The following is a 57,356-nucleotide window of genomic DNA, read 5'->3' on the forward strand; positions in this document are numbered from 1 at the left end:
CATTAAATTTATACTTAATAGTTCCTGATTTTCCCCCTGCATTCAAGTCCCCTACAAAGTAGCCCGAAAGGTCTATGGGGCTTGCCTCATTTTCATTCAGTATTCCCGTGATCTTGTGACCAATGCCGGTTCCAGTGGTGTTAAGGCCTGAGGCGTCCTTAAGACTTACATCCATCGTGAAGCCCGGACTTACCAGGTACGAGGAGTTATTCTGCTCGTCATCAAATGTTATACCGATCTCGGGACCCTTTCCGTCGTTTACTGCACTGGAGTCTGTGCCGCCTACTATGATGTTGTTCGTATAACCAACAACGTTATCCTTATTGCTGTTATACAAATAGGCTACCACCTTCCCGTTCTTGTTCTCATAAGAGATATCCTTCGGCACCTGGAAGTCTGTGGAGAACTTCCCGTTTTCAACCGATACCATCCCGCGGAACAGAAGTCCTCCCTGGAAGGTTGCCGGAGTGCCGCTGAATTCTTTCATTGTGACCTTTTTCCGGGAGTCGTAAACAGAAACCAGCCCCTCTCCGTTAAAACTCCTGTCTACAGAGCCGTTAGCCATGCTGATTGAACCTTCAATACTTGTCCTGGAAAGGGCTCTTACCTGAACGTCTGCCGAAAGTGTCTTATGATTAATTGAATCTATTCCGGCTGCCTCCATAGGAGCCAGAAGGCGTATTGTTGGATCACCGAAAAGATGATATTTAAGGTCGTTAATATCGTTACTTACCATCTTTGTTGCATAATAGCTTTTACCTACCGGCTGCAGATACCTCGTGGAGTCTGTCCTGAAAAGGTTAGAATAGAATTTTTGTATCAGGGTAAAATTCTGGCCGGCAATAACGGTTCTTGCCGCGGTAAAAGCTCCGATAGACCCCCCGTCGGGCTTTAAGAGCATGAGTTCTGTTGAGCTTTGAGCTTCAGTTCCGTCATATCGCCCGAAATCGCACGTTGCTGCCACCAGGAAGAAATATTTGTCGTTCACCAGCTGCGGTATGGTTACATTTCTCTCAAATATGTACTCGTGCGACCAGACCTCAGGGTTGCCGTGCCCTATCCAGTTTAAGATAAGTGTGCCGTCGTTAATTGCTCTGATTATTGCCTGGTTCACAGCGGGCTTTCTTTTGCCCGTTCCTGTTGCAACTGTGGGGTAGAACTCCTCATAAATCTTGTTCTGGTCGAATGTAGGCGGAATATAATAACTTGAAATGGTTTCAGACTGCGGGCCATGATCTATGTAATCGGGCCCGTCGCTGTCAAAGTGGTCATCGGAAACCAAAGTAACAAGATTCCGCCAGAGGCCTAATTCGGAATCGGTCTCATATTTTATAATCTTATCCACCGCTGCCTTTGCGTCTTCTGCCGTTCTGGCATTGATGCGCCCAATTGCAAGGTCCAGTATGTTGTCATTTCCCGAAACGGTTACGTAATAATCATCAGAGGCATATGAACTCATATAAACAAACGATTCATAAGATTCATAAGGAATTACAAAGTTCTCCCCTGCCTTCTCAACTTCCTTATAGTCGTAGTTACCGTCTCCTAAAAGGAGCACGTATTCAGGCTTTACACTCCAGTTGTCATAAGCATAACGGACGAAGTTACGGATTGCGCTTACATCCTTCATGCCGTTTGAGTACTCGTTGAAGATCTGGTCCACGTCAACTACGCTTGTTGAGATCTTAAACTTAGCCCCGGTTTCCTTAAAGGTCTTAAGGCGCAGTGCCTCGTCCATAAAGTTCTTGCTGGTTATTATGATGAACTTTGCCTCAGGCGTTGCGTGCACGTTCGAGTTACTCATTTCTGTAAATTTCCCAGGCGTCAGGTAAGCCGATAATCCGGCTGCAATGTACTTAGAAACATTTCCCTCTCTTTCCTGAACCCTGAAGGAGCAGTCCCCTCCGCTGATGTTTGATTCGATAAGTTTTACGTTCGCATAATCTGTAACGTCAAACACCCTTATGCCGCTTGAGCTGAAGCCGCTAAGCCTGAACTCCTCGATTCCAGTATTGTCCATGGAATAAAATGTGAGGGCATCCTTATAGGCTTTAAGCTGTTTATCGTAATAGATCTCAAAGTAGTTCAGGTATCCCGTCGACTCGCTTCCAACGTTCGGTTTATATGTAAACTTAAGTATACTCCTATCGTCCGGGAGTGTTGTGCTGCAGCTGGCAGTAAATACCTGGCTTACAGCATAATAAGCGGCCTGCGGATCGTCAAGCTTACCCTTACCCACGCCGCTTATGTATCTGTTTAGAATGGAGCCTGAATTTTCCTCCACACTGACCAAAGCACTATACTCTGAGCGGTTTACAAAGTTGAATTTATAAGCAATGGTGCTTCCGCTTACAATTCCGTTCAGGTTTGTAAGATAGGTCCTGCTGTTATTTGTCTCCGAGAAGTCATCCCCTACATAATACCTGCCGGAGTTCATGAGCTTGTACTTGTCTTCCTCCCATGAAGCAAAAGCCTTTGTCGTTGTCTGTACAAAATCAGGATTTTGGGTCAGGCTTTGAACCTGCTGCATCTTCTTCGACTGTCCCTGGGAGAATGTAAGCCAGTAGTAGTTGCTGTTTGAATACGGGTGGAAATACCTTACAACCTTGTGGCTTGAAGTGTCATAGTCAAAGAACTGGTTTCCCCTTCCGTAGAAAAGGATGTAATCTTCACTGTTAAATTTCCCGTCATCCTGTGCCTTATAGAGAAATACGCTGTTTTCTACAGGATCGTTCGGGACCTCAAGGTTAAGTGCCTCAGGAAGTACCTTCCCGCCATTGTTATAGATTTTTATCGTCCTGGGGTCTATTGAATTGGGATCAAGTCCCTGGTCTTTTAAGAAACTGGCAGTAATTTTATACATCCCTTCTGCCGGGGCCTCAAAGCGGAACCACCTGCCCTGCGAAAGAACACTGCTGACGGCAGCCTTGCCAAGCCTGCGCGGCTGAACTATGCTGAAATTCTTTGCCGCCTGGTAATTTATCAGGCTTTCCTTAAGAAGGTCGTCATCTTTTGCTGCTGTGCCCTGATTGGGTTTTACTGAAGCAAAGTTAATCCTGATTACTATCTTCTTATAGAGCCTTATTATATTCTTTTCGGCATCGAACTGAACGGGATAGATATTTACCGTCTGCACGGGGAAACTTCTGGCCATTCCGAATTCCCCGAAAGAAACTATGTCCTCTGTCTTATAGCTGCCGTAGTTACCGCTCAGGTAATCGGTGTAGGAAATCATACCTCCCTTGAACACGGCTTTCTTAACCGGAGCCACCCTTCCCTTAAGTTCCGTGTAATCGGATGCTATTACCTGTATGGTATTTCCCGATTCACCAGGAACGCCGATTGAGAACGACTCAACCGGAATTGCCGGCATGCCGTAATCATTAGCATTATGGATTTCACCGCCCGAAAATGAAATGCGCCTGAAAGTCTGGTTATTAATAATAACCGAAGAGGTGTCTGTGTACTGAGGAGTAAATTCCAGAGTAAGCGACCTTGCGTCTGAAGAAATGACTTTTATATCCTGGTTTGCCCGTACAGAAATAACGGATAGGAGAATAAAAGTAAACAGGAAAAAGTATTTGCTTTTCATGCTTCCCATGCTGCTTATTGAAAAATAGATATAACGTAGCAAATACCCGATAGACATCCTTTTTTATTGAAGCTAATTTAGCTACTGCTATAATTTATGTCAAGTTCTTTTGAATTTTAATAAATAAACCTGGAAGAAAATAATTGCCCAATAGAATAGCTGGCGCAAAAAAAATGCCGCCCTGTATGAAACAAAGCGGCATTTTTAATAAAACTAAAATCTTAAATTTATCTTGCGTAAGAAATCTTTCTTACTTCTCTTATCACCGTAACCTTTATCTGTCCGGGATATTCCATTTCTTCCTGAATTTTCTGTGCGATGTCATAAGCAAGCCTGTCTGCAAATACGTCATCAACCTTATCCTGTTCAACCACAACCCTGATTTCACGCCCGGCCTGTATGGCGTAGGTTTTTGCCACGCCTTCAAACGACTTGGCAAGGTTCTCCAGGTTCTCCAGCCTTTTAACGTAGCTTTCCAATGGTTCACGCCTTGCTCCCGGACGGGCACCGCTTATTGCATCTGCGGCCTGAACAAGGGCCGAGATCGGGTGCTCCATTTCAATATCGTCGTGGTGGCTTCCGATGGCATTTACAACTACCGGATGCTCCTTGAATTTCTTTGCCAGGTCGTAACCTAAGAGGGCGTGAGGCCCTTCAATTGAGCGGTCAATTGTCTTGCCTATATCGTGCAGTAAGCCTGCGCGTTTGGCAAGGTTTGTATCTATGCCAAGTTCAGCAGCCATGATGCCTGTAAGATATGCAACCTCAATTGAGTGCTGAAGCAGGTTCTGCCCGTAGCTTGAACGGTACTTCATGCGTCCTACGTGTTTGATTATCTCCTGGTGAGCTCCGTGGAGGCCTAACTGAATAAAGGTATTCTCCCCTTCATGCAGGACAGCTTCTTCGAGTTCAACGCGTACTTTCTCAACAATTTCTTCAATTCTTGCCGGGTGTATGCGGCCGTCGCCAATCAGCCTTTCGAGTGCAATCCTGGCAACTTCACGCCTGAACTGGTCGAAAGCAGAAAGTATAACGGCTTCCGGTGTATCGTCAACAATTACGTCAACGCCTGTTGCGGCTTCAAAGGCGCGGATGTTTCTGCCCTCGCGGCCTATGATCCTGCCTTTCATTTCCTCGTTCTGAATCTGAACAACAGAAACGGTAGTTTCAACTGAATGGTCAACTGCGGTGCGCTGTATGGCCTGAATTACAATTCTCTGGGCTTCTTTCTTGGCTTCAACCTTGGCCTGGTCGCGCACTTCCTTAATAAGGTGTGTGGCGTCGCTCTTGGCCTGGTTGACCATATTTTCCATGAGCATTTTCTTGGCTTCTTCCGCCGTGAGGGCTGCAGTCCTTTCCAGACGCACATTCTGCTCATAGATCAATTTATCGAGATCCTGGCTCTTTAAGTCCAGATTCTGTCTTTGAACAGCAATATCTTTTTCTAGGGCTTTAGTATCTTTTTCTTTTTTAATTATCAGCTCATACTTCTTATCGATGTTTTCTTCACGTATTGCGAGCTGCTTTTCATAATTTTGTAACTTCTGTCTTTTCTGATTTATCTCCGCATCAAATTCCTGTTTCTTGCGCAACCATTCATCTTTAACTTCTAATAATTTTTCTCTCTTAATATTATTGGATTCTTTTTCTGCATCGGCGATTATTTGCTTAGCTCTTTCCTCGGCAGAATTAATACTTTTCTTACCAAGTCTTGAATTAAACAGCCATCCCATGTAGAACATCACAACCACTACACCTGCAATCATTAGTATTAAGAACATCAGATCCATCTGCAGATCCATTTTACCTCCACAACAAGTAGGATTTTTTCAAAATTTTCCGCGACTGCCAGCCCAAATTAACAAGGAAGAACCCTGTTAATTTAGTGTGGGAAATTGCCCGAACGCTTTTTGCTTCCACTGCCACGCCGCAATGGGCATGGTCCCGCTCTTGACGGGATGAGGCCTGCAATAGACGTCGTAAGTCAATAACCCCGTGTTTAGAAGTTAGTTCTTCATATAATTTAAACTAGCAGTGCGGAATTAAACTTTCTTTAAGATGGGCTCGATATCTGGGACTCGTTTGTAAGAAGCTTTATTCTTTTTATCTTGTCAATTGCCAGATTACTAAATTCTCTAAACTTGTTTTTCTCAAGAAATAGGTCGTAAGCGATATTTAAAGATGCAATGATAGCAATTGTCTGTATAGGTTGATCGGGTAGTTCTTCTTTTGTCTCGTTCATTACCTTATTAACGTAATGAGCCAGCTCCGTGGCAAGTTCTTCGTTTTCCACCAAAAGAGAATACTCTTTGTCAAATATTTTTAGTTTCAGCTTCTTTTTGTTAGTCATTGTATATCTTTTCCATCAAACAGACAATATTTTAAGAACGTAAATGAAAATCAATTTTACTGATTAATTCATTGATTTGTGCTTTTAAGTCTTCCCTGTCTTTTCTATTAAGGGCCCCCCCGTTTCTTAGATTATTGTTTTCCCTTTTTAAGTCTTCCAGTTTCGATTCCAGTTCTATGACCTTGCTTTTCAGGCCTGAATTTTCAAATACAAATTCCCTGTTTGTTCTTTCCAGAGTTTCAATTCTGGCAAGAAGATCTCTGATCTTTTTGGACTGGGCTGAAAACTGCTTTTCCAAAGCATTCAGTTCTTCCAAAATCACGTCATATTTTGATAACTCAGTCAACTGGTCCCTCTAAATTCTGCATTTAATTGTTTAATTACAGCTTCCACAGCACGGTTGAAATCCTTATCAACTTCTTCATCCTTTAAGGTTCTGTTCTCATCGTAATACTCCAATGAAAACGCCATGCTTCTTTTTCCGGGCCCTAGATTCCGGCTTTCAAAAATATCAAACAGCTCTGCCTTTTTCAGCAGATTAGAACTGCTCTTATAAATCAGACCAACAACATCCTGGCTGGTCACATTTTTATCGAGAATAAAAGCACAATCCCGCAAAACCTTCGGGAACTTCAAGAGCCCCTTGAATCTCTTCTGCGGAACAGGAATTTCTGCCAGAGCACTTAAGTTGAACTCAAAGCAATAAACTTCCTGCGATATATCAAACTTCTTTAGAACGTCCTTACGTACTAAACCACCCCTGCCTACAACCTGATCTTTATACTTCTTTTCAAAAATATATTCAAAATTTTTATTTTCAACTAGATTATATGAATCTACTAAAACATTGTCAAGGCAAATCTTTTCTAGAAAGCTATTGACAATTCCCTTTAAATCATATATGTCATAGGCTCTTTCCTTCGAATACCAGCTTACTGTATCGGCTTTTCCTGTAACAGTAAACATCATGTCAGGAGTTTCCGAAAAGTCCTTGAAACTCTTTATTTCCCCTTCCGAAAGCTTATTGAACACGTGCCCTATCTCAAAGAGCTTCAGGTTCTTTTCACCCACGTTCAGGTTTTTTGCTACCGCGTAGAGCGCCCCCGGAAGAAGCGACGTCCTTAAAGCCGCCATGTCCACGCTCAGCGGGTTCAGCATTTCAACGGGGCTTCCTGTAAGGCTTGCTACTTCTTTTGACTGCAGCGAATTGCTTATGATCTCATAAAATCCCAGCCCGTTGGCAGCATCCCTCAGTGTGTCTTTAAATGCCGACTGGTCAGTTTTTCCGCTCAAGGTAATTGAGATCTTCTCAACTGTCGGTATCCTGTCGTAGCCGTAGATCCTTGCAATTTCTTCAATAAGGTCGATTTCCCTTTCAATGTCCGGCCTGAAGGTCGGGACTTCAAAGGTCAGTTCACTTTCGCCTTCCATGACAGACTTAAGTCCCAGGTTAAGAAGAATATCCTTAACTTCCCCTTTTTCCACGCCGAAGCCCAGAATTCTCTCGATCTGGTTAAACCTTAAGGTTACATGCATGGGCTCAATTTTTTCCGGGTAAACGTCAATTGTACCCGTCTGGACTTCTCCACCAGCCAGTTCAGCCATAAGCTGCATTGCACGGTTTGCGGCATAAGGCGTAATGTTAGGGTCTGTTCCCCTTTCATAACGGTATGAAGCATCCGTGGAAAGAATAAGCGACTTGGATGTTTTTCTTATTGAAGAAGGATTAAAATACGCCGATTCAAGAAGAATATTCTTTGTAGCGTTTGTAACTTCTGAATTCTCGCCGCCCATAACGCCTGCAATTGCAACCGGCTTTTCGGCGTCGCAGATCATAAGGTCGTTTGATGTAAGCTTTCTTTCCTTTGAGTCGAGTGTGGTGAATGTCTCGCCGTCGGAGGCGCGTCTTACAACAATCTTCTGCCCTTCAAGGCGGTCTAAATCAAATGCGTGCAAAGGCTGGCCGAGCTCATGCAGAATGAAGTTTGTAACGTCAACAATGTTATTTATAGGCCTCAGGCCCACGCTTGTAAGCTTTTTCTTGAGCCAGTTCGGCGATTCCTTAACATTTACGTTCCTGATTACGCGTGCGGTGTACCTCGGGCAGCCTGCATTGTCCTGAATTTCTACAGAAGCGAGTTTTTCAATTCTCTCGCCTGCTTCAGCTACATTAACTTCGGGAAGTTTGACTTTCCTGTTAAAGATTGCTGCCAGGTCGCGTGCAACGCCGATGTGGCTTAAAGCATCGGGCCTGTTCGGGGTAATTGCAACTTCAATTACTGTGTCATCAAGCCCCAGGGCTTCCTTTAACGGTGTTCCAGGCTCAAATCCGTTATCAAGCACCATGATCCCTGAGTGGTCGTCGCTTAATCCGAGCTCCTTTTCGCTGCAGATCATGCCCATTGAAACCTCGCCGCGGAGCTTGGCTTTTGTAATCTTAAAGCCGCCCTCAGGAATTACGGCGCCGATTTTGGCAAACGCCACCTTCTGGCCGGCCTGAACGTTCGGTGCTCCGCAAACAACATTAAACTCCTCGGCGCCCGTTGAAACGGCGCAGACTGAAAGCTTATCGGCATTCGGGTGCTTTTTCTTTTCCTTTACAAAACCTACCACTATGTTATCGAACTCAGCGCCCTTCTCCTCAACGTCCTCAACCTCGAGGCCCGAGATGGTGAGCTTATCGATTATTTCAGAAGAAGCAATGCCTTCCAAATCCACATAATCTTTTAACCAGTTAAGAGATATCTTCAAAATAAAACTCCAAAATGTTTTCCTCCGCGGAGGACTTTATCAGCATTAAAACTGCTTTAAAAATCTTAAATCGTTTTCAAAATACATTCTTATGTCGGGTATGTCATATTTCAGTATGGCAATGCGCTCGATGCCCATACCGAAAGCATATCCGGTATACTTTTCAGGATCGTATCCAACGGCCTTAAAGACGTTTGGATCCACCATGCCGCATCCTAAGATTTCAAGCCATCCCGAACCCTTGCACATGCGGCATCCTTTGCCGTGGCATATGTAGCACGTAATATCCATTTCGGCGCTCGGCTCCGTAAACGGGAAAAAGCTCGGGCGGAAGCGGTACTTGAGGTCGCTTCCGTAGAACTGTCTGGCAAATGAAACCAGTGTCCCTTTAAGTTCGGCAAAGGTAACATCCGTATCAACATAAAGCCCCTCCACCTGGTGGAACAGGCAGTAGCTCCTTGCGCTGATGGCTTCGTTGCGGTAAACCTTGCCCGGCATAATAACGCGCACCGGGGGCTCCTGTGAAGTCATTACCCTCACCTGCACGGGCGAGGTATGAGTCCTTAAAAGATAACTTTTATTGACAAAAAATGTATCCTGCATATCCCTTGCCGGGTGGTCCGGCGGGAAATTCAGGGCCTCGAAATTATAATAATCGCTTTCCAGCTCGGGACCTTCAGAAACAGAAAAACCCAAGCCTTTGAAAATTGTTTTAATTTCATCAAGGGTCTGGGTTAAAATGTGCCTGCTGCCGAGTTCAATCTTGCGTCCCGGAAGCGACAGGTCAACCAATGCGTGATCGTGCCCTGAGGCCTGTTCGAGCCTTTCTTTCAGCTCTTCGAATTTCATAGTAACCGAATTACGCAGTTCATTTAAGGATTTTCCGACTGCGGGCTTTTCCTCTCTGGAAACGTCCTTCAGGGCGTCGAAGAGTACGGAAACCAGGCCTTTGCGGCTCAGGTATTTAACCCTCAGATCCTCAAGTGTCTTGAGATCCTGTACTTTCTGAATTTCCTGGCTGAAGTTATTATCAGTCTCTTTTATTGTTTGCAGTATATCCATATCACTTATTTGATGTAGGACGCGGCAGATAAACCTTTTAAAACCCAAAAGCCCGAGAACCGGATTCAAGAAATTTTCCAGAATCAGCCTCAGGATTAAAGCAAAGAATTCCTCTTTTGAAGGGACTCATTTTGCGGTCATATTCTCAGTTTAGCACCGGACCTGAATACAAAAAAAATACTCCCTGGACTTTACATGAAGTAAAGCATTCCAGGGAGGTACAAAAATTAACTAAGACAAATCTTAACTACTTCAGTGAAGGCACCCGGATTTTCAACAGCCATCGCAGCCAGTACTTTTCTATTAATGTTGATGCCTTTGACATTCAAACCATTAATAAGTTTTGAATAGGTAGTTCCATTCAATCTGGCAGCAGCATTGATTCTTGCGATCCAAAGTCTTCTGAATGTTCTTTTCTTTAATTTTCTGTCTCCATAAGCATGCTGAAGGCCTTTTTCAACTGAGTTCTTAGCGATGGTATAGACCTTGCTTCTTGCACCCCAGTAGCCTCTGGCCATACTTAGAATTTTTTTGCGTCTTCTATGTGAAGCAACTTTATTCTTAGAGCGTGGCATAATTTATCCTTATAACTTTATTGAATCATTATTTTGATACGTCTAGTATCAGCTTTCGATGCAACAACCGAATGTCTTAAGCTGCGTTTTCTTTTGCGGCTCTTAGAAGTCAGAATGTGGCTTTTAAAAGCTTTGTGTCTTTTGACCTTTCCGCCGGCAGTCAGTTTGAATGATTTAGCTGCGCCGCGGTTACTTTTCATCTTGGGCATATCGCTTATACCTGTTATATATTAGTTTTCTTTTTTGATTTCACTTTCAAAGGAACCAAAATAACGTTCATAGCCTTGCCTTCGAATTTCATTTCAAATTCAGGTTTGGCAACGTCTTCCATTTTCGCAATAAAATCTTTCAGCAGGTTTTCGCCGTGCACCGTATAGGCAAGTTCCCTGCCCTTAAAGATAACGGAAACCTTCACCTTATTGCCTTCCTCGATGAAGTTTCTTGCGTGGCGCACCTTAAATTCAAAATCGTGAGTATCGGTATTAGGATGAAGTCTTATTTCCTTTAATATCGACACCTGCTGATTTTTCTTCTGTGTCTTTTCTTTTTTCTGAATTTCGTAAACAAACTTGCCGTAATCGACAATTTTGCAAACCGGGGGATCTGCCTGCGGAGCAATCTCCACCAGATCGAGCCCTTTTTCCTGGGCCGCCCTCAGGGCATCCCTTCCTGATAAAATACCTAATTGACTGCCATCCGAGTCTATCAGACGGACCTTAGGGACCCTGATTTCCTCGTTTACGCGGTGTTTCAATGTTTTTTGAGAGATATTTGACCTCTTTGTTGTTATTGTTTTTTTGATAAAATTTCGTCAAGAATTTTAGCTCTGAATTCATCCAGTGCCATGCTGCCCAGGTCGCCTGTCTTATGTTTTCTTACAGAGACCATGTTTGACTGGGCTTCTTTCTCACCTACAATCAACATATAAGGAACCTTTTTGGTTTCCCAATCCCTGATTTTATAGCCAATCTTTTCATTTCTCTTGTCTAATTCAACCCTTACGTCATATTTCTTAAGTTCGTCAGCAACTGTCTTAGCATAATCGTAAAAATTCTGCGAAATCGGAACAACAGCAACCTGTGTCGGAGCAAGCCATACCGGGAAAGCTCCGCCATAGTGCTCAATCAAAACTCCCATAAAACGCTCAATGGAGCCGAGCAGGGCCCTGTGAATCATAAACGGCGTATGTTCTTTTCCATCCTCGCCAATGTACTTCATTCCGAAGCGCTGAGGCATATTGAAATCGAACTGAATAGTACTCATCTGCCATTCACGGTTAAGAGCGTCTTTAATCTTAATATCAATTTTAGGGCCGTAGAAAGCACCGCCGCCTTCATCAATCTTATAGCTTAAGCCTTCCTTCTTCATTGCGCTTTCGAGCGATTTTGTAGCTCTTTCCCAGAGCGCTTCGTCGCCGACCGACTTTTCAGGCCTTGTTGAAAGGTAGAATTCCATCTTTTCAAAGCCGAATGAGCGCCACATGAACATCGAGAAGCGGAGGACCTCAATAATTTCGTCTTCCATCTGCTCCTCGGCGCAGAAGAGGTGCGCATCGTCCTGTGTAAAGCCTCTTACGCGCAATAGACCGTGCAGAACGCCGCTTTTTTCATAGCGGTAGACCGTTCCAAGCTCAGCCCATCTGTAGGGCAGGTCGCGGTAAGAGCGCAGGTGCGATTTATAGACCATGATGTGGAACGGGCAATTCATCGGTTTAACATAGTAATCGAGCTCGTCCACCTTCATCGGGGCATACATGCTGTCCTTATAAAAGCCTAAGTGACCGCTGGTTTCCCAGAGCCAGCTTTTGCCCATATGCGGCGTATAAAGAATATCGTAGCCGTTATTCAAATGGGCTTTTCTCCAGAAGTTCTCAATTTCCAGGCGGAGACGGGCGCCCTTCGGGTGCCAGTAAACGAGTCCCGGTCCTGCTTCCTCGTGAAGGCTGAACAGGTCAAGGTCGCGCCCGAGTTTACGGTGGTCCCTTTTCTTAGCCTCTTCAAGGAATACGAGATAGTCTTCCAGCATCTTTTTCTTAGGAAAAGAGATGCCGTAGATCCTCTGGAGCTGTTTATTATGCTCGTCGCCTCTCCAGTAAGAGCCGGAGACGGTAAGGAGCTTTACAAACTTTATTTTTCCGGTTGAGGGGAGGTGCGGACCCGTACATAGGTCTGTAAATTCACCTTCCTTATAAATGCTGATAGTCTCGTTGTTTTCGTCGAGCTCGGTCAGTATTTCGACCTTATAAGGGTCGCCTTTTTGTTCAAAAAACCTGAGTGCATCGCCTTTGCTGAGTTCCTCTCTCTGGAAGGGGTTATTCTGCTGAGAGATCTCGGACATGCGTTTTTCGATCTTTCTCAGTTCCTCTTCCGTAATGGGAGTGTTAACGTCGACGTCATAGTAGAATCCCGAATCTATAGCGGGACCGACGCCGAATTTAGCCTCAGGGTAAAGCGATGTAATGGCGTGAGCCATAAGGTGTGAAGTTGAATGCCAGTAGGCTTCCTTCCCCTTTTCGTCATCAAAGGTGTAAAGCCTGAGAGTAACGTCGCTCGTTAATGGAGTGGACAGATCCTTCTCCTGGCCGTTTACTTCAGCTACCAGAGCCTCCTCAGCAAGTCTTTTGGAGATAGACTCTGCAACCTGGTAAGGGGTAGTGCCCTTATCAAATTCCTTTACGCTCCCGTCGGGAAAGCTTACCTTGATTTTTTCCATAATACACTTCTTTTTAAAAAAAAACGGAGCGAACTCCGGTTTCTTAAGTGGGTTCTAGAGGAGTCGAACCTCTGACCTTCTGCACGTCAAGCAGACGCTCTAACCAACTGAGCTAAGAACCCAAGCCGACAAAGAATTCACTCTGAATAACCTCTTGTCAGGAGGTTCAGATCCAATCAATTAAGTACCGAGGGCCGGAGTCGAACCGGCACGGGTATAAATACCCACAGGATTTTAAGTCCTGTGCGTCTACCAATTCCGCCACCCCGGCATAAATAGAATTGGAATTCAAATATAAAACTTTATACCAAAATTTACAAGAACAATTTTATAAGTTTAATCCGGAAGATTACAATGTTCCTCAATTGATTTATCTTGAAGGAGCTAATTTAACAATAATTATCAAATTTCGCTAAAATTTCCTGTATTTCAAGATAATAATCCGGAAACATGCATTTACTTGAGAAATATCATCTTTTTTACTTCTGTAAATTTCCTCCCCTTCCCGTTTAACGGATCGGCTTCAATGGAATAGAAGTAGATTCCAGAGGAAACTCCTACAGGTGACCATCTCACCTCATGATATCCGGCTTCAAAGACCTTATCAGCGAGCAGACAGATACTCCGCCCCAGTAAATTGATTATCCTTACCCTTACATATGACTCTGCGGGAAGTGCAAAGCTTATGGACGTGGAAGGATTAAACGGGTTCGGGTAGTTCTGCCCCAGCTCAAATTTCACGGGCAGAAGGTTTTTCCTATCCGTAACTGCTGTTTTTTCAACACACCTGCCCTGGAGCAGCACCTGATTGCCGGAATCAACTTTGCTTACAATATAAAGCGTATCAGAGAAACTGCCAAGGGAATCGGGCTTGAAAGTCACTGTAACAACCGCAGAGTCGTACCTTGCCAGATAAGTCTTACTGATGGAGACAGAAAATATTTTATTTTTAACGTATATACTGTCGACAGTAAACGGGTTTAGGCCGGTATTTTTAATAGTAATTTTGTTTGAGACTGATTTTAATGGTTCTGTATCAGGAAGCTTAAGCACCTGAGATGAAAGGCTGTAGCTGTTCTGACGCACATTAAGCAGCCAGCCTACAGTGCCTGAAGCCTCATTTACATATGCAATATCCACTGCCCCGTCGCCGTTAAAATCGCCAGAGGTCATACGGTTTGAGCCGGATTCACTGGCAAAGTAGCCTGAGACCTTAAAGGCCATATGCTGGTTTGTATAAATATACCCCTGGTTCGAATACCCGTTATTTACAGAAGCCAGATCAATATCCCCGTCACTGTCATAATCGCTGCCCGTAAGCGAGAGAGGGTCTGCACCCGTCTGCTGGTCAGACAAAAAGAATTGCAGTCCGCCCAAATTTTTAATTAAACAGAGCGAATTTATATAGGGCTGCCCGGATGCCAGATCAAGCCAGGTATCGTGGTTCATATCGGCAAGTACCATCGACCTGATGTAGGGAGTGCCCGGGTTCCGGCCTTTAGCCTTAAAACTCATATTGCCCGTGTTTTCAAAAATGCAAAGCGGATCACCGGCATATTTGCTAATAACAATGTCAATATCGCCATCGTTATCCATATCCCCTGTTTTTAAGTCAAGCACCTGCTCAAGAGTTGATGGCAGCATGATTGCCCGGAAAGTAAAATTGCCCTGATTTTCGAGCACATAAGCGGTGTTAAGAAGATCATTTGTAACTATCAGATCAAGGTCCCCATCGCCATCCAGATCATCGGAAGCAAGCATCCGGTTATTCTGCCCACTGAAGACCGATACTTTAGTAAAATTAAAGCCGCCTTCATTCTTTAGAATGATCACTGAATTCCTGCAGGCTGCAGCAATGTCTGTTTTCCCGTCGTTATTGAAATCTCCGGCAGTAATGCCGAATGGAGAATCGGTCAGTGCTATGGACTTTGCAAGTCCAGGTTTGGAATCAAGGCTCCCTTTTATTACAGCTATTCCGTTTTCAAATGAAACAATCATATCCGTAACACCATCATTTTCCAGATCAGACGAACAGATAAGTTTGGGATATTGGCCTGTAGGAATATTATTCATCGCCCTGAAAGAGCCCGTTCCCTCTTTAGCCTTAACAATAAATCGCCAGATGAAGGGAGAAAGAACCGGATTAAGCGACTTCAGTTTGAAATCATTTTTTAATGTGATTTCAACTTCCTCACCAGTGATAAATTTACCTTCGGGAACAATTGAAAGAAGCCTTTTTGCAGCATCATATGAAACTCTTGAATTATGGAAACCGCTCATGGAGCCAGATATAAAAACTGAAGAAGGAGTAAGCGACTCAGGAATGATGTCCTCCGTAAAACGGACCGCGGCAAAAGAAGGATCGGCCGAAGCTGAATTCTGCGCCGGGTATAATGAATCCACAATAACCTGCCTGCACATGCCAGTAACCATGAATTTAACGGCCGGATGCACCTTATCATTGCTTGTAATTACTACACTGTCGGAATAAGCCTTTGTTTCCATGGGAGTGAAAGTTACCGTTACAGATTTCGCTTTCCTCGGTTCAACGGTTAAGGAAGTGGGAAACAGGCTGAAGGCTTTTGAACTGCAGTAAATAGAATCTACAACCAGAGGCAGCGATCCCGGGTTGCTTATGGTAAAAGAAAATGTTTTCGAGCTGTCTTTTTGCACGCTGCCGAAATTATATTCCGTAGGGCTGAGAGCTATTTCGCTAAAGTGATCCCGGTTTTCAAGAAAAGTGAGTGGGGAATTCATTTTATATGCCAGAAGATCGATATCCCCGTCATTGTCAAAATCTGCTGTCAGCAGGTTTGAGGCTTCAAAATTAAATGGAGGCAGAACAAGCTGCTTAACGACTTTAAGGTCCTTATTACACTTATCCATTTCAACTCCCCAGCTGGCCGCAGAAAGAAACTCCACAGTTGAATCGCCGTCAAAATCGCATCCTGCAAGGAATGACATGTCCTTTTGCGGGGGATTATAATAGCTGGTTGTAAACTTCAAATCGCCATTATTTACCAGTATTTCATAACCTTTATAGCCCTGCCAGTACGATGCCGCGGCGAAATCGATTAGCCCGTCATTATTAAAATCTCCTCTTACCGAAGGCAAAGTATTGAGTAATTGATTATTGAATGTCTGAAATGAAAAGTTGCCGTTGTTGCGCAGCAGGAAACCGGTATAAATGTCAGCCAGTATATCCAGATCGCCGTCGCCGTCGATATCCTCTGAAGCTAGACCGAAAATGCCCGCAAATTTGATTTTTGAGGCCTTGAAAATAAAATTCCCCATGTTCTTTACAAATTCCATCTCAGCGCCCGAACTTCCTGTGCCGACGGCAAGATCAGTCAGGCCGTCGTTGTCATAATCTCCGGCCGTTATATATTGAAGATAGCCCGGAACATCTGTCTCAGAGGAAGTAAAATTAAAATTGCCTGTATTTTTCAGCAGCTGAATTTTTGAAGCTACTTTGCATACGGCAATATCAACTCTGCCGTCGTTATCAAAGTCGGCTGCGGCCAATGATTGCGGACCCTGTGGAATACTGATGGATTTTACTTTTGTAAACCTGAAGTCTCCTTCATTTTTATAAATTGTTATTTCCTCATTAGTCTGTGTAAGGACAGCAACATCCAAAAGCCCGTCATTATTAAAATCTGCGGTGACCGGCTTAAATGAGTACTGAGGGAGCTGAATTGAAGAGCGTTCACGGAAACTCATCGAAGAACTCTTTGCCGAGACATTAAAATCCCATATGCGCGGAAGGAAAGGAGGCTCACATGCAACCGTCCTGATCTTAGAAGTCAAAGATACAGTTACATTTTCTCCCCTCCTGAATGGTTTTGCTGTTTTAATGGTTAGAAGCTTTAATCCGTCATCAAAAGATATAAGTTCAGCTTTCTGCCTGCCAGAGTGCGAACCCGTAATAACGATCGAAGAGTCGGAAAGTGTTGCAGCATCCAGCCTCACATTGAAGTAAATCCTTATCTGTGCAGTATCAGAAGCAAATATTGAAAGAGGCTTAGGATAACACGAGAGCACCTGCTCTCCCCTTCCCAAGACATAAAATTTTACTTCAGGATGGAATTTATCGTTGCTGTAAACTGTCAGACTGTCGTTGTAGCTTAAAGCGCCCGACTGCTTAAAGTGAATTGTAACTTTCGCCGTGTCGCCGGCAGCAATAGTTGTTTTTGAAGCCGTAGCTGTAAAGGCCTCATTTGATGAAGCAATGCCTGAAATGTTCAGGGTCCCGGATACGCCGTCATTTTTAACTACAAAGTAAGCTGACTTTTCGGCTCCCGGTTTTGTTACGCCAAAATCGTATGAACTGCTAAGAAGCTTAACCTCAGGTTCCGCGTTTTTATTTTTTGCAATGACGAGATTTCTTGGATTTCCAGACTCCATGTAAAGATCAATATCACCGTCGTTATCCAGATCTGCCGCTCCAATATCCCCGATAGCCCTTGCACCGGAAAAGACCTTAGACTCAGTAAATGAAAGATTTGAGTTATTCTTCAGGATATATAAATAATCAGAAGAATGGATTGCAATATCAGGATAAGTGTCATTATTAAAATCGCCTACTGTGCAGCTTCCGTTGGAGATATAGCTGACTGCAGGAACAGTTTTCTTGAAATTCCCTGTACTGTCGTTTATTAGTATTGATAAATAATCATAACCGTATCCGCCTGAGGCAAGAATATCAGGATATCCGTCGTGATTAAAGTCTGCAACATTTATCTGCGAGGTCAAAAAACTCTGTGGATATACCACGGGAGCTGAAAAGTTAAAGGAACGGGAATTCCTGAATACACAGACCGATTTTTCCTCATTTAAAGCATCAATTATGTCAGGATATCCATCCAGATCAATATCGGAGAAAATGATTTTCTGAGCATTAGTAACCGGGAGCTCCTTTGCAAGCTGAAACCTCATATTGCCCATATTCCGGAACAGCAGCAGTACGTCCTGGCCGTTAAACCCGGTATTTGAACAAATTGAAATGTCCAGCTTTCCGTCTGCATCCAAATCGGCAGCATAGAATCCGCCACCTAAATAAGCTGAACAGGTAATTTCAGCAGCGGTCTGAAAACTGCCGTCGGGCATCTGTTTTAAGATAACGACCAGCTTTTCGCCTTCAGGCTGGAAGGCAATATCAACTTTTCCGTCGCCGTCAAAATCTCCTGTTGTAATATTGTCCACAGGTTTTCCCAGATAAATATCCTGCCTGGAGAATTTAAGTCCGCCAAGATTCTTCATCATAAAGATCCCCTGGTACATAAAGCTTGAACAAAGGACGTCAACTAATCCGTCATTATTCATATCAGCCAGGATTGATGGTCCGTATTCATCTCCGAAAGGGACCGGTTCGGAGAGTGCAAATGTTCCTGAACCTGAAATAGGGCTCGCCGTAAACGTCCAATTAAAGGGCTGCACTGCCTCGTTCTGAAGGGTTTTTACTCCTGGAGTAAGTGATACTGAAATCAGTTCATTCGGATGAAACCTCCTTTCGGGTAAAAAAACTATGGATTGGCTGGCGTCGTCATATTTTACTGTTCCTGATACTTTTCCGTAAAATGAGCTGAAAACGGCAATAAAGGAATCCTTTACTGTACTATTATCCAACGGTTTTACAAAAGAAATGGTTATGGAAAGAGAATCAGGTATCTTAAAATCCGCGGAACCCGGGTAGTAGGATTTAATTAATGGGTTAACTCCGGTAATTGAGGAGTTATAACCCCCTGCCTGGTTTGGAAAATTTATTCCAGGCAGAGAGCTAGAAAAGTCCGACCGGACTAAAGCAGATTCAGTGAGCAAAGATTTTTGATTTAGCTGATAATTCCCGCAAAAAATGAAAGGAGAATTAAGGATTAAGAGTAAAAGAGTGCAAATATGTCTCAAAAGAGGATTCCTTCTTATTGCAGTAAAATTTTCATTAACTTTATCAGGAACGGGTTTAAGGAAACAGGAAATTTACTCCAGTATTTTGATAAATACCGGAAATTCCTTGAAAGCAGAAAATAAATATAGGGAAAAAGGGGGGAAATTACACGATTAGTAACAATTTTGACAAAAACTTATATTGCATAAAAGCCTTTTTATTCATATTTTTGAAATGTTGTTATTGGGCCCATAGCTCAGTTGGTTAGAGCATCTGACTCATAATCAGAGGGTCGGTGGTTCAAGCCCATCTGGGCCCACAAAAAAGCCTCATTTTCCAAAGGAATCTGAGGCTTTTGTTTTTTCAGGCAGTTCTTTAATTGCCGCGAACTTTGTGAGATTTCATTATCTAATCTTTATATGCTGAAATCAGGAGCATCATGGGACGGCGGAATTCTTCACGCATTGCTTCATTCTTCTTTAGCATTTCCTGCGACGGCAACGGCTCAATTACTTTTTTTATTATAAAGCCATTACTTATCAGCGAATTAATATACGTCGTTAATGTCCTGTGATATTTGGTAATCTTTTGCCCCAGAAAAACAGCTTCCCTGCTCCCTTCAATAAAATAATTATCTACGGGCCAGTGAATCTTATTCCCTTTCTCATCATATACCCAGTCCCGATTCCCAAATGCCGTAAAAACCGGATGCTCAACTGAAAACACCAGGCTGCCCTTGTGCTTTAATATCTCAGATAATTTTTGACATACCGGTTCGAATGATTTTATGTAATGAAATGCCAGCGAACTGATAATAAGATCAAAGCCTTCCTTTTCAAAGCTGATATCTTCAATTGATCCTCTCATATAAATAATCCGCTCGTCATCTGTACGATCTTTTGCTTCATTCAGCATCTTTTCCGAGAGGTCTATTCCAACTACAGACCGGGCCCCCTGTTCCACAGCATATCTGCAGTGCCACCCATAGCCGCATCCTAAATCTAAAACCGATTTACCTCTCATATCCGGCAACAATTTCTGGAATTCATGCCATTCCCCTGCAGACTCCAAACCGCCTACAGAACGGGGCATCTTACTGTACTGACTGAAAAAGTCATTATCATCATATTTATTTTCTTTCAATTACACTCCTCAGGGCAATTTTGGCTTTTCATTTTAACTGTTACAGAGCTGCACGAATATAACCATTTTTCGAATTCTTTTGAACAATGTGCCTGACAAAATAATAATCTGATTATTAACCTGACTTCAAAAAATTATGAATTAACCCGGCCTGTTTTTTCCCTTCCGTCAATTGAAAACCGTCCGGCACCAAAAGCAATTAGAATCAAACATCCGGCAAGCACCGCAAGCGGGAAATCCCATCCCGGCGAGGTCGGCGTTACAAAGCCTATTCCATAAACATACTTTGTTACAATAATTGCACCTGTTAAAATTATTGTAAGTCCTGCCGAGGCCCATCTTGTTAAAAACCCCAACAGGACAGCAGTTGCGCCAAGAGGCTCGGCAATGGAAAGTAATCTTGTTGTAAATAACATGAATGAAGATATCCCTTCCGGAGCATTCGACCAGAACGGAAATTTAATATAGGCGGCAACATAAAATATTGCCGCAGTAACTACTCTAAGTAGTAATAAAGCTGAGTTTTGATATATGCTGTAGTTCTGCATGGCCTTATCTTTCTTTTGGTTGTGTATTTCCATTTTTCTAATGCGTGACTAAAACTCTTCTTCCAAAATTCTTTTATCCGATCAACCGGATGACTTAATATTATAATTACTAAAATTTCCCGACTGACTCAATTATTAAATTGCTTTCAGCACTATATCCCGGCTTTCTTTCCGTTCATTGTCCGTTGCTATTATATCATTTTATACCCATATTTCGTGTTGATAATGCAGGGATTCACAGGGATATATGAAAATTGCCTTTTGCGGCGGCGCCGGTGAGGTCGGTGCAAGCTGCGTGCTCCTTTGTCTGGGCAGAAAGAATATCGTTTTCGACTGCGGCGTAAGACCCAACAGCCCAACCGGCTCTCTGCCGAACCTGAGACTCATTCAGGACTCAGGCGGAGCTGATGCCATCTTTCTGAGCCATGCACACCTAGACCATTCAGGAAGCCTCCCTATTCTTAGCGCGGCTTACCCAATGGCCGGCATCTATATGACTCACGCCACAAAAGACCTCATACGCGTTCTCCTCTACGACAGCCTTAAAATTACCTCCTTTAAGGAGGAGGAAATCCCTGTATTTACCGAGGAACAGCTCGAATCGATGTTTAAGAGAATCATCTGCCATTCCCCGGAATATGTATTCAACCCGTTTAATGATGAACTCTCGGCCGTCTTCTACACCGCAGGCCACGTCCTGGGAGCCGCGGGTATTTATCTCTCCGGAAAGGACGGTTCGGTTTTCTACTCGGGCGACTTCTCAATGGCAAAGCAGCGCACGGTTGAAAAGGCCCGATTCCCTAAACTTAAACCCGATGCCGCAATTGTGGAATCGACATACGGCGATAAACTCCATTCCAGCCGCCTGGATGAGGAAAAAATGCTGATTGATAAAGTTAGGGAGGTTGTAGAGTCGGGAAAGAAAATACTTATACCTGCCTTTGCCCTGGGACGGGCACAGGAGGTGATTCTTATTCTCAGAAACGCAGCCGCAAAGGGCATGCTGCCCGACGTTAAGATCTATGTCGACGGCATGGTAAATGACATCTGCCGGGCTTACAGCAATAACCCCAATTACCTCAGCCAGATGCTCTCCAGAAGGGTCTTCCGCCATAATGAAATATTCTACTCTAAAAATGTGATTGCAGTAAACCGCGACATGAAGACGCGCGAAGCAATAGTTAATTCCAATGAAGCCTGCTGCATAATTTCAAGCTCAGGAATGCTTACAGGAGGACCAAGCCAGTTCTACGCTGAACGCCTTGCCGGCGACGAAGGCAATTATATTGCAATAACGGGCTACCAGGACGAGGAATCCCCCGGCAGAAGGCTCTTAAACCTCCTGGATAGGGAAAAAGGGACGAAGATGCTTGCATTCGGCGATAAGTCCTTCGAGGTCAAATGCGGAATAGGCAAATATAACCTATCGGCCCATGCCGATAAATATGAAATCATCTCACTCGTAAACCACATAGCTCCTAAAAGGGTGTTTTTTGTCCACGGCGACGAGAAGGTGATTCAGGCGCTGTCTCTCGAAACACAGTCCGGCATTAAAGAGCCTGTCTTTGCCCCCTCCAACGGAGAATCCTTTGAGATCGGCGGTAAGAGCAAACTCAGAAAACACTCCACTAATATGCCTGACAGCATAAATGAGATTTTCGAATTATCGGAAGATCTGCTTAAGAAACTTTCTGTGCACCTTGCCGTCTCAGGCTTTGAAAGCCGCGACTTTACAATCGAGGATCTGCTATTTGCTGCTTTCGGAAGGAGGGAATTTACTGAGGATGAAACCGCCCTATTCCTTAATGCGGTAAATGCTTCGGTGTACTTCAAACGCAATAAAGTAAAACAGTTCTTATACAACATTTCGGAGCTTGCAGCCTGGCTGGCGCTCTCGGCTAAGGCAAACGGTACTCTTCCTCAAGGCCCTGAGATCCCGCCTGAAAAACTCCAGGGAGAAATGCCCGCAAAAGTCCATAGAGTAAACCAGGCTGAAATTCTGCAGGCCGTTGAGGAAAGCTTTCCTTTGGATTCCGGACTCTACAGGAAAGGACTGAGGGAAGATACAAGAACTATCCTGCTCTATTTCAATTTCCCTGCAGTTGCCTCTGAACGCTATAAAGACACCTTAATACGCCTGGCTGAAAGAACCGGCTGGGAGGTTAAGGTAAACAGCGAAGTAAACCTCGAAGCCGTTAAAAGCACGGCAGCCTCCTTAATCCCTGAATTTACAAAGCTGTCGTATATGAAGGACCTGGGGGAAATAAGACTTAAGACGGAGGGTGTAATTGAAGATAAAAGAGAAATTATTTCCCGCTTCAAGGAGCTAACGGGACTTGAGCTGAACATAATGGACACAAGCCGCCCCGCAGTTCCGGTCTTTAATCCGGAGGCTGATAATTCGCCATCTCCCCTTCCGGAGGGAGACTCCCGGATTCCCAATGGTGAAAAGATGGAGCAGAATACTGCTCTGTGGCTTATAGATGAAGCCTTTAAGGAAACTGAGGACAGGATATACCGCAAGAGCATAAAGACCGAAGGCACGGGTAAGTTTATAGAGCTCTTTTTTATTTCACCCGTTATAGGAAATAAGTATAAAAGTGTTATAAGCGGACTTGAAAGGGCCACCGCCTGGCAGATCAGGTGCAGCAGTGCGATAAACCAGTTCGAGGTGATAAATGCCGGAAGAAGGATATTTGAAGAGACAGGAATAAAATTAACCAAGAATATGTCGCTCCACACCTCAGAGCTCAGGGCCGAAATTTTTATAAACCCCGGCTATGATCCGCAGAGGCTTGAAGAAGCTTCATCAAAATTCACAAAGGCAACCGGGCTTGAAGTTACAATCAGGAAAAAATAACCCGCTTCAGTTATTTTCTGCTATCAATATGCTATTAGACAGGAAGTTTTACGCCGCCAAGCATTTTAACCATTGCCGGGTCTCGGTGGTCGAAGAAGCTGCTCTTTTTCGTATCCAGCGTCACGGTGGCTTCCATATCATCCGGACACAGCTCAAAATCGAACACGCTGAAGTTTTCAACATTGAAACGGCGCTCCAGAAGGTCAAAAGAAAGAATACTATGAACCAAGCCGGCTTGTAATTCCACCGGAGGACTCACCTAAATAAATAAACTTTTATTCATGGGAAATAAGCTAGTCATTTAACCCTTTCCCGCTTAAAATCTGGGGTATGGATTTTTCAACCCTCCCAAGCCAGGTTTTGGATTGTTTTGGTGAAGAGAAATAAAGGAGGTATGCCCTCTGCCGCCCTGGCGTCAACTGTTCAAAGGCAGTTTTCAGACGAGGCATTTCATTTAATTTATCCTGAAACTCTTCAGGAACCTGGTATTCTTTGGTCTGTTTTGGCTCCACTTCCAGTCCTGCCTTTTCCACTTCAATTGCCTCATAGACATAGGATTTCAGTACGGGCTCCAGCTCCTTTATCTCTTTTAGGCTGGTAAAGCGGACCTGGCGGCTCGACTGCACGTTTTCAGTCTGGCGGATCAGTATGCCGTTTGGGTCGCTTAACAGGGCACCCTTGAAAAACAGGAGCGCACAGTACTCCTTAAAACCATGAATAAGAACTACGTTCCTGTTCTGAAAAGTATAGCAGGGAACGCCCCACTTGAAATCTTCTGTAAGCCCTGAGTCAAAAACAATTGATCTCAGCTTCTCAAATTCCTTCTGCCACTTTTGTTCCCTGCTTAAAAATGCGTCAACCTTATGGTTCATCCCGTTCATTTGCTGATCCTTTCAAATAAAACTTACACCTGCTGCGCTCTGGCCATCAGGAAAATATATTATAAAATAATACAGAATCCGCTTTACAAATTCAATCAGGCGTTAATATTCTCAGAGGTGAACTTGTATACCAGATGACGCAATGCTATTTTAGCGGTGCCTGGAACCACTACCCCATCCGATAAATTGAATTAATTGCCGGGATTTTTATATTAAAACTAATGTGCAATTTTTGAGACGATGATGAGAACTCTGGCTTTGTTTGCAGTATGCATTGTGTTTGTGTTCAATGCTATGGCTTTTGCCGGGCCGCCTTTCAGAACGGATGACCCTATACCTGTACCTTTTATGCACGGCGAAGTCTACCTCTTCTCAACCGGTGTCTTTGATGAATCGGGAGCTGCCGGTATAGGTCCCGCGGTTGAATTTAACTACGGTATACTGCCTAATACACAGTTCCATGCAGTCCTCCCCCTGGCATTCAATTCTCCTAAGGATAACCCGTCTCAAATGGGCTACGGCGATACAGAGGTGGGTGTCAAATACCGCTTTATTGAACAGACGGACTATCTGCCCGATATCGGCACGTTCCCCATTGCCGAACTCCCCACAGGAAACGCTTCACGCGGACTCGGCAACGGAAAAGCACAAATCTACCTCCCCCTCTGGCTGCAGAAGGATATAGGCCATTGGACAATCTATGGCGGCGGAGGCTACTGGATAAATCCCGGTCCGGAAAATAAAAACTGGACTTTTTCCGGCATTTTAGTCCAGTATAACTTCTCAGAGAATTTTTACCTCGGCACTGAACTCTTCCACCAGTCCCCTTCCCTGGTCAATGCAGGCAATAACACCGGGATACACATTGGCGGCGGAGTAACGGTAATTAAGAATTACCAGGTCCTCTTTTCCTCTGAACTCGGTAACGGCATTACTTCCTATAAACACTACGCCTACTACCTGGGCTTATACCATAATTTCTAAACCCCCTATAGGTTTATTTTCCCCTGCCCACAGCTGCTTTACTCAAATATTCCATGGCATTAAAACCGGTTTTTATTTTAATGGGGTTTATCGTTACATTAAATAAATAAGGGTGTTCTTAAGGATTTGTTGGTTTTTGTAATTCAGGATGATATTATGTGGTGGCTATACGCGCTTTTATCGGCTTTGTTTGCGGCACTTACAACTATATTCGGGAAAATCGGAGTTAAAGACATAGATTCTAATCTCGCTACGGCAATTCGTACCGTGGTCGTTCTTATACTGGCATGGACAATCGTTCTCTTCCGCAGCTCCATGCAGGATGTGACTTCTATCCCGCGCAGGTCTTTCCTGTTTCTTGTCATCTCAGGGCTCTGCACAGGTGCCTCGTGGCTCTTTTACTACAGGGCGCTCCAGGAAGGAAATGCCTCTTCGGTTGCGGCAATAGACAAAACCTCGCTTCCCATGATCTTTATCCTTTCCGCAATTGTTTTAAGCGAACCTCTGACACTGAAAACCGCCCTTGCGGGAATACTCATTGCTGCCGGCACATTCGTACTCTTGTTATAGCAGTATAATGCCTTTATTTAATAATCAGTAACAAAGTAAGGAAGAACAGAAATGAAGAGAATAATAAACTTTAATCCATTCAAAGCCCTGGCGTTTGCAGCTTTGTTTTTTGCAATGAGCTTTTTAGCCTTTGCGCAGGACGATACTGCCAGAATTTCAGTACCGCCTACTCCTTCAATCGGACAGGGGCAAAGCAATTCCATGGCACAGGATACCTCCTTTAACCGCTATGCCGCTCAGTTTGCCGTCAGCCTGGCTCAGCAGACCGGACTCTCACTCGACAAGTCAGGCAAAATCAGGGATGTTCTGATGGATTATTATAACAGCATAACAGATATAAGGCGCGACTTCTTAAGAGGCATGACCGATTCCAGCAATTCAGTCAGCACCGCTCCCAACCCCGATAATACAGGAAGCAACAGGAGTGCCAATCAGACTGCAATTGCGCAGGACCTGATGTCGGAGAACCATAAGGCGGACCTTAAAGCCGACAAAAAAATACTGAACGTGCTTGACAACGACGTTCAGAAAAACAAGTACGTCCAGATCAAACGCCAGTGGTGGCAGAAAGTAAAAGACGTCGTTTATTCAACCGCAAACCAGAATTCAGGCGGGATGCAGACAAGATAGTTTTACCGGGCGCAATAATATTCAGCCTTAGCACGGCAGGGGCGGCCGCCCCTGCTGTAATGAACATCAGATTTAACGCCAGGTCCTTCCGGATTTGATTGCTCATAAAAACACAAATGTTTACTTTACCATTACGTAAAATTTTCACTTTTTGTTTACAGGAGCGATGATGAAACCTGAGAATCAAACAGATACAGTTTCCACTGAACTTAACTCACACATGAAACTTGCACGCGATATTTTCAGCGAACTCATAAATATTAATACCACTCAGAACCTCGGCAGCACAAGGGCGGCTAAGGCAATGGCCGAACGCCTCAGAAAAGCCGGATTCCCGGAGGGCGATGTACAGCTCGCGGGCCCCGGGCCGCGGAATATGAACCTCGTTGCCCGGCTGCGCGGCAAGGGCAGTAAAAAGCCAATCCTATTTATCGTGCACCTCGATGTGGTTGAGGCACTCAGTTCCGACTGGTCGTTCGACCCTTTTACCTTCCTTGAAAAAGACGGTTATTTCTATGGCCGCGGAACTTGCGACATCAAAGACGAAGCGGCCGATTTGGTTGCCAATTTTATACGCCTTAAGACAGAGGGCTTTATTCCCGAACGCGACCTAATTCTGGCCCTCACGGAGCATGAGGAGAGCGGGGATGCTAACGGCGTAAAATGGCTCCTTGAAAACCGGCGCGATCTGATTGATGCAGAGTTCGCAGTAAACCTCGACGCAGGCGGCGGCAGCATTTTTGAGGGTAAACCGAAGCTGCTTGAAATACAAACGGGTGAAAAGATCTTCGCAAACTTTAAGCTGGAGACACATAACAAAGGCGGACACAGCTCCCTTCCGGTTAAGGATAACGCAATATACCGGCTTGCAGGCGCACTTACACGCCTTGCAGAATACAGATTCCCGGTAAGGTTAAATGAAACAACCAGAATGTTCTTTGAACGCGTACTGGAAACGGAAACAGGACAGGTAAAAGAGGATATTAAAGCCCTTCTGAAGACTCCCATGGATACTGAGGCCGCAGAACGCGCTGCATTAGTAAACCCATATTACAATGCCGTCATGCGTACAACCTGCGCTGCAACACTGCTTTACGGGGGCCACGCCGATAATGCTCTGCCGCAGACGGCAGGGGCAAACATAAACTGCCGTATGCTTCCCGATGATAATATTGAAAATGTGATGAATACACTTAAATCTGTCATCAATGACCCCGGGGTTGAAATTACATGTCCATACGCTTCATTTTCTTCACCCCTTTCACCTCTGAAGAAGGATATTATGGATGTAATAAATGAGATTTCCAAGGCAATGTGGCCCAAAGTGAAAGTTACCCCTTTTATTTCCACTGGCGCCACAGACAGCAAGCACCTTAGGAAAGCGGGCATTCCTGTATACGGCGTTTCAGGCATGTTCCTGGATATGGATGATATGCGCGCGCACGGAAAGGATGAACGAATTGGAGTAAAGGAATTCTTTAACGGCGTTGAATTCATGTACCGCTTTATAAAAGCAATAACATCCTGAAAACGGGTTTGCAGACTGTATTACTAAGGCCTGAAAAAGCCCGGGCGAATTTAAGATCCGGGCTTTATTTATAGTTGGTCCTCTTTATCTATTTCTGTTCTTTTATCATAGTATGCTCAATTACCTTCCACTGACCGTTCTCTTTTACGAGTACTGAAGATACATTATATTTTCCCGACATGTCCTTGCCGTTGACAACATATTTTCTATTGGCTTTGTACGTCAGAATTGCCACGTTCTCAGCCGGGAAAACAACATTTTCGTCCGATTTCTCCATGCTGCTCAGCTGGCTGGTCTTGACCCTGTTTATCTCATCTTCTTTTTTATAGATCCCGTTGGCATATACACCCTTGAAATCATCCGCAAGAAAGTTACTGAATCTGCGTATATCTTTTGCTTTTACGGCATCTATTATCTGGCTTTCCACATTATTTATCTCCTGGACCATCTGAGATGAGGCTGTGCTCTTTCTCATCGAGCCGGTTGATTTATTTTCATTCTCCTGTCCATAGCAAATGGACAAAAGGAACACTGACAGAATTACTGCTGAAATTAAATTTATTTTTTTCATTGTAATCTCCTGTTCTGTAAATGATTGAATTAGAAGTACTTAAAAGAAGTTTCATCTGGAACGTTTGCTGATTAAATGCAGCTTCAATTTGAATGTACAGCTAAACCTGAGAGGCTGAAATGTAAAAAGGAATATCTTCTTTTTTCATTTCACCCCCTTTTGCCTGCTATTAATAATTTGTACATTAAAATAAGAGGGCAATTAAACAACAAAGGAGGGAAAATGAAAAAGGTAAAAAATAGCTTATCAGGTATAATCCTGATAACGGCAGCATTTATGGCATTCAGCATTGCTGCCCATGCGCAGGATAATAACCAGTCACGCTCGCAGGGGCAGACCGAGGCTTCGCAGGATGTTACATCATTCGGCATTGAGGCACAGCAGCTTGCAAGCAGGCTTGCCCAGCAGCTTGGCACAACAACCGGCGCGGCCGACAAGATCACGCAGATCCTTCTTGATTACCGGAGCAATATAGCTTCAGCCCGGCAGGACTATCTCGATAAAAACAAAAGTAATAAAGGAAATCAGGAAGTTACAGGAAGCAGTAATATCGATTCAGCTCCCGACTTGCTGTCTGACTACAGGAAGGCGGATGAACAGGCCGATAAGGATATCATTAGCGCGCTGGATAACGATCAGCAGATTGCAAAATACATACAGATTAAAAAACAGTGGTGGAAAGACGTTAAGAACCAGGTTTATTCAACCGTAAAGCGGAGCACCGGCATGCAGCAGGATTCCGGTGATCAGACGCGCTAAAGAAGAGAATAAATATCTGTAACCTAATAAGAAAGGATATTAAAAAGCCCGGACTTGCAAACAGCTCCGGGCTTTTTAGCTGTTTTACTTCATTTCATCAGAAGGAACTTTTGGGCAGCGGTAAAATCCCCTGCTTCAAGCCTGTATATGTAAATTCCACTTGGAAGGCTGCCTGCGTCAAACTTTACGCTGTAGCTTCCGGCAGGCTTATATTCATCCACAATTACCGCGGCTATTTTCCCCAGAACATCAAAAACCGTAAGTTTCACATTCCCCTCTTTCTTCAGGGAGTAATTTATTGTTGTTGACGGGTTGAACGGATTGGGATAGTTCTGCGACAGGCTGTAATCATTTACAGCTACCGGAGCGCTTTCGACTCCGACAATGGGCGTTTCATACTCTACACTTACAACAGAACCGCCTACCGGCAGAATTTCCTTTTTCCCGCTATAGCCGGTATAACGGAATTCCATGGAAGTTGCATAAGGCACCCATTTACCAGAGGTATCCCGCTTAAAAGATTCACCTTTAACGGCATTGCCGTCGGTATCATTGGTATATAAGTGTTTGATTGAGGCAGTCCAGACTCCGTCTCCCCATTGTTCTTTAAGCTCACCAACTAAATACCCCTTTTGGTCATAAGTATATGTCAGCCTCGATTTATTGGTCCATGCACCGTTCAGCCATTGTTCTTCAAGACTTGTAATCAGGCTGCCGTTATTATAAGAATACGTCACCCGGGTGAGATTTTCCCATGCGCTGCCGTTCCACGTCTCCCTCAGGAAGGTGAGCATGCTGCTGAGGCCGTCGTAAGTGTATGTTTCATTGAAACTGTTCGTCCATGCGTTATTGGCCCAGACTTCAGACAAGTTGGTAAGCATATTCCCTTTGCTGTCGTATGTATAAGTTTCTCTGGAATTATTTGTCCAGCCGCTGAATGAGGCCGATTCCACAAGCATAACTGTAAGATTTCCGCTGGCGTCGTATGTATAAGTTGTTCTTGTACCCGGGATATAATAGCCGGCCATTTGATTTTCCATAACGGCTGTCAGCAGCTTCCCATTAGAATCATACGTAAAAGCGGCTTTGTAAGTACTGGTGACCGAACCGTCGTTTGAATATGTCTTACCAATATATGTAAGCATATTGCCTTTGCTGTCGTAGGTCATGCTGTCAAAGCCGCTGGTAACCCATTTACCGTTATACAGTTTTTCATAAAGTCTTGAGATAAGGTTAGAGAAAAAATCGTAAGAATAGGTATCTTTTTCAGTAGAATCCACTATAATACGGGAAGGCCTGTATATAGCAGAATACAAACCGGGGTCAGCGACGGATTTATTCAGCTTTCCACCGTTCAGCTGTTCAGGATACAGAAGCAGATTCCGGCCTATAAGTCCGGATTCCTTAGTCTGAGGATAGGACTGGACAAATGCCAGGACGAGCAAAAGGACAGAGATTAAAGATTTCTTCATTTTCCCTCCATATAGCAATAGTGTATAGAATCAGAACAGTATTTCTCAATTTCAGTAAAAAAACTCAGCTATACATCGGACCTGCAATTTCCCGCAGAATGGATCGACAACGTAATTGCATCAAGGCACGAGCAAAATAGTCAAAACTCATGCTATAAAAATTATACAAATAGGATAAAAAAGCAACTTTCCCAGTATAAATTTTACATCACAACTGCAAAGAGCCGAACGGGATAGTGAAGTAAAAAGAAGCGCCATGCCCTTCTTCAGATTCCAACCAGATTCGTCCGCCATGGCGCTCAACGATCTTCTTGCAGAGGGCGAGGCCAATTCCAGTCCCGGCATATTTCTCTCTTTCGTGCAGCCTTTGGAAGATGATAAAAATTCTGTCGTGGTACTCAGGGGCAATTCCTATGCCGTTATCCCTTACGCAGAATACCCATTCATTTTCATTGCTGCAGGCTTCAACACATATTTCGGGGTCCCTGTCGCCTTTGAACTTTATTGCATTTGCCACGAGGTTCTGCATAAGCTGCCGCATTTGAATAGGGTCGGCATTTATCTCCGGCAGCCTGTCATAATTCAAATATGCATTTTTTTCATCAATTGCCATTCTTAAGTCAGCTGCCACATAATCCATTATCTGGTTCATATCAGTCGCAACAAAAGGCTGGGCCTTGGTTGTAAGGCGGGCATACTGAAGCAGGTCGCTTATCAGATTCTGCATTCTTTTTGTACCGTCTATCATAAAGGTAATAAATTCATTAGCCTTTTCATCCAGATGGTCCTGGTATCTTTGTGCAAGGAGCCTTGCAAAGTTGGAGACCATTCTAAGCGGCTCCTGAAGATCGTGCGAGGCGATGTAGGCAAACTGTTCAAGCTCTCTGTTGGAACGTTCAAGGTTCCTGAGGGTTGTTTTCAGCTTCAGTTCAGCTGTTTTGCTTTCTGTAATATCCAGCACAGTGCCAAAGCGTCTTACAAGGTTTCCATCGCTGTCAAATATCGGGTTGCCGATATAGCGGAGATATTTTATGTTGCCCTTATCAGTAATGATGCGGTATTCCATGTAAAGTGTTTTTTTATATTTCTGTGCCTCATCCAGGCAGGCATTCACATATTCCCTGTCGTCGGGGTGGACATAATTCAAAACGTCAAGAAAGTTGGGATGCCCTTTTTCCGGGTCACGTTCAAATATATTGAACACCTCGTCCATCCAGTCAAGCATTCCTGTTGAGGCGTCAAAAGTAAAACTTCCCATATGCGCCAGCTTTTGGGCTTCAATTAATCCTTTGCGGCTTTCGTGGAACTGCCTTTCAGTCTCCATGGTTTTGCTTATATCGGAGGCAATTCCGCAGAGGGCATAAGGGCGGGCATTTTCATCGAACAGCGGGAATTTATTGAGGAAAAAGTAACGGCGCATTCCGCCGGGAAAATCCGAGTCCTCAGAAATCTCCATAATCCTGCCTGATTCAGGAGTTTCATCAGTCTCCCCGAAGTATTCTATCCATTCTTTTGGAAATATTTCGGAGTCTTTCTTCCCCCTAAGCGCTTCACCCGTCATGCCGAATAGTTCTTCCAGCTTTTTGTTTACTATTATGAGCCGGCCATGAAGATCCTTTACGAAAATAACAGTTGGAGAGCCGTCAATAATTTCCTGCAGTTGTCTATTTGCGGCCTGAAGTCTTTTTTCAGATTCAATCCTGTCAGTCACATCCCGGACGGAAGTGCTGGCCCTCATGGAGCCGTCATGGGCCTTAAAAACCCTGCTGGTTACTTCGCAATAAAACAGAGTGCCGTCTTTTCTCCGGCATCTTAATATTCCTATGTACTTTCCCGTCCTGTCTCTTTCTTCAATTGCTTTAGGCCAGTTCGGGTCAGTCATATCAGCCAGGCCCAAACGGCCCAGGCTGCATAATTCTTCAGCTGTATATCCAAAGAGTTCTTCAGCAGCTGAATTTGCCCTGTAAATTTTACCATCCCTGCCCGTAAGAAGAAGAGCATCAAAGCTGTTCTGGAACAGCATTTCCAGTTCTTTATCATTTTTCTGAAAGCCTGAGGCAGAATTTTTTCTCATAGAATACAGCCTGTGTAATCAAAAAAGATATTTAAGGGTTTAATAATCTAAAATTCTCAGGCTTCAAACGCAACAAAAAAGCCCGGGCTCATAAACAGCTCCGGGCTTTTCATTCTTTAAGAAAGCTTCATGTGTACGCTTAGTATCTTATCTGAAACTCAAGTACAAGCCTGTCTGAATTCTTGTCGGCTGCTTTATATTCATTTTTATAAATGAATTTTTCGTAATTCAGTCTGCAGTGGGCAAATGTCAGTTTTGAAAAGCTGAATGTAAGTCCTGCAGTAATCCTGCTGAACTCATCGCCGGCCTTGTGTGAGGCGGGTTCAAGGAATTCATATCTGACTGCAGGGCTAATAAATTTCACGAGCTCGCTGCTGACTGGAAAGTCGTATACCGCATAGCCGAAATAAGTATTGGATGAATAATCATAGGTGGCAAGTTTAGTATTTCTTTTGGCATATTCGCATGATAAAGTAAGGCCGCCATTTTTATAGCCTGCCCCCAGGTCGAACATGTGGACTTTATTGCCCGCCATAACCCCGCCGGCATAGTTTCCAGATACATTAAGGCCTTCAACCGGTTTAATAACCGTGCGGAAAGCATAATTATTTGTTTTATCAGTTTCCGACTTGTTCTGCCCGTTGCCGTCAAAGATGGCTGCGTCTATATCTATTGGCAGTGAAACCGGCAGGCTGTAGGAAGCCATGAAGCCGATATCATACATGTCGGGACCAACTTTTGAAGTAAGCAGCGGACGGTTTGAAAACGGTATACTGTTGACTGAAATAAGGTTATCGGAGCTGAAAGGAACCTTTATCTGTCCCAAAGATATAGAGAATCCAGAGACAGGTTTAATAGCTATATAAGCATCATTAAGTATCCCGAGGTCAGTATATGCATCAGTTAAGAATCTTTTTCCTCCCAAAGAATCATTTTTAGTTGAAGTTCTTGCAAGAGCGGCCAGGTCAAAAAGGAATTTATAGCTTACAAGCTCAGTAGCGCTGCCGGAAACCTGAAGTCTTACGTTTTTAACCATGAAATTGCCCTGATGTTTTGTCAGGTCCTCATCGAGCCAGGTTCTGGCGTCACCTGAGAACTTCGGCATCAGGTCAGGTTTCTTTTCCTGTGCAAGGTTTATTGTAGTTAAAGTCAATAACGATATAAATAAATAAGAGTACAGTTTTTTCATATATTTCCAAAAAGTTAAACGTATTTGGGTATTATCGAGAAAGAAGAAATTTTGTTGATAGTCCGGAGGCTTCTTTTTAAAGTTTTTCCGGATAAATATGGTGTTTTCCGGAATAAAAACCAGAAGATAAAAAATGAATGAGCGGGAGCGGGCAATTTCAGCAGGTAATATATATGCCGTAGGAAACTCTCCCAAGTCCGGGCTAAGGCTGAAAAGGCCTGAACCCGGATAAAGAAGAGAGAACTTTTAACGCTGAACTTTTTACTTCATCAGGATGAATTTTTTTGCAGAAGTAAACTCCCCTGCCTCAAGCCTGTAGATGTACATTCCGCCCGGAAGGCTTGTTCCGTCAAACCTTACTGAGTAGTTTCCTGCGGGCTTAAATTCATTTACAACAACGGCTACTCTTTTTCCAAGGGCATCAAAAACCGTAAGCCTTACATTTCCCTCTTTCATTAAGGAAAAGTTTATTGTTGTTGAAGGGTTGAACGGGTTCGGATAGTTCTGCGACAAAATGTAATCCCCGGGCACGGCATTATCGGGAGATGGGACCACAGAAACCACATTGCTCCTGAGCAGAAAATCGCCCACAGTCTTAAGAAGAGGGTTCGCCTTAGAAGTAGCGTTATAGCTCTGTGCAATTTTCCAAATAATTGTGCCTGCAAGCCCCTTTGAATTAATATAGTCGCATTTCATTCTGGTCGAGGTGGTATCATCAAATGAAATCACCTGCGTGTGCGCAGTGTTGCGCAGGTAAGGGGTTTTCGTATTATTGTCGAAGGTATACTGCCAGCCGGTATTATTCAGGTAGCTTGATACAATAGTGTTATAGCTTAATGCTTTGGCGCCTGAAGTAGTTGTAATACTTCCGTACATTTCAGGCGCATTCATCAGGTATCCGTAGAACGGCATGCCTGCGCACACCTTGGATTTTGACATGCCGCCTGCTATCCAGGCATTTACGCTCTTATCGATGGAATATGTCTGCTGGCTTGTGCTGTAAAGGGCGGAATTATTTATAAGCCTTGTACCTGCCTGTTCCCAGTTGCCGGTAAAATCATAGGTCATTATTCCAATCCAGTCAAGCAGTGTGTTCAGTTTGGGCACGTCGTATCCGGCGCTCGGCGAGTTATAAACTGCCGCGGTCATAAGAGGGATATTGTTTGCGTTGAAGGCCGCTCTTAAGTCCGTAAGGAGTGTGACAAAGTTTGCCTTGTCGCCGCTGGCAGGATACTCCCAGTCGAAGTCTGCCCCGTCGTAATTATTAGCTTTAATAAAATTGACAAGGTTCGTAATAAATGCAGCTCTGGCTGTCGCGCTGTTCACCATGGTCTTAAATCCGGTATTCTGAGCAGAAGTGCCGTATCCGCCGATCGATACCAGAACCTTGACGCCGTTGTTGTGGGCTGCTGTTATCATGTCAGGATAAAGAGCCAGCTGGCTCTGATCCAGGCTTCCATCGGCCAAAGGCCATAAGAACGCGTGACAGATGTGTGTCAGGCTGGTAAAATCAATTGCGGTCGAGGGATAAGAAGAATTATCCCAGTTATAATAGCCAATAACCCTCTTATTATTCAGGTTCTGTGAGAAGAGGTTTTGAACCATAAGAAGTATGAGGACAGATGAAGTAAGAAATTTTTTCATTTGAATTCCTTAAGGATTAAGACACTAAAGATCTTTTTGGATTAATTATCGGCAGGAAAATAAGCGCAGTTTATCAGGTTATCAGGTAAAAAAATAGTTATAAAAAAGTGTTGCAAATATCCTTTTTTATTCACATGCCAGTCCTTAAGTAATGCACCCGAGGGATATTCTCAGGTCCGCAGCGGACTTACCTTTAGCTGGCAGATGCTGCAGGCTCCTGTATGCACACAGACCGTGCCGCCGCATTCCTTGCACGTCCATCTGGCTTTTTCCTCCTGAAGGAATTTTCTGATGCCTGAAGTTTTTATAGTCAGCAGGTTTTCAATTACGCTCATTCCGTATTTTGTACGGTATCTTTTATCCAGCTGCTTAAGGCTTGCGCAGGGGAAATCTTCACATTCGAAGCAGTACTTTGTTTTCCTGTCTGTAAATACCCGGCAGGTTTTTATCTGGCAGGTAACGCGGGTCTTAGGTTTACACGTATTCGAAGCCCTGCATCCCTGACATTTATTCTTTGCCCTAAGGTGTCCCCTGCAGACTGCGCAGTTTATTCCACAGGGAGCAATAAGTAAATCAGCATCTGACTGTTCCATATACTATTCCTTTGGAGGTTATTTGAAAATACTTATTCTAAAACCACTCGTCAAGCCATGAAGAGATGAGCTTTATGTATTCAGGGTCGTACCTGTAGTCTCCCGACTGGTTCAACTCAGATATTTCATTCAGGCAGCCGCCGCTGAGGCTCATGTTGTGGTCGCTGTTACTTAGCATCTCAATGCGGAAGTATCTGTTCCCCGATTTGGCAAAAGCATCCTTATATGCCTGCATCGCCTGAACGGGATCGATCTGTGTGTCGTTTTTCCCGTAAACCAGGTAACAAGGGATTGTGACTTTTTCCATTACGGACATTGGATTGAAATGGCTTTCATCTTTTTCATCAATTACGCGCGGCCACCAGCTTTCCGCTATTTTATAAAATGACGAGTCGTAGCCAAGTGAACTTACAACCATCGGGTTATTTTTGTAATAATTTACGGCCTTGTCAAAGACTTCTTTGTCTGTTGTATTTCTTAAGGCGGAAAACATTTCAATATTTTTCTTTGCCCTTTCAGGCGTAATTCCCTCACAGATCATCTGTTTTTCAAGGAGGTAGTTCCACTGGTTCATGGAATTTTCACCCGGACATGAAGAGCCTATCATAAAAGAGATATCTTTGGACTTTGAGATTACAAGCGGCATTATATAGCCCGCCTGGCTGCTTCCGAAAAGGCCCATATCCGACCTGTCGACTGCAGGATGACTGTTCAGCTTTTTAATTGCATCGACAAAAATGTCTGAAAATCCTGCCAAAAGGCTGTCGTCGTTTAGCTTTCCTTTAGAATCGCCATAGCCCGGCTTATCAATCCTGAAATAAGCAAAACCGCGGTCGAGGATGCAGTTAACAAGTTTAATTGTTTCCTTATTCCTGATTTTCCTGAAGCCCGGGCCGCTTCCGGAGACCCAGATTATAACGGGGTATCTTTCATGTTTCAGATCGGGAAGGTAGAGGCTTCCTGCAATCTGAAAACGTCCGGAAGTAAAATTAATGTCTTCAATTCTGCTAACGTGCAGCACAGTATCCGCCTGCGCCAGAAGCACTGCCTGCAAAAGCATCATCCAGAGAAACAATTTTATTTTCATACGGCTCCCGCTTTTTTAGACCCGTTAAACAGGTAAGGGTAATAACCTTATGCAAAATAATATTACAATAAATAAAATGAAAGACATCATAGCGTAATTAGGGTTTTTGTTTTTGAGGAATTTAGTTAGATTTTATTTAGGTCATTGGGAATAAACCTTATGAAAATTTTAATTATAGGCTCGACCGGCGTTCTGGGAAGAAACGTTATACCCCGCCTCATGGAAAAAAATCTGCAGGTTAAGGCCCTGGTGCGCACACAGCTTCAGAGGGAGTATTTTACCTATATGGGAATTGAGGCTGTTGAAGGGGATATTCTTAAGGCAGATTCTGTTTTGAAAGCCTCCGAAGGCTGCCAGACCGCGATGCACCTTGCTACGGTGATCCCTTCAGGCACGGGAACACTTGATTGGTCAATGAACGACCGCGTCCGCAGGGACGGGACACAAAACCTTATTCACGCATGCCGGGAAAACGGCCTGAAGGGGTATTTTCAGCAGAGCATAATTTTCCTTTACGGCAATAACGGAGAGGCCATAATAGATGAATCCTTCCCCCTTAAGCCCCAGCGCTACATACAGTCGGCTTCCGATATGGAGGATATGGTTAAGGAAAGCGGACTTGAATGGAGGATCTTAAGAGGCGGGTCTTTTTACGGTCCCGGCACGGGGCGCGACGAGGACTGGCTTAACCGCGCCAGGGCTGAGAACCTGAAAATTCCGGGAGAAGGAAATAACTACATATCGCTCATAAACGTAGCCGATATTGCCCGGGCATTTACCCTGGCTGTGGATAAAACCGAGCCCGGCAGCATTTTTAATATTGTTGACGATGAGCCGGTTAAAAGCAGGGACCTTTACACGTATATTTCCTCCATTACACACTCCCCTATGCCGCAGAAAGAAGAAGGGGCAAATACCCCCTCCTACCGCTGCAGCAATAAAAAATTCAAGGACAAGACAGGCTGGACACCAGCATTTCCAACATTCAGGAGCGGACTTGCGCAGTATTTAAGACGGGCAACGCTGCCTGAATGCTAGACTGAAGAAGTTTTTTTTGAATAAAAGACCCCATGGATTCATACCTGCATTGAATTTCGTCTCCTTATTCTTTAGTTTGCTCACTCATTTTATTAGTGAATAATGGAATCAATAAAAGAAATATATAAAATCGGCTTTGGGCCTTCTAGCAGCCACACCATTGGTCCCAGAGCGGCCGCAGAAACTTTCAGGAAAATGAGCCCCGACGCATTAAGATACAGGGCTACGTTATACGGAAGCCTGGCTGCAACCGGTAAAGGGCACATGACAGATAAGGCAATAATTGAAAGCCTTTACCCTTTTGAAACCGAAGTCGTCTGGAAGCCTGATGAATTCCTGAAGAAGCACCCGAATGCAATGAAGCTCGAGGCGCTTGACATGAACGGAAACATCACAAACGAATGGACCGTTTATAGTGTAGGTGGCGGCAAGATCGTTGACGATGATCATGACGAGGAGATGCATTCCCTATACGATCTCAGCACGATGGATGACATACTGAAATGGACAAAATCCAAGGGAGGCTCACTGTGGGAATACGTTGAGGAGACCGAGGGAAGCGAAATCTATGAGCACCTGTCGGACGTATGGGCGGTTATGAATGAGTCCATTTCCCGCGGAATTGAGAATGAAGGCATACTGCCCGGAGGCTTAAATCTCAGGCGGAAAGCCTCCTCGTACTTCGTGAAGGCAAAGAATTATACGGGTTCTCTAAAGGAGATGACGCTCATATTTTCATATGCTCTTGCCGTTGCCGAAGAAAACGCAGCGGGAGGAAAGATTGTAACTGCGCCAACCTGCGGGTCGTGCGGGGTTGTGCCGGCGGTATTAAAAAGACTCCAGGAGAGCTTTGACTTTTCGGAGCAGAAGATATTAAGGGCGCTTGCAACGGCTGGGCTTGTAGGCAATATTGTTAAAACCAACGCTTCAATTTCAGGAGCCAAGGTGGGCTGCCAGGGTGAGATTGGAACGGCATGCGCAATGGCCGCAGCCGCCGCAACGCAGCTTTTAGGAGGCACTCCGCACCAGGTTGAGTATGCAGCTGAAATGGGAATTGAGCATCACCTGGGTCTTACGTGCGACCCGATATGCGGACTTGTGCAGGTACCCTGCATTGAGCGCAACGCCTTTGCATGCGAAAGAGCACTGAACACTGCAACCTTTGCCCTCCTTTCCGACGGGCGCCACATAGTTTCTTTTGACAAGATTGTTAAGACGATGAACCAGACGGGCCACGACCTGCCTCACATCTACAAGGAAACTTCCGAAGGCGGCCTGGCTTTATTGTGGGAATAATAAAAATACCTCCCGGAGTCTTTCACCGCGCGGGAAGTCCGAGGTCAGGAAGGCGGCGCCATCCACAGCGGAGAAAGGCGCCGTTTTGTAGAAAAATAATGGGCTACAGTCCGGACCGGCGGCGGCGGTCGCTGTAGAACATTTCCTCGTCAAAGTGCTGGTGGCTGTAGAAGTCACCCGTATCATCGGACTGATAGATTATATCCGGGTCCATAATATGGCGTATTGAGTTTTCGTAAATTCTGGTGATAATGCCTCCGTCATAGAGCGGGTATTCCCTCAGGTTGTTCATTCGTATTTTGGGCACCGTTACCCTGTCATCTTTTTTGTCCACTACAGCCAGTCCCACAGGTATCAGCAGGTGTCTGGCATTAAGCTCGTCGTCCTCATTTTTAAGTGTAATAATCACGTCGAGGTATCTTACTTTCAATGCGGCCGGATCAATTATCAGGTCGTCCACTTCGCCGAATTTCTCGCCGTCACCGCCGTATACGTCAGAGCCGCGGACGTCCGGGTCATCTTTGGATACTTCATAAAAGTCCAGTTCGCTCAGACTGTATAAGAGTCTTTTTTCTTCCCTGCCTTCTCCGGGATTTAATTCCATCTTACTGCCTCCTCTTGTTTTACTTAACGTCGTGTCTACTCGGTTTTTGCTTTCTGAACCATTGCCTGAAGGACAGCTGCCGACTGCTGGAAGAACTGGTCAACCTTTGGCTTTTGGTTTCTTACTTCCGCTTTGGGATCGATTGCCTCGGCTTTCTGCTGGACAATTCCGACCTGGCTTTTCAGGTTAGGATATTTTTTCGCCTGGATTGAATTCATCAGTCCTGAAGCAGTCATAAAAGCATCTCTAATTCTGCCCGACTTTTCCACCGGGGTCCAGTTATTCTGTATGCTGTCCGACAGGGTCTGAAGCCTCCTGCTCTGCTGGATAATATTGTTATCGTTTGCAGCATCCCTGTTTGCCGTAGCTCCAAGGGCAGCAGAGAGAAGATGAAGCCCGTAGCTTGTATACTGCGGCGACTTTGCGTTATCCTCTCTTGTTTTGGAAGTATCCTCAAGGAAACCCACAAACTCCTTTACGCTTCCGGCGACTTTATTGGTATCGACAGTAACCGCAGCGGTTTGTACCGGATTTCTGGAAGCTGTCAGGCTCCTGATAACCATATAAATAATTGCCAAAATTGCAATTGCATATAAGACATAAGATATTGGCGAAGGCCTCTTCGGTTGGATTTTTATATCTGCCATTACTCCCTCCTTAATTAAAAAACTGATTTCCTGAAGCAGAAAGCCAGGAAGTCACACTTTCATATCAGGGATTTCCCACCTATATATTTAATATATTATTTTCTTTTTCTGTTACAATGGAGTAAAAATGCAATCCAGAGCCGGAGTATCGGTGGGAGACCCGGATCTAAAAGTTCGGGCTGGTCAGGCCGGGACAATTACTCAAAACTCATTATGTATTTTAAAAGAAAAAGCATATTTTGAGTAGCGTAATTTAATTAAACAGATATTACTGATATTCATAGCCGGACCTCAAATGCAAAAGCTTTCAAAACTTTCGGTTATTCTGCTGTCGGCTTTACTGTTCATTGCCTCATCAAAAATTTTCGCTTCAGCCGACCCCCTTGTGGGCGGCAAACTGCGCGGTATTGTTACAGATACCACAAACGGCGAGGCAATCCAGTACGCAAACATTTACATCAAAAACCTCCGCCTGGGCTCCCCGACAGACAGTAAAGGGTACTTTTTTATTCCTTCTATTCCCCCCGGAAACCATGTAATCACTGTCTCCTGTATAGGCTACAGGACAAAAGAGATCCTGGCCGAAATCAAGGAAGGCCAAATTACACAATTAAACATACAGCTCATTCCAAGCAGCATCAGGCTGGAAGAGGTTTCCGTAATAGGAAATAAATCAGCCCGTGAAAACGAGATTGACGTGGGGCTGCAGAAGATCAGCATAAAAGAGATACAGATGATGCCCACAGGCGTCGAGGCCGATATTTTCAAGGTCCTTCAGTCTTCTCCCGGAGTAAGTTCAACAGGCGATGTAACCTCCAGGTATTTCGTACGCGGCGGAAACAGCAACCAGAACCTGGTGCTATTAAACGGTGTGACCGTTTACTACCCTTTCCACGCTCTCGGCATCTACAGTACTATAGACCCTGAAATGATTTCAGGCATGGAATTCTATAAAGGAGGCTTTGGGCCTGAATTCGGCGGGAGGCTATCTTCTGTGCTGAATGTCCTTACAAGAGACGGCAATAAAAACAGCCTCCACGCCGCCGGAACGGCAGGACTTTTGTCCGGAAAGGCCTCAGTGGAAGGGCCTATCCACGGCGGCTCATTCCTCGTTACCGGAAGAAAAAGCTATTACGCAAAAGCGCTCAAGAAATTCCTGAACGACCAGGAGGCTCCCTTCGATTTCTATGATTTGTCATTCAAGGTAAACTATGCAAATCCCGAACTCCTTTATAACGGGAAGTTCACGGCTCACGGATTCTTCTCACAGGACATGGTTAAAAATGACGACCCGTTCAAGGAGGACTACAGCATTAAGAACAGACTCTTCGGACTGAACTGGTATCAGATCTGGGCAAGCCCCCTTTTCTCTGAAATCACACTTTCATCCAGCAATTTTGAGGCGGAAGTGATGCCGAACTTAAGCCAGTCGAAGCCCAGGAGTAATTTTGTTCACGACATAACGAGCCAGTGGAACTTTACATATATTTACGACAGCCGCGACGAACTGAATTTCGGAATAGAGAACAAATTCATTTCCACGGGGCTCAAAATGCAGAACCTTTATGGAAAAAACATCTCATTCGACCAATCGGGCTACGGACTTACAGGATTTGCCAATTACAAGTTCTACAGGTATGAGAACATAGGATTTAACCTAGGCATGAGGGTTAACTTTGCAACAATTTCCGAGCTGAGGCCTTTTCTTCTTGAGCCGCGCATTAACGTCACTTATAAGCCTATTCCCACACTCTCATTAAAGGCAGGCCTGGGCAGATACTCCCAGGAGATGGTAACTTTATCAAACGAAAACGACCTCATATCAATTTTTGAGCCCTGGACAATCATTCAGCCAAGCATTGCTGCCAGCGAAGCCACTCAGTTTACTTTAGGCCTAAGCTACTATTTAACGGAAAACTTTACGGTGGACCTGGAAGGATACTATAAGTACCTGACAAATCTTTCGGAGGCAAATTACAACAAGTATTTTGTCACAGATCCCGACTACATAAATGTAAAAGGAGAAGCCTACGGAATTGAAAGTCTCATAAAAATGCAAACCTCGGGAATGTATGTTAAAGCCGGGTACTCTTTAAGCTGGTCGTTTAAGATAGACAGTAAAGGCGTGCGCTACGTTCCCAAATATGACCTCAGGCATTCGCTTAACATTCTTACAGGATACGACCTTGGGCGCGGTTTTGAGTTAAATGCAACGTGGTTCTTAAATTCAGGTCTGCCGTTTTCACCTATAACAGGTTTTTACGACAGGCTTCAGATTGACAACGTTTGGAATGTTCAGGACCTCACCAGCTTTAAGGGTTCAACAATATGGGACAGGCGGAACCTTGAACGCCTGACGGTCTATCACAGGCTGGACATCGGGATGTCGAAGAAGTTCAGCTTTGGCTTCGCACAGTTCACGCTCGATGCAAGCATAATGAATGTTTACAACAGAAAGAACATATTTTACTTTGACAAAAATACCGGAAAGCAGGTCAATATGCTTCCCTTCCTGCCTTCAGTGTCCTTAAAGGTGGAACTATGAAAAAATTATATATTCTGATGCTCATTGCAGCGGCGGCTTTTTTCAACATGTCGTGTGAGGAAACGGTTAGCCCGAAAGCTGCATTCAAAGAGCAGTATGTGCTTACCTGTATTGTTAATATTTCTGCCGACACAGTGCTGGCCGTAATCAGTAAAACTTACGACGTGAACGGCTTTAACCCGGAGGTAAACAAAGTGGACCCGGCTTTAACCGGAGCCGAAATTACAATTACGCAGGGGCAAACCACCTATAAGCTCCACGAAGGTGAAAGGCTGAGAGCAGACACGAGCCGGTACACCAGCCACCAGCAATATTACATTGCAGTGGGAGTTAAATTTGTGGACGGCAAGGATTTGAAGATAGCGGCCAAGCTTCCAAATGGAAGAATCCTTTCGGCCGTTACAACGCCCCCTGATGTTCCACAAATAGAATTCTCATATGAATTCCCCAACGGCGTAGATCCTACGATTAACTGGTATATTGCAGGAGACTATTACACGGCCAGGTGGTATCCTGTTAACAGTAATCATTATACTTTCCCGAGGCTATCCATACCATACCAAAAAAACAAAGAGGGCAAAATTACATCTTTAAGGAAGATAATCCCCATTTCTTATGTAAAACAGGGTGACAAACTTGTCCCTTATTACCCGGGATTCACACAAGCAGACTCGTGCGCTTTTGAATACAAGTCAATAGTGACTTCACTCCATAATCTTCCGGAAGGGGATCCTAATTTGACGGACTACACTTTGAAATATATCGACTTCGAACTTCTTGAGTTTGATGCGCCGCTTACCACCTATTACTCGAGCACAAACGGGCAGATGGATAACTTTTCCATAAGAACAGAGGAGATGGTTTATTCGAATATCAGCGGGGGGCTCGGTATCTTCGGAACTTACAGGAAGACAACGGTCAGAAAAAAGCTGGATGCTTATTATATCACAACTAGACTGGGCTTTAATTGGGACAAAAGCGGAATGTAAAAAGGCCGTAAGAATAGAAAAATTATCCGGGCGGGCATAAGAATTATTCCCGGTGCCGCCCGGGTAATTATTTATAATCCCAGTTCAGCTTTGTTGGCCTTCATGGCTTCAACGCAGAACTGAATGTGCTCATCTAACGGGATGCCGAGCTCTTCGGCGCCTTTTGTAATATCTTCCCTTCTTACAGCACGGGCAAACGCTTTATCCTTCATCTTCTTTTTTACAGATTTCACTTCCACCTCATCAATAGAACGGCTGGGTCTTACGTAGGTGACTGCCGTAATAAAACCTGCCAGCTCATCGCAGGCAAAAAGAGTTTTTTCAAGAAGAGTTTCGCGGGGAATATCTGTAGAGCTTGCGTGCGACATAATTGCGCGCCTGAAGGCCTCGCCGAACCCCTTTTCCTTCAGTATTTCATTTCCCTTAAAAGGATGGTCCTCAAGGGACGGGTACATTTCATAATCGAAATCGTGCAGAAGGGCCACGTTGCCCCAGTACTCCGTATCCTCGCCGAATTTCTTTGCGTATGCCCTTACACAGCTTTCAACTGCGTAGGCATGCTTTAATAAACTTTCACCTTTTGTGTATTCTTTTAAAATAGCCAGACATTCTTCCCTGGTAGCCATTTTTTCTCCTTTGTTTTAGAACATTACAAATTTATATTTTAACGCTGCGCGGAAGAAAGCTTTTAAGGATTAAAGCTCGGGCATATCCCGCCCAGCACACATTCCAGGCACTTAGGGCGCCTTGCTACGCAGATCTTCCTGCCGTGGCTGATAAGATAGTGCGAGGAGTTAATCCATTCCTCTTCAGGAAGCAGTTCCTTAAGGCGCATTTCAATTTTTTCCGGGTCATCCGACTGTATGAAGCCGAGCAGGTTTGCAAGCCTCTTAACATGAGTATCCACGGCAATTGCAGGAATTCCGAAAGCGTTAGCTGCAACAACCGAGGCTGTTTTTCTTCCCACACCCGGGAGCTCCGTAAGAGCGTCAAAATCGCGCGGGACCTCGCCGTTATACTTTTCAACAAGAACTTTGGAGCAGTTTTTTATGCTTTTAGCCTTGTTGCGGTAGAAGCCGGTTGAGAAGATGTCTTTTTCAAGCTCTTCAACGGGGACCTCAAGAAAATCCTTGGGGGACCTGTATTTCTTAAAAAGGTCCTTAGTTACAATATTCACCCTTGCATCGGTGCACTGGGCAGAAAGTATTGTTGCAATTATAAGCTCAAAAGGGGTTGTAAAGTCGAGTGCCGATTTAACTTCAGGGTACTCTTTTCTAAGTATTTCGAACACCTTTTTAGCGTGCTCTTTTTCTTTATTTTTCGGCATCTTTATTAAACCTTTTATCTTTAATCATAAGTCTTTCTACAGGAATATTGTCAATTATATGGCTTTGGATAATTTCCTCCACGTCCTCCAGCTTTACGCCGCCGTACCAGACCTGTTCGGGGTAGACGACCATAGAAGGGCCGAACTCACAGGCATCGAGGCAGCCTGAAGTGTTTGCCCGTACAAGGTGGTTTAAGCCCAGCTCTTTGAGTCTTTTTTTGAGCTGTTCGCGTATTGCAGGGGAGCCCTTATCGGAGCAGCAGCCCCGGGGGTGGCCCTCGGGCCTTTTATTCTCACAGACAAAAATATGCTTTTCAAAACGTTTCATTGCAAAGCCTTTCATTTTTCATAAAAACAAAGATAAAAAAATTTAGGTTCAGAAGTCCATACTGCATGAGCAGTTCAGGACTTAATATCCTGGATAAAAGCCTCAGAAAGCGGAAAAATTGATTATTTTTGAAAATATTTTAAATTTTTCAAAAAAATTTTCCGAGAATGCTCTTTGTAACCATATATATATGTATAGAGGAAAATTTTTGTTGCGGATTAAAGTAAGAAACTTAAAAAACAACGCAAAATGGGAAACAACCTGATAAGTCAGATTTCAAAGAAGCTGACGAACTACAAAGAAAAGCGGGAATATGAGAGGCTTTATTCCTTATTATTGAAAAATGCCGTACCAGTTGAAAAAGAATCTCAGGGCAAAGGGACCCTCCAGGCAAAAAAATAATTCAGTTTACCTTCTGATTTTTTTTGGGGTCCCTAACCCTTTAAAAAAACAAAAAACCCCGAACTTGTCTCAAATTCGGGGTTTACTTGTAGCGCGTACCGGATTCGAACCGGTGATCTCTGCCTTGAGAGGGCAGCGTCCTAAGCCACTAGACGAACGCGCCAGTGTAAAAAATCTAGAAGTACAAATTTAAGAAAAACCTGCAATTTCTCCAAAGCTTATTTCAACAAAATCATTTTCTTTATGCTCATGTAGCTGCCGGCCTTGAGCTGCACAAAATAGATACCGCTTGGCAGTTTCTCTCCGCTAAATTCAACCGCATAATCCCCTGCCGGCTTGACTGTATCCATCAGATTGGCTATTTCGACTCCCAGGGCATTAAAAACCTTTAACGATACACGTGTCTCTTCCGGAACAGTAAATCTGACGGTTGTTACCGGGTTGAAAGGATTGGGATAGTTCTGGAATAAATTGTAAGTTAATTCCGGCTGCTTGTCTGCAAGAACCGTCTGCGCTCCGTTGCTAAGAGGAAATAAAAGAGCAAGCAGTATAAATATGTATATAATTTTTTTCATGTCGCATTCTCCCCTGTTTATAGTATTGGACCGGTAATTGGGATAAAAGGTTTAACCGGAAAAAAATACAGTAAAACATTTTTCATAAATCATTTCTTTTAATTTAAGGTTTAAATTATTAATATTAAATACTCTAGAACACAAGCTACATAATTTAAACGAGGTACGGCATGAAAAAATTCCGGATGATGTCCCTTTTCTTCATTTTTGGGCAATCTGTCCTTCCCAACTATATAATGGGCCAGGAAACCGGCGGCTCTTTTAAGAGTCCTGAACTTGAAAAAGTGGCCTCAGGCCTGAAATTCCCGGAGGGCCCTGCCTGGAACGGGAAAGACATCTTATACGCGTCAAACTGCTACGGCGACTGGATTACGCGCATTCAGGGGGATAAAGTGGACGCATTTGTCCAGGCCCCTTCAAAACCATATCAGTTCGAAAAAACCAACGGGCTTACGGTTTATGAAGACGGGAGCGTCTTTGCCTGCGAATACGGCAAGGGTGCAATTATAAGATTTTCCCCCGACGGCAGCTGCACGGCTGTCTCAGAAGGCTTTGAGGGTAAAAGGTTCAAAAAGCCTAATGACCTTGCATTTGCACCTAACGGTGACCTTTATTTTACAGACCCCCTGGCCTACGACAAAAATAACCTGGACGGCGTAATTTACAGGATTTCTTCTGATTTTAAGACTACAACGCCCGTTTATTCAAATCTCGGTTTTCCAAACGGTATAGCTTTTTCTCAAGACGGTAAATTTGCTTACGTATGTGAATCGGCTTTCCAGAGGATAATCAGATTCCCGGTTAAAGATGACGGGACTTTCGGAGATTTTACGGTATTTATTGACCTTCCGGGCGGGGATCCGGACGGGATAGCCTTTGACACGGAGGGCAACCTTTACGCGGCTCATTTCGGAGGGGGCGGAGTGTATGTCATTTCTCCTGAGGGCAAAATAAAAGGCAAGATACCAACTCCGGGTAAAAAACCGAGCAACGTGGAATTTGCCGGGGATGACATGAAAACGCTTTATATTACAGAAGATGAAACGAACTCAATTTATAAGACCAGGGTTGAGGTTCCGGGTTTAAGGCTTTTCCATTCACCGGGTGCAAAATAGCTACTTATCAGGTATCTCTTCAAAACGGTGCCAGGAAGTGTTCCTGGCACCGTTTTTTTAGGACATGGTTTATGAGGTCATTTCCAATGGCAGAGTTACCTTAAAACATGCTCCCGGTTTGCCCTGGGTGGCCAGGCGCGAAGGGCTTTCAACGGAAATTGTTCCTTTATGACGCTCTATTATCTGTTTTACAACTGAAAGCCCCATGCCGGAGCCCTCGTAGCCCCCGTGCTTAATGTTTGAACCCCTGTAGAATTCCTCAAAAATCTTATTTAGTTCACTTTCAGGGATTCCTATCCCGTTATCACACAGATTCACGGTTAATACGTCGTCATTATCCAAGAGCAGAATTTCAATTTTGCCTTCGGAGCCTATGTACTTTATAGAGTTGCCAAGAAGGTTCGAGAAAGCCACCTCCAGCAGCTCCCTGTCTGCGAGTATATACTTCTTAATCTTCCTTTCGTCCTTCAGAACGACATTAATATGTTTTTGTTCTGTCATTGCGCGGTGCTGGTCAATTATTCCGCACAGAAGTTCATCCATTTTTATTTCTTCTTCTGAAAGCTCATTTAACAGTTTTAACTTCGAAAGGCGCAAAATGTTATTTATCATCCGGATTGTCTCTTCGGTTCTTTTTCTTGCCCGCAGGAGCCTTTCTGAAACCTCAGGGGCCACAGGCCCCAGGAAAGAGCCCAGCACAAGGTCGAGGTATGACTGCACGGCAGCAACCGGGGTTTTTATCTCGTGCACCACGCCCATTATATATTTCTGCTTTTCAATTTCAGCCAGGTTAAGTTTTTTCAGTGTTTCAATGAGGTCCTGCTCACGCCTGTAGAGCTCGTGGGCAATTTTGTTGGCTATTGTAACGCTTACAAACATCATTACGCTAAAGACAATCAGAAATACAATAATGAAGTTCAGGTTGTTGTATACAGGGTGCATGAAAAGGCTATAAACCCCGTGGTGAGCCAGAAGTCCAAGGTACTCCGAAAAGACCAATAGTGAAAAGAGCAGAACAACCCCACCCGAAATAGTATAGATTACAAAACCGGGCAGAATGAGGCTTCCGATGATCATGTGAAAGATAAAAAACATGTAAAGAGGATTTTCAATTCCGCCGCCGTAATGCACCAGGAGCATTAGTGCGGCAAGGTCAAACAACATCTGCAGAAGCGACAGGTGCAGGGCGTGAAACCTTCCGGCTTCGGGTTTAATAAAGCGCCTGAAATAGTGAAAGCATGCATTATAGAACAGGATTGAGAGTGTAATAATACTGTAGGCCATGGCCTGTGTGTGCGTCAAGGGGAGCTTCATAATGAACTGCAGCCCAAGCAGCATTGCCACCAGCATTGCCACCGCCCCGTACCTTAGTTTTATCAGCCAGAGATTCCTTTTTTTAACAGAAACCCAGAATTCCGGATTATCACCAGCCCACGAAGGAATTAATGAAATCATAAGATTCTTTCCGCTGAATTTCTTGGTGAGTCTAATCTATAGTATTATTTTATCTTAGTCAATAGTTGCCTCAAATCCCTGAAATAGTGTTGAAATAAACCGCGGGCACCCTTATCTTTGAGTATTAATTTGAGATTGGTTCATATATGAAATATAACATTTTATTTGCAGCTGTTTTTCTGGCCATTGTTATAATTGCCGGATGCAAGGACACCATTACAAACCAGAGCGTGGACGAGCATCAGATTCCCTCAAAGAATGTAAGCTACAACAATGATATCCAGCCTCTTCTGGAAGTTAAATGCAACAATGCAGGCTGCCACGACGACCAGAGCCGTGCCGGAGGGCTCAGCTTTACTTCGTACCAGAATACGACCTCGGATCCGACTGTAGTTGTTGCAGGATACCCTCAGAACAGCCGCCTTATTTGGGCAATTCAGCCCGGGGCTACAAATCATATGCCTCCGGTAGATCGGCCGCAGCTGACCAAAAACCAGATCGATGGAATTACTACATGGATTAAAGAAGGTGCAAAGCCAAATTAAATTCAGGTGCCTACGTTGAATTTAATTTCCGGAGTGTAATAAAAGGCTTTGGAAGCCCGGACTGCAGGCATTGCGAAAGTCATTTTCTTTCAGGCGGGGAGACCCCGCCTGAAAATATTTCATTTGATAAATTACTGACCCTTTAGAGCCACTTCATTTCCTTGTACCAGTCGCAGGTTCTTTTTATTCCCTCTTTTATTGGTATCTCCTGATGGTAGCCCAATTCGTTCACAGCTTTTGAGGTGTCACACGTCCAGGCTTCCTGCACGAGATCCCGTGCCTTTTCGAGGTTTAGGGTTGCGGGCTTTGAGCTGAACATTGCAAAGAACTGTGCAATTGCGGCAATTGTGTAGACCAGAAAGTGCGGGACCTTAACTTTGAGGGCATTTTTACCCAGCACCTCTGAGGTAACTTTGCCTATTTCAGTCCAGGTGTAAATCTTCTCCGAACTGATAAAATAGGTCTGGCAGGCTGAATTTTCATTTACTGCAGCCAGGTAAAAGCCCCTTACGAGGTCCACTGCATGTATAAGGCTTAAGGATTTGTCATTCATGCCTATTGTAGTCATGAGCCCATTATTGAAGGTCCGGAAGAAGATAAGTATTTCCGTATCGCGTTCGCCGTAGACAGCAGGAGCGCGGCAGATTGTAATCGGCAGGCGGTCCATATAGCTTCTAGCCAGTTTTTCCTCTTCAAGCTTGCTTTTGGCGTAAGTTGTAATAGGGTTACATTCAGACTCTTCGTTTACCAGGCGGCCGCCCAATGAAGGGCCGCAGGCGGTCTGGCTGCTGACTACCAAAATCTTCTTTAATGTGTCTTTAACTTCCAGGGCTGCTTCAAGAATAGTGCGTGTAGTTTCCACGTTTCCCATAAAGTAGCCTTCAGGAGCCTTGCTTTTGACCACTCCTGCAACGTGGAAAATGTAATTAGCTCCCTTAAAGACCTTCACGAGGCCTTCTTTATCAAAGAGTCCGCAATCTATAATTTCCACGTTTTTACCGCTCAGCCATTTAAGGTTGCTGGATTTTCTGGTGATGCATTTGACCTTAAAGTTTTTGCTTAAAAGCAGATCCACAAGGTGGCTGCCCACAAAACCGTTTGCTCCTGTTACCACTGCAACCGGGCTGCTGTCTTTCATATTAATTTCCATTTGATTTTAAGATGATTTAATTATAGATTTTGCATTAAAATTAATAAATACGCGTGAACCAGACAAAAATAAAAATAAAAGAATCAAATTTCATATAAAGTTAATAGAATTAGGAGGATTATTTTGGATCTATTTACGAAGTGTTTCGAATTTACCAAGGCAGATGAGGTTAAGGCATCGGGTCTTTATCCTTATTTCAGGGAAATTGAAGAAAACGAAGGACCTGTTGTAACGATGAAGGGGAAGAAAGTTATTATGGCAGGATCCAACAACTATCTTGGTCTTACAGCGCATCCAAGGGTAAAAGAAGCTGCAATAAAAGCTGTAGAAAAATATGGGACAGGGTGTTCCGGTTCACGTTATCTTACGGGCACGATCGATCTGCACGTTGAGATGGAAGAAAAACTCGCAAAGTTTCTTGGAAAGGAAGCATGCCTTCTTTTCTCGACCGGATACCAGACGGCCCAGGGAATTATTCCTACGCTCGTACAGCGCGGTGAATATGTAGTTTCAGATAAAGACAACCATGCATGCATTGTTGCAGGAAACCTCATGGCCAAAGGCGCCACGGCTGAAATTGTGCGCTACAAGCACAACGACATGAAGGATCTGGAAAGAGTAATATCAAAGCTCCCGAAAGAAGCCGGAAAGCTTATTGTTTCCGACGGCGTGTTCTCAACGGGCGGTGAAATTGTTGACCTCCCGACACTGAATAAGATAGCAAAGGAAAACAACGCAAGAATTTTAATTGACGACGCACACTCAGTAGGAGTAATAGGTAAAGGCGGAAGAGGTACGGCAAACGAGTTTGGCCTCACTGATGAAATTGACATGACAATGGGAACCTTCAGCAAGACTTTTGCTTCTTTAGGCGGTTTTGTCGTCGGCGATGCAAAGGTAATAAATTACATTAAGCATCAGTCCCCTGCTCTTATTTTCAGCGCCTCGCCAACACCGGCCAGCGTAGCATCTGCAATTGCTGCTTTGGAAATCTTAATAGAAGAGCCTGAAAGGGTTGACCGCGTTGTCAGAAACGCTGCCAAGGTAAGAAAATGCCTCAAAGAGGCGGGTTTTAACGTAATAGACAACAGAACTGCAATTGTTCCTGTTGTAATTGGCGACGACGCACTCTGCTTCCAGATGGGCAAGATGCTCTTCGACGACGGCGTATTTGTAAATGTGTTTATTTCACCCGGCGTTCCACAGGGAAGGCAGATGATGAGAACGAGCTACATGTCTACCCATGAAGACGAGCATCTCGATTACATCATCGATTCAATGAAACGTAACGGTAAGAAACTGGGAATTATCGACTAACCGGTTTTCTCTATATATACGCCCCCGCCTTCAAAAAGGCGGGGGCAATTGATCTGTAAATTTCTGCATCAGCATACTTAACTTTTCAAGGTATGCTTTTTTTTTAGAGGAATATGTATGGGAAATATTAATATTACAACGGTCAGCTCCAAGAAAGACCTGATGAGGTTTATAAAGCTGCCCTGGAAAATTTATGACGGTGACCCGAACTGGGTTCCGCCTTTGATCATGGACAGGAAGAAGATCCTCAGCAAGGAAAAGAATCCTTTCTTCAAGCACGCTGAAATGGAGATGTTCCTGGCTGAAAAAAACGGTGAACTGGTTGGAAGAATTGCAGCAATTAAAAACGACCTGCACAACAAGTACCACAACGATAACGCAGGTTTTTTCGGATTCTTTGAATGCATTAACGACCAGGAAGTGGCAAATGCACTCTTTGATGCCGCTAAAGGGTGGCTGAAAACCAAAGGGCTGGGCATGATGAGGGGGCCTGCAAACCCTTCGAGCAACGACGAGTGGGGAATGCTCCTGGATGGTTTTGACGACCCTCCAAGACTCCTTATGACCTATAATCCGAAGTACTACCTTGACCTCTGTGACAACTACGGCCTGAAGAAAGAAAAAGACCTTTATGCCTATAAGCTCGAGAACCAGAAGGTAATGTCTTCGGAAAAACTGAAGAGGGTTGCAGAGCTTGCTGCAAAAAGAGCAGGACTTGAGGTCACAGCTCTTAATATGAAGGAATTCAAGAAAGAGCTCGAGAAGGTTAAATATGTTTATAACAAGGCATGGGCTCCGAACTGGGGATTTGTTCCCTTGACAGATGATGAGCTCGATGCAATGGCAAAAGACTTAAAGCCGCTTGCAGAGCCTTCACTCGTAATATTTGGCACGATAAAGGATCAGCTAGTCGGGTTTGCTCTTGTAATGCTGGACTATAACCAGGTATTCAAAGAGATGAACGGAAGGCTCTTCCCGTTCGGTTTTATTAAGATGTTTACACAAAAGAAAAAGATCACATGGTCCAGGATCATCACACTCGGCATCATCCCTGAATTCCAGAAAAAAGGGCTGGATGCGGCATTCTATTATGAGATAGTCCAGAGGGCTCATGCAATAGGCATAGACCTTGGCGAGGCGAGCTGGATTCTGGAAGACAACGAAATGATGAACCGTGGCGCCCAGGTAATGAATGGCGATCTTTACAAGAAATACAGAGTATACAATATGAGTATTTAAGTACTAGTATTTTATTCACCCAAAAAGCGGCTCTGAGAAGGGCCGCTTTTTCCTTTAAAGGACCCACAGAGATATGATAAAGAAACTTTTACTTCTTCTTCTTTTCTCCTCCCCTGTACTTGCACAGTACTCCCCTGCTGATCTGGACCTGGCGGAGACAACCTACTTAAGAAAATTCAGCCCTGAAGTTATAAGTAAATATCTAACATCAGGAAGGCCTGAACGTGTAAGGGCGGCACTTCTAAGCCTCAGCCATTCAAACGACACTACGTTCGTTGAGGCTATTACTGGACTGAATTTCAGCAAGTACGGCGATTATATGTCTTTTGCGCTCGGGCATATAGGCTATTCAAAAGCATCGACTGAATATCTTCTTCAGAAAGCCCTGGATAAAAGCCCTTTTCAGGAAGAAGCCTTTGACGCACTGGGAAGAACGGGAGACAAGGAAGCTTATAACTATCTCATTGAAAAATACCTGAGCACGGAAGGCAAAAACTTTAACGGCATATCGCTTGCAGTTGCAGGCTTTAACTCAAGGGGGATAAGAACTGAAGACGGGAAAGAAATTACGATATTAACCGGTGAAGTTTCTGATACAGAGCTCCCCATGCGCAGGAGGATCCATGCTGCGTTTGCGCTTTCAAGAACAGCACCAGGCAGGGACTCGGAAGAAAGCCTCTTAAAGGTTCTTTCTGAAAAGGGTTCGAAGGAAGACAACATTGTTCTAAGGCAGTACACTCTTGCGGCTTTAAGGAAGCTTAAGTCCTTCAAAGGCAGCATCAATTTATTTAAGAATCTTATTCTTGATCCTGACTGGAGGATAAGGACAGAGGCCGCAAAAGTCCTTTGTTATTACAGTTTTAAGAGCGAGGAAGAGCTTAACACTTACCTCAGGCTCTTAAAGGATGCGAACCCTAACGTCTCGCGCCAGGCCGCAATTTCGCTCCGTGAAGCCTCACTGGACGGCGCCTTAAGAGAGTACCTGAAGAAGGCATTGGAGAAGAGTTTTGATAACTCTTTTACACTTAACACAATGGGAGAAATTTTCCTGACCCTGGCAAAGATGGAGCCCGGCAATGCCTTTAACCTGGCATCAAAGGAAAGGGATAAAGTGGGTAAAGTTTATTACTTCCGCATGATGCAGGAGAATTTTACAGATCCGGAAAGAAACTTAAGCCGCCTCATAGAAAACAGTGCAGACGACAAGTCTGAAGAGCTTGAGCGTTTAAGTGCCCTTCTTGCGCTTCAGAAGTATCTGCCCGGAAACGAAAAGCTTGACGGCATTTTATTAAGCAATTTATCTTCTGTCTTTGCTGCCGCGGTATCCGTTACAGCCGACGGGCTTGACTCCCTCTTTATTGAGCGCCATAAAGATGAGCTTAAAAGAATAATAAAAAGGCAGGCGGGGCTTCACCTAAACAATGCGCAGTTTACAGAAAGCAGCATGTCGCTTGTCGGTCTTGCCGGGAAGATTTCGCCTGAGTTCAGGACTGAAGTATTAAATTTGATGAAAACCTCCACACTTTATTCGATGAGTTCCTTTGCCTTTAAGGAGCTGGGGAAAACTACGGAGCCCAGGAAAGACCTGGGCAGTTTCATCAGCTTCTGGAAAAATGCATTCATATACAAGTATGCAGTAGTTACGACGGATAAAGGGAGTTTCACAATAAAGCTTAATTCAGAGGTGTCGCCCATATCGGTTGGGAATTTCTGCTCTCTGGCAAAGAAGGATTTCTTTAACGGGGTAATATTTCACCGTGTGGTGCCCGATTTTGTAATACAGGCAGGTGATCCGGAAGGTACCGGCTGGGGCGGTCCGGGTTATGAAATCGTATCGGAGTTTTCCCCCGTTCCGTTTGAGAGGTCATATGTAGGGATGGCCAGTGCGGGCAAGGACACGGAAGGCTCGCAGTGGTTTGTAATGCACAGTTATTTCCCTCATCTGAACGGCCGTTACAGCAATTTCGGCAAGGTAGTGGAAGGGATGGACGTAGTAGACACGATAGATCAGGGGGATAAGATCATTAAGGTGGAGCTGAAGTAAAGAGTGAGATACCGGTTCTAGAAAGAATAATGCTAAGGAACACTCCATAAATGGACTACAACTAAAAAGATAATTATTGAAATAAAAGAAGCGACAATGGTAAACATAAAATAAAATAAAACGGTCGCACTGTAAAGGGTAGGAGTGCGGCCTTCTTTTATTAAACCCCAAAAACGGTTCTGGTTTTTCTGCTCTTTATTAACAGGATTATAGAAAGTAATGCAATTCCCAAAGCGGCAAGAAAATCTGCTAAATAGGTTTTGTTGTCTGCCGTATAACAATATGCAATCAAAGCTGTTACCGACAGGACGAGAAAAATCTCTAAAATATTGAATAATTTAGCCATAGGCCACAAATGGATAAAATGTGATGTAATATTAGGAAATATTTTCAAAAGGATCACTTTAAGAAAACAAGAGCATTCAGAATAACGCAATCACTAAGTCATCCTTCGGATGACGAGACATTTGTAGCCCAGGGTGCAGGAGTCCCTGGAAGGGACGACAAACCCCGGGTTAAATAATCCCCCACCACACACCAGCCCCGGTCAGGGGCGGCATATGAAATTGTGCCATGCTTCACATCCAGACATTCCCTTCAGGAGTAAATTTAATCATATCCAAACAGCCCCAGACAGGTTTATTATGCCGGACACATACACACAGCTCTACATCCACGTGGTATTTGCAGTCTCATCAAGACAGGCTCTGATAAAGCCGCATTTTTCATCCGAGATCCAGAGGTACATTACAGGAATTGTAAAGAACAAGGGATCAAGATTGCTCGCCATAAAAGCCATGCCGGATCACGTGCACATACTTTTGGCACTGGATCCAAAGACTTCCATTTCAGATCTCATGAGGGAAGTTAAGGCAAGTTCATCAGGGTTCATGAAGAAGAAGTTTAATTTAAGCCTCTTTTCCTGGCAGTCGGGCTATGGAGCATTCTCATATTCAAAAAGCCAGATTGACAGCGTCATAAAATACATACTGAATCAGGAGGAGCATCACAGGCAGAAGTCATTCAAGGAAGAATACATGAAGATACTCGTGGATTTCGGAGTGGAGTATGACGAAAAGTACCTATTCCACTGGATTTATGAAGAAGAGGATGCATCTGATTAAGGCATTATCGTTTCAGAATTTGAGAATCCCACGAATTTGCCGGATATCCACGAATATGCCGAATATCTACGAATATGTGAGATATTCACGAATTCTAGGCGCTTATGTGCCGCCCCTGACCGGGGCTTGGGGTTTTTTTTGATTATGGCACCCGGGG

Annotated in this window: 46 protein-coding genes and 4 tRNA genes; 17 read left to right on the forward strand and 33 right to left on the reverse strand. The window is 44.2% G+C overall.

Annotated features, from left to right (window positions below; translation table 11 throughout):
* From porU to HF312_15815, 13 genes are all read right to left on the reverse strand, one after another.
* Positions 1 to 3,592 (reverse strand): type IX secretion system sortase PorU (gene porU, locus HF312_15755; GenBank protein ID MCU7521672.1); only part of this gene is annotated, 3,592 nt, incomplete at its 3' end.
* Between the two features lie 227 nt (positions 3,593 to 3,819).
* On the reverse strand, positions 3,820 to 5,382 hold the full coding sequence (gene rny / locus HF312_15760) for a ribonuclease Y (protein ID MCU7521673.1): 1,563 nt from the start codon (positions 5,380 to 5,382) through the stop codon (positions 3,820 to 3,822).
* Between the two features lie 263 nt (positions 5,383 to 5,645).
* Positions 5,646 to 5,942: a cell division protein ZapA gene (locus tag HF312_15765; protein MCU7521674.1), complete on the reverse strand. Its 297-nt coding sequence runs from the start codon at positions 5,940 to 5,942 to the stop codon at positions 5,646 to 5,648.
* Positions 5,943 to 5,973: 31 nt separating this feature from the next.
* Complete coding sequence (locus tag HF312_15770) at positions 5,974 to 6,288, reverse strand: hypothetical protein (GenBank protein MCU7521675.1); 315 nt, start codon at positions 6,286 to 6,288, stop codon at positions 5,974 to 5,976.
* Positions 6,285 to 8,693: a phenylalanine--tRNA ligase subunit beta gene (locus tag HF312_15775; GenBank protein MCU7521676.1), complete on the reverse strand. Its 2,409-nt coding sequence runs from the start codon at positions 8,691 to 8,693 to the stop codon at positions 6,285 to 6,287. Before HF312_15775 ends, HF312_15770 begins: the two co-directional genes overlap by 4 nt.
* Positions 8,694 to 8,738: 45 nt before the next feature.
* Positions 8,739 to 9,755 (reverse strand): phenylalanine--tRNA ligase subunit alpha, encoded by a 1,017-nt coding sequence (gene pheS, locus HF312_15780; GenBank protein MCU7521677.1) that lies wholly within the window; start codon positions 9,753 to 9,755, stop codon positions 8,739 to 8,741.
* Between the two features lie 227 nt (positions 9,756 to 9,982).
* Entirely contained in the window at positions 9,983 to 10,330 is a 348-nt protein-coding gene (rplT, locus tag HF312_15785) for a 50S ribosomal protein L20 (GenBank protein ID MCU7521678.1), read from the reverse strand.
* 17 nt (positions 10,331 to 10,347) lie between these two features.
* Positions 10,348 to 10,539, reverse strand: coding sequence for a 50S ribosomal protein L35 (gene rpmI / locus HF312_15790; protein MCU7521679.1), 192 nt, complete (start codon positions 10,537 to 10,539; stop codon positions 10,348 to 10,350).
* Between the two features lie 14 nt (positions 10,540 to 10,553).
* Positions 10,554 to 11,084, reverse strand: coding sequence for a translation initiation factor IF-3 (locus HF312_15795; GenBank protein MCU7521680.1), 531 nt, complete (start codon positions 11,082 to 11,084; stop codon positions 10,554 to 10,556).
* Positions 11,085 to 11,116: 32 nt separating this feature from the next.
* A complete protein-coding gene (thrS, locus tag HF312_15800) occupies positions 11,117 to 13,042 on the reverse strand; it encodes a threonine--tRNA ligase (protein ID MCU7521681.1) in 1,926 nt (641 codons plus the stop codon).
* A gap of 48 nt (positions 13,043 to 13,090) precedes the next feature.
* Positions 13,091 to 13,164, reverse strand: a tRNA-Val gene (locus tag HF312_15805).
* Between the two features lie 63 nt (positions 13,165 to 13,227).
* Positions 13,228 to 13,313, reverse strand: a tRNA-Leu gene (locus HF312_15810).
* Between the two features lie 185 nt (positions 13,314 to 13,498).
* Complete coding sequence (locus tag HF312_15815) at positions 13,499 to 18,862, reverse strand: DUF1573 domain-containing protein (protein MCU7521682.1); 5,364 nt, start codon at positions 18,860 to 18,862, stop codon at positions 13,499 to 13,501.
* Between the two features lie 309 nt (positions 18,863 to 19,171).
* On the opposite strand from HF312_15815, the gene HF312_15820 reads away from it, so the two are divergent.
* Positions 19,172 to 19,245 (forward strand) — tRNA-Ile (locus HF312_15820).
* 89 nt (positions 19,246 to 19,334) lie between these two features.
* Here the strand turns inward: HF312_15820 and HF312_15825 are convergent.
* Both HF312_15825 and HF312_15830 read right to left on the reverse strand, forming a co-directional pair.
* Positions 19,335 to 20,069 carry a class I SAM-dependent methyltransferase gene (locus HF312_15825; protein ID MCU7521683.1) on the reverse strand — a complete coding sequence of 245 codons (735 nt, stop codon included), beginning with the start codon at positions 20,067 to 20,069 and terminating at the stop codon, positions 19,335 to 19,337.
* A 134-nt stretch (positions 20,070 to 20,203) separates the two neighbouring features.
* Positions 20,204 to 20,650, reverse strand: a complete 447-nt coding sequence (locus HF312_15830; protein MCU7521684.1) for a DoxX family protein — start codon at positions 20,648 to 20,650, stop codon at positions 20,204 to 20,206.
* A gap of 214 nt (positions 20,651 to 20,864) precedes the next feature.
* Here HF312_15830 and HF312_15835 point away from each other — a divergent pair, with 214 nt between their 5' ends.
* A complete protein-coding gene (locus HF312_15835) occupies positions 20,865 to 23,477 on the forward strand; it encodes an MBL fold metallo-hydrolase (protein ID MCU7521685.1) in 2,613 nt (870 codons plus the stop codon).
* A gap of 34 nt (positions 23,478 to 23,511) precedes the next feature.
* On the opposite strand, the gene HF312_15840 is transcribed toward HF312_15835, so the two are convergent.
* Positions 23,512 to 23,706 carry a hypothetical protein gene (locus HF312_15840; protein MCU7521686.1) on the reverse strand — a complete coding sequence of 65 codons (195 nt, stop codon included), beginning with the start codon at positions 23,704 to 23,706 and terminating at the stop codon, positions 23,512 to 23,514.
* A gap of 64 nt (positions 23,707 to 23,770) precedes the next feature.
* Complete coding sequence (locus HF312_15845; protein MCU7521687.1) at positions 23,771 to 24,358, reverse strand: hypothetical protein; 588 nt, start codon at positions 24,356 to 24,358, stop codon at positions 23,771 to 23,773.
* A 240-nt stretch (positions 24,359 to 24,598) separates the two neighbouring features.
* On the opposite strand from HF312_15845, the gene HF312_15850 reads away from it, so the two are divergent.
* The 4 genes from HF312_15850 to HF312_15865 all read left to right on the forward strand — a co-directional run bounded on the left by HF312_15850 (position 24,599) and on the right by HF312_15865 (position 28,070).
* On the forward strand, positions 24,599 to 25,342 hold the full coding sequence (locus HF312_15850; GenBank protein ID MCU7521688.1) for a hypothetical protein: 744 nt from the start codon (positions 24,599 to 24,601) through the stop codon (positions 25,340 to 25,342).
* A 156-nt stretch (positions 25,343 to 25,498) separates the two neighbouring features.
* Positions 25,499 to 25,912 (forward strand): EamA family transporter, encoded by a 414-nt coding sequence (locus tag HF312_15855; protein MCU7521689.1) that lies wholly within the window; start codon positions 25,499 to 25,501, stop codon positions 25,910 to 25,912.
* A gap of 51 nt (positions 25,913 to 25,963) precedes the next feature.
* Positions 25,964 to 26,542 carry a hypothetical protein gene (locus HF312_15860; protein ID MCU7521690.1) on the forward strand — a complete coding sequence of 193 codons (579 nt, stop codon included), beginning with the start codon at positions 25,964 to 25,966 and terminating at the stop codon, positions 26,540 to 26,542.
* Between the two features lie 166 nt (positions 26,543 to 26,708).
* Positions 26,709 to 28,070 carry a M20/M25/M40 family metallo-hydrolase gene (locus HF312_15865; protein MCU7521691.1) on the forward strand — a complete coding sequence of 454 codons (1,362 nt, stop codon included), beginning with the start codon at positions 26,709 to 26,711 and terminating at the stop codon, positions 28,068 to 28,070.
* Between the two features lie 88 nt (positions 28,071 to 28,158).
* Here the strand turns inward: HF312_15865 and HF312_15870 are convergent, their stop codons facing one another.
* On the reverse strand, positions 28,159 to 28,641 hold the full coding sequence (locus HF312_15870; protein ID MCU7521692.1) for a nuclear transport factor 2 family protein: 483 nt from the start codon (positions 28,639 to 28,641) through the stop codon (positions 28,159 to 28,161).
* Positions 28,642 to 28,863: 222 nt separating this feature from the next.
* Between HF312_15870 and HF312_15875 the strand changes: the two genes are divergently transcribed.
* On the forward strand, positions 28,864 to 29,400 hold the full coding sequence (locus tag HF312_15875; GenBank protein ID MCU7521693.1) for a hypothetical protein: 537 nt from the start codon (positions 28,864 to 28,866) through the stop codon (positions 29,398 to 29,400).
* Positions 29,401 to 29,489: 89 nt separating this feature from the next.
* Here the strand turns inward: HF312_15875 and HF312_15880 are convergent, their stop codons facing one another.
* The 6 genes from HF312_15880 to HF312_15905 form a co-directional block, all read right to left on the reverse strand.
* Complete coding sequence (locus HF312_15880) at positions 29,490 to 30,872, reverse strand: T9SS type A sorting domain-containing protein (GenBank protein ID MCU7521694.1); 1,383 nt, start codon at positions 30,870 to 30,872, stop codon at positions 29,490 to 29,492.
* A gap of 208 nt (positions 30,873 to 31,080) precedes the next feature.
* A complete protein-coding gene (locus HF312_15885; protein MCU7521695.1) occupies positions 31,081 to 32,946 on the reverse strand; it encodes a PAS domain S-box protein in 1,866 nt (621 codons plus the stop codon).
* 139 nt (positions 32,947 to 33,085) lie between these two features.
* Complete coding sequence (locus tag HF312_15890) at positions 33,086 to 34,135, reverse strand: hypothetical protein (GenBank protein MCU7521696.1); 1,050 nt, start codon at positions 34,133 to 34,135, stop codon at positions 33,086 to 33,088.
* Between the two features lie 261 nt (positions 34,136 to 34,396).
* Entirely contained in the window at positions 34,397 to 35,779 is a 1,383-nt protein-coding gene (locus HF312_15895; GenBank protein ID MCU7521697.1) for a T9SS type A sorting domain-containing protein, read from the reverse strand.
* Between the two features lie 170 nt (positions 35,780 to 35,949).
* Positions 35,950 to 36,372, reverse strand: coding sequence for a DUF3795 domain-containing protein (locus HF312_15900; protein MCU7521698.1), 423 nt, complete (start codon positions 36,370 to 36,372; stop codon positions 35,950 to 35,952).
* Positions 36,373 to 36,409: 37 nt separating this feature from the next.
* A complete protein-coding gene (locus HF312_15905; GenBank protein MCU7521699.1) occupies positions 36,410 to 37,459 on the reverse strand; it encodes a hypothetical protein in 1,050 nt (349 codons plus the stop codon).
* Between the two features lie 159 nt (positions 37,460 to 37,618).
* On the opposite strand from HF312_15905, the gene HF312_15910 reads away from it, so the two are divergent.
* Both HF312_15910 and HF312_15915 read left to right on the forward strand, forming a co-directional pair.
* Positions 37,619 to 38,497 carry an NAD(P)-dependent oxidoreductase gene (locus tag HF312_15910; GenBank protein MCU7521700.1) on the forward strand — a complete coding sequence of 293 codons (879 nt, stop codon included), beginning with the start codon at positions 37,619 to 37,621 and terminating at the stop codon, positions 38,495 to 38,497.
* A 102-nt stretch (positions 38,498 to 38,599) separates the two neighbouring features.
* Complete coding sequence (locus HF312_15915; protein ID MCU7521701.1) at positions 38,600 to 39,793, forward strand: L-serine ammonia-lyase; 1,194 nt, start codon at positions 38,600 to 38,602, stop codon at positions 39,791 to 39,793.
* Between the two features lie 103 nt (positions 39,794 to 39,896).
* Here the strand turns inward: HF312_15915 and HF312_15920 are convergent, their stop codons facing one another.
* Positions 39,897 to 40,397 (reverse strand): hypothetical protein, encoded by a 501-nt coding sequence (locus HF312_15920; GenBank protein MCU7521702.1) that lies wholly within the window; start codon positions 40,395 to 40,397, stop codon positions 39,897 to 39,899.
* A 35-nt stretch (positions 40,398 to 40,432) separates the two neighbouring features.
* A complete protein-coding gene (locus tag HF312_15925; protein ID MCU7521703.1) occupies positions 40,433 to 41,044 on the reverse strand; it encodes a hypothetical protein in 612 nt (203 codons plus the stop codon).
* Positions 41,045 to 41,339: 295 nt separating this feature from the next.
* Between HF312_15925 and HF312_15930 the strand changes: the two genes are divergently transcribed.
* A complete protein-coding gene (locus HF312_15930; protein MCU7521704.1) occupies positions 41,340 to 43,589 on the forward strand; it encodes a TonB-dependent receptor in 2,250 nt (749 codons plus the stop codon).
* The gene (locus HF312_15935) at positions 43,586 to 44,578 is read left to right on the forward strand and encodes a DUF4249 family protein (GenBank protein ID MCU7521705.1); all 993 of its coding nucleotides are present in this window, start codon (positions 43,586 to 43,588) and stop codon (positions 44,576 to 44,578) included. The genes HF312_15930 and HF312_15935 overlap by 4 nt, the downstream gene beginning before the upstream one ends.
* A gap of 71 nt (positions 44,579 to 44,649) precedes the next feature.
* Here the strand turns inward: HF312_15935 and HF312_15940 are convergent, their stop codons facing one another.
* From HF312_15940 to HF312_15960, 5 genes are all read right to left on the reverse strand, one after another.
* On the reverse strand, positions 44,650 to 45,204 hold the full coding sequence (locus HF312_15940; GenBank protein ID MCU7521706.1) for an HDIG domain-containing protein: 555 nt from the start codon (positions 45,202 to 45,204) through the stop codon (positions 44,650 to 44,652).
* A gap of 62 nt (positions 45,205 to 45,266) precedes the next feature.
* Entirely contained in the window at positions 45,267 to 45,905 is a 639-nt protein-coding gene (nth, locus tag HF312_15945) for an endonuclease III (GenBank protein ID MCU7521707.1), read from the reverse strand.
* Positions 45,892 to 46,233 carry a (2Fe-2S) ferredoxin domain-containing protein gene (locus HF312_15950; protein ID MCU7521708.1) on the reverse strand — a complete coding sequence of 114 codons (342 nt, stop codon included), beginning with the start codon at positions 46,231 to 46,233 and terminating at the stop codon, positions 45,892 to 45,894. Before HF312_15950 ends, nth begins: the two co-directional genes overlap by 14 nt.
* A 491-nt stretch (positions 46,234 to 46,724) precedes the next feature.
* A tRNA-Glu gene (locus HF312_15955) sits at positions 46,725 to 46,798 on the reverse strand.
* A gap of 55 nt (positions 46,799 to 46,853) precedes the next feature.
* Complete coding sequence (locus tag HF312_15960; GenBank protein MCU7521709.1) at positions 46,854 to 47,210, reverse strand: T9SS type A sorting domain-containing protein; 357 nt, start codon at positions 47,208 to 47,210, stop codon at positions 46,854 to 46,856.
* Between the two features lie 170 nt (positions 47,211 to 47,380).
* Here HF312_15960 and HF312_15965 point away from each other — a divergent pair, with 170 nt between their 5' ends.
* Complete coding sequence (locus tag HF312_15965; protein MCU7521710.1) at positions 47,381 to 48,325, forward strand: SMP-30/gluconolactonase/LRE family protein; 945 nt, start codon at positions 47,381 to 47,383, stop codon at positions 48,323 to 48,325.
* A 69-nt stretch (positions 48,326 to 48,394) separates the two neighbouring features.
* Here HF312_15965 and HF312_15970 read toward each other — a convergent pair whose 3' ends face one another.
* Positions 48,395 to 49,780 (reverse strand): HAMP domain-containing histidine kinase, encoded by a 1,386-nt coding sequence (locus tag HF312_15970; protein ID MCU7521711.1) that lies wholly within the window; start codon positions 49,778 to 49,780, stop codon positions 48,395 to 48,397.
* Between the two features lie 146 nt (positions 49,781 to 49,926).
* Between HF312_15970 and HF312_15975 the strand changes: the two genes are divergently transcribed.
* Entirely contained in the window at positions 49,927 to 50,325 is a 399-nt protein-coding gene (locus HF312_15975) for a hypothetical protein (GenBank protein MCU7521712.1), read from the forward strand.
* A 142-nt stretch (positions 50,326 to 50,467) separates the two neighbouring features.
* Here the strand turns inward: HF312_15975 and HF312_15980 are convergent, their stop codons facing one another.
* Positions 50,468 to 51,463, reverse strand: a complete 996-nt coding sequence (locus HF312_15980) for an NAD(P)-dependent oxidoreductase (GenBank protein ID MCU7521713.1) — start codon at positions 51,461 to 51,463, stop codon at positions 50,468 to 50,470.
* 132 nt (positions 51,464 to 51,595) lie between these two features.
* Here HF312_15980 and HF312_15985 point away from each other — a divergent pair, with 132 nt between their 5' ends.
* The 4 genes from HF312_15985 to tnpA all read left to right on the forward strand — a co-directional run bounded on the left by HF312_15985 (position 51,596) and on the right by tnpA (position 57,199).
* Positions 51,596 to 52,792 carry an aminotransferase class I/II-fold pyridoxal phosphate-dependent enzyme gene (locus HF312_15985; GenBank protein MCU7521714.1) on the forward strand — a complete coding sequence of 399 codons (1,197 nt, stop codon included), beginning with the start codon at positions 51,596 to 51,598 and terminating at the stop codon, positions 52,790 to 52,792.
* A gap of 117 nt (positions 52,793 to 52,909) precedes the next feature.
* Positions 52,910 to 54,031 carry a hypothetical protein gene (locus HF312_15990; GenBank protein ID MCU7521715.1) on the forward strand — a complete coding sequence of 374 codons (1,122 nt, stop codon included), beginning with the start codon at positions 52,910 to 52,912 and terminating at the stop codon, positions 54,029 to 54,031.
* A gap of 73 nt (positions 54,032 to 54,104) precedes the next feature.
* A complete protein-coding gene (locus HF312_15995) occupies positions 54,105 to 56,075 on the forward strand; it encodes a hypothetical protein (protein ID MCU7521716.1) in 1,971 nt (656 codons plus the stop codon).
* Positions 56,076 to 56,719: 644 nt separating this feature from the next.
* Complete coding sequence (gene tnpA, locus HF312_16000) at positions 56,720 to 57,199, forward strand: IS200/IS605 family transposase (protein ID MCU7521717.1); 480 nt, start codon at positions 56,720 to 56,722, stop codon at positions 57,197 to 57,199.
* Positions 57,200 to 57,356 lie beyond the last annotated feature (157 nt).

This window comes from Ignavibacteria bacterium (genome assembly GCA_025612375.1).
GTDB lineage: Bacteria > Bacteroidota > Ignavibacteria > Ignavibacteriales > SURF-24 > JAAXKN01.

What these genes read in the sequence shown, in the direction of transcription:
- rplT (MCU7521678.1), bottom strand. Translation starts at nt 10,330, where the DNA reads ATGCCACGCTCTAAGAATAAAGTTGCTTCACATAGAAGACGCAAAAAA.
- HF312_15830 (MCU7521684.1), bottom strand. Translation starts at nt 20,650, where the DNA reads ATGGAAATACACAACCAAAAGAAAGATAAGGCCATGCAGAACTACAGC.
- HF312_15890 (MCU7521696.1), bottom strand. Translation starts at nt 34,135, where the DNA reads ATGAAAAAACTGTACTCTTATTTATTTATATCGTTATTGACTTTAACT.
- HF312_15940 (MCU7521706.1), bottom strand. Translation starts at nt 45,204, where the DNA reads ATGGCTACCAGGGAAGAATGTCTGGCTATTTTAAAAGAATACACAAAA.
- HF312_15860 (MCU7521690.1), top strand. Translation starts at nt 25,964, where the DNA reads ATGAAGAGAATAATAAACTTTAATCCATTCAAAGCCCTGGCGTTTGCA.
- rpmI (MCU7521679.1), bottom strand. Translation starts at nt 10,539, where the DNA reads ATGCCCAAGATGAAAAGTAACCGCGGCGCAGCTAAATCATTCAAACTG.
- HF312_15765 (MCU7521674.1), bottom strand. Translation starts at nt 5,942, where the DNA reads ATGACTAACAAAAAGAAGCTGAAACTAAAAATATTTGACAAAGAGTAT.
- HF312_15880 (MCU7521694.1), bottom strand. Translation starts at nt 30,872, where the DNA reads ATGAAGAAATCTTTAATCTCTGTCCTTTTGCTCGTCCTGGCATTTGTC.
- HF312_15850 (MCU7521688.1), top strand. Translation starts at nt 24,599, where the DNA reads ATGATGAGAACTCTGGCTTTGTTTGCAGTATGCATTGTGTTTGTGTTC.
- HF312_15970 (MCU7521711.1), bottom strand. Translation starts at nt 49,780, where the DNA reads ATGATTTCATTAATTCCTTCGTGGGCTGGTGATAATCCGGAATTCTGG.
- HF312_15990 (MCU7521715.1), top strand. Translation starts at nt 52,910, where the DNA reads ATGGGAAATATTAATATTACAACGGTCAGCTCCAAGAAAGACCTGATG.
- HF312_15905 (MCU7521699.1), bottom strand. Translation starts at nt 37,459, where the DNA reads ATGAAAATAAAATTGTTTCTCTGGATGATGCTTTTGCAGGCAGTGCTT.
- thrS (MCU7521681.1), bottom strand. Translation starts at nt 13,042, where the DNA reads ATGGAAAAAATCAAGGTAAGCTTTCCCGACGGGAGCGTAAAGGAATTT.
- tnpA (MCU7521717.1), top strand. Translation starts at nt 56,720, where the DNA reads ATGCCGGACACATACACACAGCTCTACATCCACGTGGTATTTGCAGTC.
- HF312_15980 (MCU7521713.1), bottom strand. Translation starts at nt 51,463, where the DNA reads ATGAAAGACAGCAGCCCGGTTGCAGTGGTAACAGGAGCAAACGGTTTT.
- HF312_15915 (MCU7521701.1), top strand. Translation starts at nt 38,600, where the DNA reads ATGGAATCAATAAAAGAAATATATAAAATCGGCTTTGGGCCTTCTAGC.
- nth (MCU7521707.1), bottom strand. Translation starts at nt 45,905, where the DNA reads ATGCCGAAAAATAAAGAAAAAGAGCACGCTAAAAAGGTGTTCGAAATA.
- HF312_15900 (MCU7521698.1), bottom strand. Translation starts at nt 36,372, where the DNA reads ATGGAACAGTCAGATGCTGATTTACTTATTGCTCCCTGTGGAATAAAC.
- HF312_15995 (MCU7521716.1), top strand. Translation starts at nt 54,105, where the DNA reads ATGATAAAGAAACTTTTACTTCTTCTTCTTTTCTCCTCCCCTGTACTT.
- HF312_15925 (MCU7521703.1), bottom strand. Translation starts at nt 41,044, where the DNA reads ATGGCAGATATAAAAATCCAACCGAAGAGGCCTTCGCCAATATCTTAT.
- HF312_15865 (MCU7521691.1), top strand. Translation starts at nt 26,709, where the DNA reads ATGATGAAACCTGAGAATCAAACAGATACAGTTTCCACTGAACTTAAC.
- HF312_15920 (MCU7521702.1), bottom strand. Translation starts at nt 40,397, where the DNA reads ATGGAATTAAATCCCGGAGAAGGCAGGGAAGAAAAAAGACTCTTATAC.
- HF312_15895 (MCU7521697.1), bottom strand. Translation starts at nt 35,779, where the DNA reads ATGAAAAAATTTCTTACTTCATCTGTCCTCATACTTCTTATGGTTCAA.
- pheS (MCU7521677.1), bottom strand. Translation starts at nt 9,755, where the DNA reads ATGGATATACTGCAAACAATAAAAGAGACTGATAATAACTTCAGCCAG.
- rny (MCU7521673.1), bottom strand. Translation starts at nt 5,382, where the DNA reads ATGGATCTGATGTTCTTAATACTAATGATTGCAGGTGTAGTGGTTGTG.
- HF312_15875 (MCU7521693.1), top strand. Translation starts at nt 28,864, where the DNA reads ATGAAAAAGGTAAAAAATAGCTTATCAGGTATAATCCTGATAACGGCA.
- HF312_15845 (MCU7521687.1), bottom strand. Translation starts at nt 24,358, where the DNA reads ATGAACGGGATGAACCATAAGGTTGACGCATTTTTAAGCAGGGAACAA.
- HF312_15930 (MCU7521704.1), top strand. Translation starts at nt 41,340, where the DNA reads ATGCAAAAGCTTTCAAAACTTTCGGTTATTCTGCTGTCGGCTTTACTG.
- HF312_15910 (MCU7521700.1), top strand. Translation starts at nt 37,619, where the DNA reads ATGAAAATTTTAATTATAGGCTCGACCGGCGTTCTGGGAAGAAACGTT.
- HF312_15835 (MCU7521685.1), top strand. Translation starts at nt 20,865, where the DNA reads ATGAAAATTGCCTTTTGCGGCGGCGCCGGTGAGGTCGGTGCAAGCTGC.
- HF312_15935 (MCU7521705.1), top strand. Translation starts at nt 43,586, where the DNA reads ATGAAAAAATTATATATTCTGATGCTCATTGCAGCGGCGGCTTTTTTC.
- HF312_15885 (MCU7521695.1), bottom strand. Translation starts at nt 32,946, where the DNA reads ATGAGAAAAAATTCTGCCTCAGGCTTTCAGAAAAATGATAAAGAACTG.
- HF312_15950 (MCU7521708.1), bottom strand. Translation starts at nt 46,233, where the DNA reads ATGAAACGTTTTGAAAAGCATATTTTTGTCTGTGAGAATAAAAGGCCC.
- HF312_15870 (MCU7521692.1), bottom strand. Translation starts at nt 28,641, where the DNA reads ATGAAAAAAATAAATTTAATTTCAGCAGTAATTCTGTCAGTGTTCCTT.
- HF312_15975 (MCU7521712.1), top strand. Translation starts at nt 49,927, where the DNA reads ATGAAATATAACATTTTATTTGCAGCTGTTTTTCTGGCCATTGTTATA.
- HF312_15855 (MCU7521689.1), top strand. Translation starts at nt 25,499, where the DNA reads ATGTGGTGGCTATACGCGCTTTTATCGGCTTTGTTTGCGGCACTTACA.
- HF312_15960 (MCU7521709.1), bottom strand. Translation starts at nt 47,210, where the DNA reads ATGAAAAAAATTATATACATATTTATACTGCTTGCTCTTTTATTTCCT.
- HF312_15965 (MCU7521710.1), top strand. Translation starts at nt 47,381, where the DNA reads ATGAAAAAATTCCGGATGATGTCCCTTTTCTTCATTTTTGGGCAATCT.